55 protein-coding genes (2 of these 55 running past the window's edge) are annotated in these 57,201 nt (G+C 69.1%); 43 read left to right on the top strand and 12 right to left on the bottom strand.

Annotation, left to right across the window (positions count from 1 at the left end; all coding sequences use genetic code 11):
* The 13 genes from AC069I_RS02435 to truA form a co-directional block, all read left to right on the top strand.
* Positions 1–331, top strand: partial view of a LysE family translocator gene (locus tag AC069I_RS02435; RefSeq protein WP_478264694.1) — the 3' portion only. Its footprint begins 302 nt before the window's first position; the window shows 331 of its 633 coding nt (coding positions 303–633); its start codon lies off the left edge, out of view; the stop codon is at positions 329–331.
* Between the two features lie 307 nt (positions 332–638).
* A complete protein-coding gene (gene secY, locus AC069I_RS02430) occupies positions 639–1,946 on the top strand; it encodes a preprotein translocase subunit SecY (protein WP_034304262.1) in 1,308 nt (435 codons plus the stop codon).
* Positions 1,943–2,497, top strand: coding sequence for an adenylate kinase (locus AC069I_RS02425; RefSeq protein ID WP_478264693.1), 555 nt, complete (start codon positions 1,943–1,945; stop codon positions 2,495–2,497). Before secY ends, AC069I_RS02425 begins: the two co-directional genes overlap by 4 nt.
* Positions 2,498–2,541: 44 nt before the next feature.
* Positions 2,542–3,318: a type I methionyl aminopeptidase gene (map, locus tag AC069I_RS02420; protein WP_340684754.1), complete on the top strand. Its 777-nt coding sequence runs from the start codon at positions 2,542–2,544 to the stop codon at positions 3,316–3,318.
* Positions 3,319–3,791: 473 nt separating this feature from the next.
* A complete protein-coding gene (gene infA / locus AC069I_RS02415) occupies positions 3,792–4,013 on the top strand; it encodes a translation initiation factor IF-1 (protein WP_005166804.1) in 222 nt (73 codons plus the stop codon).
* 36 nt (positions 4,014–4,049) lie between these two features.
* Positions 4,050–4,163, top strand: coding sequence for a 50S ribosomal protein L36 (gene rpmJ, locus AC069I_RS02410; RefSeq protein WP_004558882.1), 114 nt, complete (start codon positions 4,050–4,052; stop codon positions 4,161–4,163).
* A gap of 205 nt (positions 4,164–4,368) precedes the next feature.
* Positions 4,369–4,749: a 30S ribosomal protein S13 gene (gene rpsM, locus AC069I_RS02405; RefSeq protein ID WP_005166805.1), complete on the top strand. Its 381-nt coding sequence runs from the start codon at positions 4,369–4,371 to the stop codon at positions 4,747–4,749.
* Positions 4,746–4,931: a hypothetical protein gene (locus tag AC069I_RS02400; protein WP_034304268.1), complete on the top strand. Its 186-nt coding sequence runs from the start codon at positions 4,746–4,748 to the stop codon at positions 4,929–4,931. Before rpsM ends, AC069I_RS02400 begins: the two co-directional genes overlap by 4 nt.
* Before the next feature lie 18 nt (positions 4,932–4,949).
* On the top strand, positions 4,950–5,357 hold the full coding sequence (gene rpsK / locus AC069I_RS02395) for a 30S ribosomal protein S11 (RefSeq protein WP_004558885.1): 408 nt from the start codon (positions 4,950–4,952) through the stop codon (positions 5,355–5,357).
* Between the two features lie 23 nt (positions 5,358–5,380).
* On the top strand, positions 5,381–5,986 hold the full coding sequence (gene rpsD / locus AC069I_RS02390; RefSeq protein ID WP_007031054.1) for a 30S ribosomal protein S4: 606 nt from the start codon (positions 5,381–5,383) through the stop codon (positions 5,984–5,986).
* Between the two features lie 127 nt (positions 5,987–6,113).
* Positions 6,114–7,187 (top strand): DNA-directed RNA polymerase subunit alpha, encoded by a 1,074-nt coding sequence (locus tag AC069I_RS02385; protein WP_005166811.1) that lies wholly within the window; start codon positions 6,114–6,116, stop codon positions 7,185–7,187.
* A gap of 75 nt (positions 7,188–7,262) precedes the next feature.
* Positions 7,263–7,826: a 50S ribosomal protein L17 gene (gene rplQ / locus AC069I_RS02380; protein WP_478224970.1), complete on the top strand. Its 564-nt coding sequence runs from the start codon at positions 7,263–7,265 to the stop codon at positions 7,824–7,826.
* Positions 7,827–7,899: 73 nt separating this feature from the next.
* Positions 7,900–8,733: a tRNA pseudouridine(38-40) synthase TruA gene (truA, locus tag AC069I_RS02375; RefSeq protein ID WP_478265148.1), complete on the top strand. Its 834-nt coding sequence runs from the start codon at positions 7,900–7,902 to the stop codon at positions 8,731–8,733.
* On the opposite strand, the gene AC069I_RS02370 is transcribed toward truA, so the two are convergent.
* The 3 genes from AC069I_RS02370 to eccE all read right to left on the bottom strand — a co-directional run bounded on the left by AC069I_RS02370 (position 8,703) and on the right by eccE (position 11,809).
* The gene (locus tag AC069I_RS02370; RefSeq protein WP_478224971.1) at positions 8,703–9,665 is read right to left on the bottom strand and encodes an endonuclease domain-containing protein; all 963 of its coding nucleotides are present in this window, start codon (positions 9,663–9,665) and stop codon (positions 8,703–8,705) included. The two genes, truA and AC069I_RS02370, sit on opposite strands and share 31 nt — an antisense overlap.
* 243 nt (positions 9,666–9,908) lie before the next feature.
* Positions 9,909–10,631, bottom strand: a complete 723-nt coding sequence (locus tag AC069I_RS02365) for a hypothetical protein (protein WP_034304279.1) — start codon at positions 10,629–10,631, stop codon at positions 9,909–9,911.
* Positions 10,628–11,809, bottom strand: coding sequence for a type VII secretion protein EccE (eccE, locus tag AC069I_RS02360; protein ID WP_478224972.1), 1,182 nt, complete (start codon positions 11,807–11,809; stop codon positions 10,628–10,630). Before eccE ends, AC069I_RS02365 begins: the two co-directional genes overlap by 4 nt.
* 540 nt (positions 11,810–12,349) lie before the next feature.
* On the opposite strand from eccE, the gene eccB reads away from it, so the two are divergent.
* The 3 genes from eccB to AC069I_RS02345 all read left to right on the top strand — a co-directional run bounded on the left by eccB (position 12,350) and on the right by AC069I_RS02345 (position 15,497).
* Positions 12,350–13,963, top strand: a complete 1,614-nt coding sequence (eccB, locus tag AC069I_RS02355) for a type VII secretion protein EccB (RefSeq protein WP_478264692.1) — start codon at positions 12,350–12,352, stop codon at positions 13,961–13,963.
* A gap of 68 nt (positions 13,964–14,031) precedes the next feature.
* Positions 14,032–14,346: a hypothetical protein gene (locus AC069I_RS02350; RefSeq protein ID WP_478264691.1), complete on the top strand. Its 315-nt coding sequence runs from the start codon at positions 14,032–14,034 to the stop codon at positions 14,344–14,346.
* A 5-nt stretch (positions 14,347–14,351) separates the two neighbouring features.
* Positions 14,352–15,497, top strand: coding sequence for a WXG100 family type VII secretion target (locus AC069I_RS02345; RefSeq protein WP_478264690.1), 1,146 nt, complete (start codon positions 14,352–14,354; stop codon positions 15,495–15,497).
* Between the two features lie 71 nt (positions 15,498–15,568).
* On the opposite strand, the gene mycP is transcribed toward AC069I_RS02345, so the two are convergent.
* Both mycP and eccD read right to left on the bottom strand, forming a co-directional pair.
* Complete coding sequence (gene mycP, locus AC069I_RS02340) at positions 15,569–17,206, bottom strand: type VII secretion-associated serine protease mycosin (protein ID WP_478264689.1); 1,638 nt, start codon at positions 17,204–17,206, stop codon at positions 15,569–15,571.
* Positions 17,207–17,229: 23 nt separating this feature from the next.
* Complete coding sequence (gene eccD / locus AC069I_RS02335; protein ID WP_340688809.1) at positions 17,230–18,594, bottom strand: type VII secretion integral membrane protein EccD; 1,365 nt, start codon at positions 18,592–18,594, stop codon at positions 17,230–17,232.
* Positions 18,595–19,063: 469 nt separating this feature from the next.
* Here eccD and eccCa point away from each other — a divergent pair, with 469 nt between their 5' ends.
* The 5 genes from eccCa (at position 19,064) to AC069I_RS02310 (ending at position 26,348) form a co-directional block, all read left to right on the top strand.
* The gene (eccCa, locus tag AC069I_RS02330) at positions 19,064–23,071 is read left to right on the top strand and encodes a type VII secretion protein EccCa (RefSeq protein WP_478224978.1); all 4,008 of its coding nucleotides are present in this window, start codon (positions 19,064–19,066) and stop codon (positions 23,069–23,071) included.
* A 68-nt stretch (positions 23,072–23,139) separates the two neighbouring features.
* A complete protein-coding gene (locus AC069I_RS02325; protein ID WP_478224979.1) occupies positions 23,140–25,083 on the top strand; it encodes a type VII secretion-associated protein in 1,944 nt (647 codons plus the stop codon).
* A gap of 12 nt (positions 25,084–25,095) precedes the next feature.
* A complete protein-coding gene (locus tag AC069I_RS02320) occupies positions 25,096–25,458 on the top strand; it encodes a hypothetical protein (RefSeq protein WP_478224980.1) in 363 nt (120 codons plus the stop codon).
* Between the two features lie 232 nt (positions 25,459–25,690).
* Positions 25,691–26,011, top strand: a complete 321-nt coding sequence (locus AC069I_RS02315) for a WXG100 family type VII secretion target (protein ID WP_091597926.1) — start codon at positions 25,691–25,693, stop codon at positions 26,009–26,011.
* 52 nt (positions 26,012–26,063) lie between these two features.
* Positions 26,064–26,348 (top strand): WXG100 family type VII secretion target, encoded by a 285-nt coding sequence (locus AC069I_RS02310; RefSeq protein ID WP_219146111.1) that lies wholly within the window; start codon positions 26,064–26,066, stop codon positions 26,346–26,348.
* 124 nt (positions 26,349–26,472) lie between these two features.
* On the opposite strand, the gene AC069I_RS02305 is transcribed toward AC069I_RS02310, so the two are convergent.
* Both AC069I_RS02305 and AC069I_RS02300 read right to left on the bottom strand, forming a co-directional pair.
* Positions 26,473–27,198, bottom strand: coding sequence for a DUF4333 domain-containing protein (locus tag AC069I_RS02305; RefSeq protein ID WP_478264688.1), 726 nt, complete (start codon positions 27,196–27,198; stop codon positions 26,473–26,475).
* Positions 27,199–27,257: 59 nt separating this feature from the next.
* Entirely contained in the window at positions 27,258–28,148 is an 891-nt protein-coding gene (locus tag AC069I_RS02300; RefSeq protein WP_465428999.1) for a hypothetical protein, read from the bottom strand.
* 276 nt (positions 28,149–28,424) lie between these two features.
* Here AC069I_RS02300 and rplM point away from each other — a divergent pair, with 276 nt between their 5' ends.
* From rplM to AC069I_RS02270, 6 genes are all read left to right on the top strand, one after another.
* Positions 28,425–28,877 carry a 50S ribosomal protein L13 gene (gene rplM / locus AC069I_RS02295; RefSeq protein WP_005166833.1) on the top strand — a complete coding sequence of 151 codons (453 nt, stop codon included), beginning with the start codon at positions 28,425–28,427 and terminating at the stop codon, positions 28,875–28,877.
* A 14-nt stretch (positions 28,878–28,891) separates the two neighbouring features.
* The gene (rpsI, locus tag AC069I_RS02290) at positions 28,892–29,395 is read left to right on the top strand and encodes a 30S ribosomal protein S9 (RefSeq protein ID WP_034304312.1); all 504 of its coding nucleotides are present in this window, start codon (positions 28,892–28,894) and stop codon (positions 29,393–29,395) included.
* Between the two features lie 256 nt (positions 29,396–29,651).
* Positions 29,652–30,986 carry a phosphoglucosamine mutase gene (glmM, locus tag AC069I_RS02285; protein ID WP_478264687.1) on the top strand — a complete coding sequence of 445 codons (1,335 nt, stop codon included), beginning with the start codon at positions 29,652–29,654 and terminating at the stop codon, positions 30,984–30,986.
* A gap of 78 nt (positions 30,987–31,064) precedes the next feature.
* Entirely contained in the window at positions 31,065–31,379 is a 315-nt protein-coding gene (locus AC069I_RS02280) for a type VII secretion target (protein WP_233621676.1), read from the top strand.
* On the top strand, positions 31,379–33,763 hold the full coding sequence (locus tag AC069I_RS02275) for a hypothetical protein (RefSeq protein WP_478264686.1): 2,385 nt from the start codon (positions 31,379–31,381) through the stop codon (positions 33,761–33,763). Before AC069I_RS02280 ends, AC069I_RS02275 begins: the two co-directional genes overlap by 1 nt.
* Before the next feature lie 11 nt (positions 33,764–33,774).
* Positions 33,775–34,260, top strand: a complete 486-nt coding sequence (locus tag AC069I_RS02270; RefSeq protein ID WP_478264685.1) for a hypothetical protein — start codon at positions 33,775–33,777, stop codon at positions 34,258–34,260.
* A gap of 4 nt (positions 34,261–34,264) precedes the next feature.
* Here AC069I_RS02270 and AC069I_RS02265 read toward each other — a convergent pair whose 3' ends face one another.
* Positions 34,265–35,197, bottom strand: coding sequence for a cytochrome P450 family protein (locus AC069I_RS02265; RefSeq protein WP_478224985.1), 933 nt, complete (start codon positions 35,195–35,197; stop codon positions 34,265–34,267).
* A 50-nt stretch (positions 35,198–35,247) separates the two neighbouring features.
* Between AC069I_RS02265 and AC069I_RS02260 the strand changes: the two genes are divergently transcribed.
* The 5 genes from AC069I_RS02260 to AC069I_RS02240 all read left to right on the top strand — a co-directional run bounded on the left by AC069I_RS02260 (position 35,248) and on the right by AC069I_RS02240 (position 40,597).
* Positions 35,248–36,909 carry a fatty acyl-AMP ligase gene (locus AC069I_RS02260; RefSeq protein ID WP_478264684.1) on the top strand — a complete coding sequence of 554 codons (1,662 nt, stop codon included), beginning with the start codon at positions 35,248–35,250 and terminating at the stop codon, positions 36,907–36,909.
* Positions 36,899–37,204, top strand: coding sequence for an acyl carrier protein (locus tag AC069I_RS02255; protein WP_020633351.1), 306 nt, complete (start codon positions 36,899–36,901; stop codon positions 37,202–37,204). The genes AC069I_RS02260 and AC069I_RS02255 overlap by 11 nt, the downstream gene beginning before the upstream one ends.
* A 138-nt stretch (positions 37,205–37,342) precedes the next feature.
* Positions 37,343–37,657 carry a hypothetical protein gene (locus AC069I_RS02250; protein WP_276366451.1) on the top strand — a complete coding sequence of 105 codons (315 nt, stop codon included), beginning with the start codon at positions 37,343–37,345 and terminating at the stop codon, positions 37,655–37,657.
* On the top strand, positions 37,657–40,023 hold the full coding sequence (locus tag AC069I_RS02245) for a collagen-like domain-containing protein (protein ID WP_478264683.1): 2,367 nt from the start codon (positions 37,657–37,659) through the stop codon (positions 40,021–40,023). Before AC069I_RS02250 ends, AC069I_RS02245 begins: the two co-directional genes overlap by 1 nt.
* Positions 40,024–40,051: 28 nt before the next feature.
* Positions 40,052–40,597 carry a hypothetical protein gene (locus tag AC069I_RS02240; protein WP_478224988.1) on the top strand — a complete coding sequence of 182 codons (546 nt, stop codon included), beginning with the start codon at positions 40,052–40,054 and terminating at the stop codon, positions 40,595–40,597.
* Between the two features lie 51 nt (positions 40,598–40,648).
* Here AC069I_RS02240 and AC069I_RS02235 read toward each other — a convergent pair whose 3' ends face one another.
* The gene (locus AC069I_RS02235) at positions 40,649–41,473 is read right to left on the bottom strand and encodes a dienelactone hydrolase family protein (RefSeq protein WP_478264682.1); all 825 of its coding nucleotides are present in this window, start codon (positions 41,471–41,473) and stop codon (positions 40,649–40,651) included.
* 171 nt (positions 41,474–41,644) lie between these two features.
* Here AC069I_RS02235 and glmS point away from each other — a divergent pair, with 171 nt between their 5' ends.
* From glmS to tsaE, 8 genes are all read left to right on the top strand, one after another.
* Complete coding sequence (gene glmS / locus AC069I_RS02230) at positions 41,645–43,507, top strand: glutamine--fructose-6-phosphate transaminase (isomerizing) (RefSeq protein ID WP_478224990.1); 1,863 nt, start codon at positions 41,645–41,647, stop codon at positions 43,505–43,507.
* Positions 43,508–43,522: 15 nt separating this feature from the next.
* Entirely contained in the window at positions 43,523–44,962 is a 1,440-nt protein-coding gene (locus tag AC069I_RS02225) for an NAD(P)H-hydrate dehydratase (protein ID WP_478264681.1), read from the top strand.
* Positions 44,963–45,196: 234 nt separating this feature from the next.
* Positions 45,197–46,012, top strand: coding sequence for a DeoR/GlpR family DNA-binding transcription regulator (locus tag AC069I_RS02220; RefSeq protein ID WP_478264680.1), 816 nt, complete (start codon positions 45,197–45,199; stop codon positions 46,010–46,012).
* Positions 46,002–47,429, top strand: coding sequence for a xylulokinase (xylB, locus tag AC069I_RS02215; RefSeq protein WP_478264679.1), 1,428 nt, complete (start codon positions 46,002–46,004; stop codon positions 47,427–47,429). Before AC069I_RS02220 ends, xylB begins: the two co-directional genes overlap by 11 nt.
* A 4-nt stretch (positions 47,430–47,433) precedes the next feature.
* Positions 47,434–48,525, top strand: coding sequence for an ABC transporter ATP-binding protein (locus tag AC069I_RS02210; RefSeq protein WP_034304347.1), 1,092 nt, complete (start codon positions 47,434–47,436; stop codon positions 48,523–48,525).
* Between the two features lie 28 nt (positions 48,526–48,553).
* Positions 48,554–49,693: an alanine racemase gene (gene alr / locus AC069I_RS02205; protein WP_478264678.1), complete on the top strand. Its 1,140-nt coding sequence runs from the start codon at positions 48,554–48,556 to the stop codon at positions 49,691–49,693.
* The gene (locus AC069I_RS02200) at positions 49,690–50,787 is read left to right on the top strand and encodes an alpha/beta fold hydrolase (protein ID WP_199745637.1); all 1,098 of its coding nucleotides are present in this window, start codon (positions 49,690–49,692) and stop codon (positions 50,785–50,787) included. The genes alr and AC069I_RS02200 overlap by 4 nt, the downstream gene beginning before the upstream one ends.
* Positions 50,787–51,251: a tRNA (adenosine(37)-N6)-threonylcarbamoyltransferase complex ATPase subunit type 1 TsaE gene (gene tsaE / locus AC069I_RS02195; protein WP_478224994.1), complete on the top strand. Its 465-nt coding sequence runs from the start codon at positions 50,787–50,789 to the stop codon at positions 51,249–51,251. Before AC069I_RS02200 ends, tsaE begins: the two co-directional genes overlap by 1 nt.
* Before the next feature lie 119 nt (positions 51,252–51,370).
* On the opposite strand, the gene AC069I_RS02190 is transcribed toward tsaE, so the two are convergent.
* Positions 51,371–52,702 carry a carboxyl transferase domain-containing protein gene (locus tag AC069I_RS02190; protein ID WP_478264677.1) on the bottom strand — a complete coding sequence of 444 codons (1,332 nt, stop codon included), beginning with the start codon at positions 52,700–52,702 and terminating at the stop codon, positions 51,371–51,373.
* On the bottom strand, positions 52,699–54,120 hold the full coding sequence (locus AC069I_RS02185; RefSeq protein ID WP_478264676.1) for an acyl-CoA synthetase: 1,422 nt from the start codon (positions 54,118–54,120) through the stop codon (positions 52,699–52,701). Before AC069I_RS02185 ends, AC069I_RS02190 begins: the two co-directional genes overlap by 4 nt.
* A gap of 316 nt (positions 54,121–54,436) precedes the next feature.
* Between AC069I_RS02185 and tsaB the strand changes: the two genes are divergently transcribed.
* Genes tsaB through tsaD form a run of 3 tightly spaced genes read left to right on the top strand, consistent with a single transcriptional unit; the run spans position 54,437 to position 56,618 of the window.
* A complete protein-coding gene (gene tsaB, locus AC069I_RS02180; RefSeq protein ID WP_478233966.1) occupies positions 54,437–55,096 on the top strand; it encodes a tRNA (adenosine(37)-N6)-threonylcarbamoyltransferase complex dimerization subunit type 1 TsaB in 660 nt (219 codons plus the stop codon).
* Entirely contained in the window at positions 55,093–55,572 is a 480-nt protein-coding gene (gene rimI, locus AC069I_RS02175; RefSeq protein ID WP_478224998.1) for a ribosomal protein S18-alanine N-acetyltransferase, read from the top strand. The genes tsaB and rimI overlap by 4 nt, the downstream gene beginning before the upstream one ends.
* The gene (gene tsaD, locus AC069I_RS02170) at positions 55,572–56,618 is read left to right on the top strand and encodes a tRNA (adenosine(37)-N6)-threonylcarbamoyltransferase complex transferase subunit TsaD (protein WP_478224999.1); all 1,047 of its coding nucleotides are present in this window, start codon (positions 55,572–55,574) and stop codon (positions 56,616–56,618) included. The genes rimI and tsaD overlap by 1 nt, the downstream gene beginning before the upstream one ends.
* Here the strand turns inward: tsaD and wecB are convergent.
* Positions 56,615–57,201: the 3' portion of a non-hydrolyzing UDP-N-acetylglucosamine 2-epimerase gene (gene wecB / locus AC069I_RS02165; protein WP_478265147.1), read on the bottom strand. Its footprint extends 565 nt past the window's final position; the window shows 587 of its 1,152 coding nt (coding positions 566–1,152); its start codon lies off the right edge, out of view; its stop codon occupies positions 56,615–56,617. The genes tsaD and wecB overlap by 4 nt on opposite strands.

The following is a 57,201-nucleotide window of genomic DNA, read 5'->3' as shown; positions in this document are numbered from 1 at the left end:
CCAGGCGCCGCGAGGCACTGAATCCGTACCCGCGCTCCGGATCGCGAGGAAGGAATTCGTCGTCGCGATCACGAATCCGAAGGCGATTCTCATCTTCACGGCGTTCGTACCCCAGTTCATCGACGCAGCTCACGGCTCCTTTCCTGCCCAGATCGCGATTCTCGGCGCCGTCTACCTGCTCGCCGAGTTCGTGGCGGGCGCGACCTACGTCGGTGCGGGCGCGCTCGTGAAGTCGCTCCAGCTGTCCCGCCGGGCGACTCGCAACGTCGATCGCGGCACCGGCGTCGTGCTCCTCGGCATGGCGGGCGCCCTCGCCACTTCGGGCTCCTGATCACGGTGCGTTCAGCGGGCTAAGTGCGATCCGGCGGCCGGAAAAGTGAGGGACGGCAAGGCGATCTGTCAAGGTTCCGGAGCGAGAAGCGGCAGTCGATCAACCCCGCGGACCAACCTTCGTCCGGAAAACCCACACGCACTGCGGACACGCCCCGTGAAGCTGTTAGAGTCGGCGACGCGCTTCGGGACGAGTGTGCCCCGAAGCGTTCCTGGCTTGTGCCAGAAAGCTGTGTGTTCCCGCCGGCCCCAGGCCGGCCAAGCCGATCGTCGGTAAGACAGCCGACGACGCCGAGGAGGTTCCCCGCGTGCTCAGCGCCTTCCGCTCGGCTCTAGCGACGCCGGATCTACGTAAGAAGATCCTGTTCACGCTAGCCATCGTCGCGGTCTACCGAATCGGTGCCACCATCCCGGCCCCGGGCATCTCGTATTCCGCCGTGCAGCAATGCACGGAGACCGGGTCGCAGGAGGGCGTCTATCAGCTGCTGAACCTGTTCAGTGGCGGTGCGCTGCTGCAGCTGTCGCTGTTCTCGACCGGCATCATGCCGTACATCACGGCGAGCATCATCGTCCAGCTCCTCACCGTGGTCATCCCGCGGTTCGAGGAACTGAAGAAAGAAGGCCAAGCCGGCCAGGGCAAGCTGACCCAGTACACCCGGTACCTGACGATCGCCCTCGCGATCCTGCAGGCGACCGGTGTGGTGGCACTCGCCGACCGCAAGCAGCTCTTCCCGCAGTGCGACACCGCGATCATCCCGGACAACAGCGTCTACACGCTGGCCATCATCGTCATCACGATGACCGCCGGTACCGCCGTCATGATGTGGCTGGGTGAGCTGATCACCGAGCGCGGCGTCGGCAACGGCATGTCCGTCCTCATCTTCCTGAACATCGCGGCCCGCATTCCGATCGAGGGTGGCAACATCCTCAGCAGCGCCGGCCCGGTGGTCTTCACCCTGATCTGTGTGTTCGGCCTGGTGATCATCGCCAGTGTCATCTTCGTCGAGCAGGGCCAGCGCCGGATCCCGGTGCAGTACGCCAAGCGCATGATCGGCCGCCGCATGTACGGCGGGACCTCGACCTACCTGCCGATCAAGGTGAACCAGGCCGGTGTCATCCCGGTCATCTTCGCCTCGTCGCTGCTCTACCTGCCGGACCTGATCAGCCGCCTCGTCGGCGACGCCAACAGCAACGCGGGCTGGCAGGTCTTCATCCAGAACTACATCGTCAACCAGTCCAGCTGGGCGCACGTCCTGCTGTACTTCGCGTTGATCATCTTCTTCACGTACTTCTACATCACGATCACGTTCAACGTGGACGAGCGTGCGGAAGAAATGAAGAAGTTCGGTGGCTTCATCCCGGGTATCCGCCCGGGCCGACCCACCGCGGAGTACCTCAGCTACGTCCTCGGCCGGATCACCCTGCCGGGCTCGCTGTACCTGGGCATCATCGCGATCCTTCCGAACTTCTTCCTGTCCGTCACCGGCAGCGGGAACAACCAGAACTTCCCGTTCGGCGGCACGGCTGTGCTGATCATGGTCGGTGTCGGTCTCGACACCGTGAAGCAGATCGAAAGCCAGCTGATGCAACGTAACTACGAAGGGTTCTTGAAGTGACGCGCCTGGTTCTCGTTGGCCCTCCTGGCGCGGGCAAAGGTACTCAGGCGGTAGCACTGTCGGAGAAGCTCCGGATCCCGCACATCTCGACCGGCGATCTGTTCCGCGCCCACGTGGGCGAGCAGACGCCGCTGGGCCAGGAAGCCAAGCGCTACCTGGATTCCGGCGAACTCGTGCCCGACTCGGTCACGAACGAGATGGTGCGCGAGCGCCTCGCCGAACCCGACGCCAAGGTCGGTTTCCTGCTCGACGGGTTCCCCCGGAACACGAAGCAGGCCGACGTCCTCGGTGAGATCCTCGGCGAGGTCGACGCCAAGCTCAACGCGGTCATCCAGCTCCAGGTCTCGGAAGACGTCGTCGTCGATCGGCTGCTGTCCCGCGGCCGTTCGGACGACACCGAAGAGGTCATCCGCCGCCGTCAGCAGATCTACGTGTCCGAGACCGCTCCGTTGCTCGAGTGCTACTCGGACATCCTGGTCAGGGTCGACGGCGTCGGCTCGGTCGACGAGATCTCCGCCCGCGTGCTGGAAGCGCTGCGCGACCGCACGTGAATCTCGGAGGACTGCGTGTACTGCAACGGCTTCGTCGTGGGCGCATGATCGAAATCAAGACCCCGGGCGAGCTTCAGGCGATGCGGGCCGCCGGCCTGGTCGTCTGGCGCACTCTCACCGCGGTGCGTGAGCTAGCCAAGCCGGGGGTGACCACGGCCGATCTCGACGAACTCGCCGAGCAGACGATCCGTGACGCGGGTGCGGTGCCCTCGTTCAAGGGGTACCACGGCTTCCCGGCGTCGATCTGCGCTTCGGTGAACGAGCAGATCGTGCACGGCATCCCGTCGAAGACCCAGGTCTTGAACGACGGCGACATCATTTCGGTGGATTGCGGCGCCATCCTCGACGGCTGGCACGGCGACTCCGCGGTCACTCTCGCGATCGGCGAGGTGTCGAAGGCGGATCTCGCGCTCTCGGCCGCCACCGAGGCGGCGATGTGGGCAGGGATCGCCGCGGTGTCGTCCGGTGGAAGGCTCACGGACATCTCGCACGCGGTGCAGACCGCGGCCGAGAAGGCCGGCCGGGAAGACGGCGTCGAGTACGGGATGATCGTCGAGTACGGCGGCCACGGCATCGGGCGCCAGATGCATATGGACCCGTTCCTGCCGAACCTGGGCAAACCGGGCAAGGGGCCGCGGCTCAAGACCGGCATGGCGCTCGCGATCGAACCCATGCTGACCGGTGGTGGCGGGGAGACCGTCGAGCTCGAGGACGGCTGGACCGTCGTGACCGCAGACGGCTCGCGGGCCTCGCACTGGGAGCACACCGTCGCGATCACCGACGACGGCCCGTGGGTGCTGACCGCCCCCGAAGACGCCTGACCTCCCCCTTCACTCTCCAGATCGCGTTTAGCCCGCTAAACGCAAGTACGCCCCCGGATCGCAGTTAGGCCGCTAAACGCAAGTGCGTCCGCTGGCCAGCGGAGCGCCCGGGCCTTCCGCCGAGGCGTCCGCGCGCTGGCACCATCGGTGCACCTCGCCCGCCGAATGCCGCAGGTCACGGACCCGCCGGATCGCGTTTAGCCCGCTAAACGCAGGTCGGCGAGGGCGTACGATGGGGAAGGCCGCATCAGGCGGGCTCAAGGGGTCACCTAACACAGTCACCCCCGTTTGGGGCTCGCGACACGGGTTGCGTACACTGTCAAGTCGGTGTACTCATCGCGCCCGGATCCTGCGCGCTCGTGAATTCTCGCGAACGGACATTGGACCCGGGCAGGAGTGTGCCGATGCACCACCCAGCCAAGCACTCAAGCTTTGACTGATCACACAGTGTAGCGACAGGAAATGCGGAGGACATGGGCAAGAAAGACGGGGCCATCGAGGTCGAAGGCCGCGTAGTCGAGCCGCTCCCCAACGCGATGTTCCGCGTCGAGTTGGAGAACGGCCACAAGGTCCTTGCACACATCAGCGGCAAGATGCGGCAGCACTACATCCGCATCCTGCCCGAGGACAGGGTTGTCGTGGAGCTCTCGCCCTACGACTTGTCACGTGGTCGCATCGTCTACCGCTACAAGTGATCACGACGAGTTAGCACAAGCAGGAGAGCAGGAGACGTGAAGGTCCAGCCGAGCGTCAAGAAGATCTGCGACAAGTGCAAGGTGATCCGCCGTCACGGCCGGATCATGGTGATCTGCGAAAACCTGCGGCACAAGCAGCGGCAGGGCTGATCACTCGCACTCGTACAGAGTGGATTGACGGCTACACAATCTCCCCGCACCTGCCGGGCCGTGCGAACGGCCCGGTTCACCCCCGGACTTCAGGCCGGGGCCGGGACACCCGAAGCGCAAGCCGAGGGCACGACAGGCGAGTCGGTCCCGGGACCGGACGGGGAGCAGACCTGAAGATGAATTCTATGAAGGAGCATCAACGCCAATGGCACGACTCGCTGGCGTAGACCTCCCCCGCGAAAAGCGGTTGGAGATCGCGCTGACCTACATCTACGGCATCGGCCGTACCCGCTCGAAGCAGCTCATCGCGGCTGCCGAGCTCAACGCGGACACTCGCGTCAAGGATCTGAGCGATGACGACCTCGCCAAGCTGCGGGTCTACATCGAGGAGAACTTCAAGGTCGAGGGTGACCTTCGCCGCGAGGTGAACGCCGACATCCGTCGGAAGATCGAGATCGGGTGCTACGAGGGCCTTCGCTGGCGCCGCGGACTTCCCGTCCGTGGTCAGCGCACCAAGACGAACGCCCGCACCCGTAAGGGTCCGAAGAAGACGGTCGCCGGCAAGAAGAAGGCTGGCAAGAAGTGAGCGTCCAGGGCAAGAAGGTCGTGCAGATGGGCGGCGTCCGCCGTCGTGGCTCGGCTTGTGTCTCGCCCAAGGCGCTCTACGCCCGCCCGATGGCGCTCCGCAACCTGTACACCGACGCCGGTTCGATCATCCGGCGCGGACAGGCCGAAGCGGTCGCCGCTCACCAAGAGAACGCGCGCTAACAGGAGAACCCTCAAAACATGCCACCGAAGTCTCGTACTGCGGCGGGGGCCAAGAAGGTCCGCCGTAAGGAAAAGAAGAATGTCGCGCACGGTCACGCGCACATCAAGAGCACCTTCAACAACACCATCGTCTCGATCACGGACCCGACCGGTGCCGTGATCGCGTGGGCGTCGAGTGGTCACGTGGGCTTCAAGGGCTCGCGTAAGTCCACCCCGTTCGCCGCGCAGATGGCCGCCGAGAACGCCGCCCGCAAGGCTGCCGAGCACGGCATGAAGAAGGTCGACGTTTTCGTGAAGGGCCCGGGTTCGGGCCGCGAGACGGCGATCCGCTCGCTGCAGGCGGCCGGCCTCGAGGTCGGCACCATCCAGGACGTGACCCCGCAGCCTCACAACGGCTGCCGCCCGCCCAAGCGGCGCCGGGTCTGAGGAACGGGGAGGAGTAAGAAGAAATGGCTCGTTACACCGGCCCCGCGACGCGTATTTCGCGTCGCCTCAAGGTTGACCTCATCGGCGGCGACCAGGCTTTCGAGCGTCGCCCCTACCCGCCGGGCCAGCACGGCCGCGGGCGCATCAAGGAGTCCGAGTACCTCCTGCAGTCGCAGGAGAAGCAGAAGGCTCGCTACACCTACGGCGTTCTCGAGCGTCAGTTCGTCCGGTACTACAAGGAAGCCGTCCGGCGTCCGGGTAAGACCGGTGAAAACCTGCTGCAGATCCTCGAGTCCCGGCTGGACAACGTGATCTACCGCGCCGGCATCGCCCGCACCCGCCGTCAGGCGCGTCAGCTGGTGAGCCACGGCCACTTCCTGGTCAACGGCGTCAAGGTCAACGTCCCGTCCTACCAGGTCACGAAGTGGGACATCATCGACGTGCGGCCGAAGTCGTTCGCGATGCTGCCCTTCGTCGCGGCCAAGGAGTCTTTCGGCGAGCGTCCCGTTCCCGCGTGGCTCCAGGTCGTTCCGTCCAACCTCCGTGTGCTGGTCCACCAGCTCCCGGAGCGCGCTCAGATCGATGTTCCGGTCCAGGAACAGCTGATCGTCGAGCTCTACTCGAAGTGATCCACCATCGGGCCGGGGTTTCCCCGGCCCGATGTGGGCACGGGCGGCGGCGCCCGGAGTGCGCCGCCGCTTCGCCATCCCTTTCGGTGTCATATGGCGGGCGCCGTTTGGAAAGGAATTAGGAAAGATGCTGATTTCCCAGCGACCGGCTCTCGGCGAAGAGACGGTCAACGAGACCCGCTCCCGGTTCACCATCGAACCGCTGGAGCCCGGCTTCGGCTACACGCTCGGCAACTCGCTGCGGCGCACGCTGCTGTCGTCCATTCCTGGCGCGGCCGTGACGAGCATCCGCATCGACGGCGTGCTGCACGAGTTCACCACCGTTCCCGGGGTGAAGGAAGACGTCACCGACATCATCCTGAACCTCAAGGAGCTCGTGGTCTCCTCGGAAGAGGACGAGCCGGTCACCATGTACCTGCGCAAGCAGGGCCCCGGTGAGGTCACCGCCGCCGACATCGTGCCCCCGGCCGGTGTCACCGTGCACAACCCGGATCTGCACATCGCGTCGCTGAACGGCAAGGGCAAGCTCGAGATCGAGCTCGTCGTCGAGCGCGGCCGCGGTTACGTTCCGGCCCTGCAGAACAAGCAGGCGGGCGCGGAGATCGGCCGAATCCCGGTCGACTCCATCTACTCCCCGGTGCTGAAGGTGACCTACAAGGTCGAGGCGACCCGTGTCGAGCAGCGCACCGACTTCGACAAGCTGATCCTGGACGTGGAGACGAAGCCGTCGATCACGCCGCGGGACGCTGTCGCGTCGGCCGGTAAGACGCTGGTGGAGCTGTTCGGTCTCGCGCGCGAGCTGAACGTCGACGCCGAAGGCATCGAGATCGGCCCGTCGCCGCAGGAGGCGGACACCATCGCCGCCTACGCGATGCCGATCGAGGACCTGGACCTCACCGTCCGGTCGTACAACTGCCTCAAGCGCGAGGGCATCCACACCGTCGGCGAACTGGTCTCGCGCAGCGAGGCCGACCTGCTGGACATCCGCAACTTCGGTGCGAAGTCGATCGACGAGGTCAAGCTCAAGCTCGTCGGTCTCGGCCTCGCGCTGAAGGACAGCCCGCCCGGGTTCGACCCCACCGCGGCCGCGGCCAGCTACGACGGTGAAGGCTGGTCCGAGGGCGTCGACAGCATCACGGACGGAATTTCGGACAACGGCCACGACGATGGCCAGGACTACGCAGAGACGGAGCAGCTGTAAGGCCAGCTTCGGCTCCCTCACCGGTAGGGGTGGGGGAGCCCCGGCCTCCAGCTGTGAGCTGAACGAGGAGAACCGATGCCCACCCCCACAAAGGGACCCCGTCTCGGCGGGTCGCCCGCGCACGAACGGCTGATCCTGGCCAACCTGGCCACCCAGCTGTTCGAGCACGGCAAGATCACGACGACCGAGGCGAAGGCCCGGCGGGTGCGCCCGCTGGCCGAGAAGCTGATCACGAAGGCGAAGCGGGGTGACCTGCACAACCGTCGTCAGATCCAGCGCATCGTGCGCGACAAGGACGTCGTGCACAAGCTGATCGCCGAGATCGGTCCGTTCTTCGCGGAGCGTCCGGGTGGCTACACCCGGATCACCAAGACGATGGCGCGCAAGGGCGACAACGCCCCCATGGCCGTCATCGAGCTGGTGGCCGAGAAGACCGTCACCGCCGAGGCCGAGGCCGCGCGCAAGACGAAGTTCGCCAAGGACGAGCCGAAGGCTTCCGCCCCGGCCGCCGAGGAGACCACCGAGGCCACTGAGGCTGCCGACACGGCCGCCACCGAGGTTCCGGAGGCCACCGAGGCTCCCACCGCCGACGAGGCCGCTGAGGCCCCCGCCGCGGACGCGGACAGCAAGAAGGACTGACGTCCTGACGGCACCGAACACCCCGGACGAGCCCGCCACTCCCACCGCGGAGGGCGGGCTCGTTCGTCTGCGTCTGGACATCGCCTACGACGGCACCGATTTCTCGGGCTGGGCGCGGCAGCCCGGGCGGCGGACGGTGCAAGGAGTCCTTGAAGAGGCGCTCGCGAAGCAGTCTCCAGGAGCCTCGGTCCCGAAGTCCGTCGTCGTTGCCGGCCGCACCGATGCCGGTGTGCACGCGGCCGGCCAGGTGGTCCACGTCGACGTGTCGCCTTTAGGGGGCAAAACGCGATCCGGTCGCCTGGAAGTGGACGAGCAGGGCATTCCTGAGCTGGGGCGGATGCGTCACCGCTGGAATCGGTATCTGCCGGGCGATGTGCGGGTGCTGGATGCCCGGGTCGCGGCGCCTGGGTTCGACGCGCGGTTCTCGGCCGTGCGGCGGCATTACCTATACCGCGTTTCGGACGCGCCGTGGGGCGTGGATCCGTTGCGACGTCACGACACTCTGGCCTGGGGCCGTCCGCTCTCGATCGAAGCGATGAACGAGGCGTCGGCGGCTCTCATAGGGCTTCAGGACTTTGCGGCCTTCTGCAAGCAGCGTGAGGGCGGGACGACCATCCGCGAGCTGCAGCGGCTCGAATGGCGGCGAACCGGACCGCACGCGGTCGAGGTCGCGGTCTCCGCAGACGCGTTCTGTCATTCGATGGTGCGCAGTCTGGTGGGGGCGCTGCTCTTGGTCGGTGACGGCCGCCGTCCGCTGGACTGGCCCGGTGACGTCCTGGAGAGCCGGACGCGCGACAGCGCCGTGGCTCCCGCGCACGGCCTGACGTTGATGGCGGTCGACTACCCGCCGGACGCCGACCTCGCCTCGCGTGCCGATCAAACGCGCGCCATGCGCACTCCCTCCTGACCCGGCCGCGGCGCGGTTAGCGGGCTAAACGCGCCGCGGCGGCGGGCCCGCCAGACGGCCTCGACGATGCCTTTGAAGTCGTTCGCCAGGTCTTCCGCGGTGACGATGACGAAACGCCAGCCTTCGGCCTCCACGCGTCTTCGGCGTTTGCGATCGTGGGCTCGTTGTTTCGCTGTGTTGTGCCATCGGCCGTCGTATTCGACGGCGACCTTGAACTTCTCGTCCCCCAGGTCGAGGCGGGCGAGGAAATGACCGGTTCGGGCGATGACCTCGAGTTGAGGTGTCGCCGTAATGCCGCCGGCGGCCAGCACGATGCGGAGCTCCGATTCCGGAGGTGACTCCGCGCGAGGATCGGACAGTCGTAAAGCATGTCTGGCCAAGCGGATTCCCCTGTTGCGGCGGCCGTAGAACTCCCTGTTGAGATGCAGATCGGTCAGGCTCTCGGCTCTCATGAACTGATCGAGATCCGGCACGCCGATACGTAGCCGTCGCACCCAGCCGGATTTGCGGGGAGAAAGCCGAAGCAGCAGATCCAGCGCGATCCGGCTTTTCCGCGCGATGCGAATGCCGTTCCACGGCCTCGATTCTTCGGGTTTGACCTCGGTACGCCGGACCTTGATGCCGACTATCGGGCCGAAGCGGTATTTCTCCGGTACGACCATCTCGACCGGATCGTTGGGTTTGGCCAGTTCGACGCCTTGAACTGTCGCGGCAGATCGCCCGGTCAGCACCGCTTCGGGAGGCGCCAGCAACGCGGCTCCTCGGCAGCGCAACTCATGCGTGACCTCGACATCTGCGTGGGTGTAGACGTCCTGGAACAACCGCCGGACGCTCGAGCCGCGTAGCTGGCTGGCCGTGATGAGGCCCGCCTTGCGCGCCTCCGAGCCGCGGAAGACGTCGGGAAGATGAGATGAATCGAAGGGTTTGGTCATGGCGACACAGTGATCGACATGACCGACAACCCATGGCTGTGACCGTCTGTTCGAGGGTGCTTTATCCACAACCCCCTGCCTATTCACAGCCGGCACGATCACCCCTTGACGGACACGCCCCACGCCCCGGATCGCGTTTAGCGGCCTAACCGTGACGCGGGCGGACGCAAAACGGGGGCACCGTCCGAAAAGGACAGTGCCCCCGCAGAGCACGATTAGCCCGCTAAAGTCGACGCGGGCGGGTTAGTCGCCGCGGCGCACAGGGCCCAGGATCTGCTGCTCTTTCGCCGTGGTGACCAGGCGAAGAGGGCGCCAGAGGTTTCGGCCCAGAGCGACGACCTGGTCGTCCTTCAACGTCGTGAGCTGCTTCATCATCTGGGGCGGGAGCCGCCAGATCCGGGCGGCCAGCTCGGCTTGTCCTGGCGGGAGCCGCTGCATCAGCACCAGGTCGGCCGCGTTCGCGGTCGCCCCGGCCTGCGGGTGCAGGTACGGCAGCACGTAGATCGTCGTCTGCCACGGCGACCGCGGCGGGAACAGGTCCTGCGGCGTCGGGCCACCATCGGTCACCACGAGCAGCGGCGCGTCCTCGGAGGGCCGCGGAAGGTCCACCGGCGACAGCCGCCGGATCTGCACCAGCGGCGAAGGCCTGCCGTTGGGCTGGTTCCCCGCGGCCTGGGGGAGCACCTGCCACGCGGCCGGTCGCCCGGTCGCCACGACGACCCACGCCCCGACCGCCATCGCCCGCAGCGCCACCTGGCGAGCCAGGTAGAGACCACCGACGAGCACGATCCGGGTCGGAGTCGAGCGCAGCGCGGAGATCGTCAGCGGCTCGCCCTTGAGCCCGGAGCCGAGGACGATCCCGCCGCGATCACCCGAAGGGCTGATCGCGTCCAGCATCGCCGGGTCGACGGTGAATTCCGGGGCGACACCGGCGCTCTGGCCTGCGTCGCGCATGCGGGTGCTCATGCCGTGCCTCCGATCGGCAAAGTCGCGGAGAACCCGGAGATCTGCAGACCGCGCAGCGGCGTCAGCGTCACACCCAGCCGGTCCGAGATGCCCTGCAGCCGCTGGTCGGCCGCGTCCAGTTCCCGCGGGTTCCGCGCGCTCAGGCGAACGATTCCCCGCAGGCCGATCTTGCCTTCGTCCGCGGACGGCGAGATCGACATCGCCACCGTCGCCGACAGCGCGCGGACACTGGTCAGCGCGTTCAAGCTGCCGCTGATCTTGCCCTTCGGCCAGCTGGTGATGGCGTAGCTCGCGTGTCCGATACCGGCAGCGGTGACGCCGGTCCAGCGTTCCTGCAGACCGACCTTCCCCTGTGAACCGGCGACCGCGGTGAGTTCCGCAGCCGAAATGCTGGACCGCAGCAGCTCGTCCGGGTCGAGCGGCCGCGTCGGCACACCCTGCGATTCCAAGGCGTTGCGCACCCGCGAGAGCGCGCCGATCAGGGCGCGATGCGCACCCACGACGCCGCCGCCACGTTCGCGGATGGCGGCGGGGCACCGGCGCGGGTCGAGCCTGATGGCGACCCACGTCGTCCGCCGCGCCGCCGCGGGAAGCGGGCCGAGCACCTCCATGTAGGAGCTGAGGGCAGGCGAGTCCGACGGAAGCGCGGCGCTGCCCGGGTAGCAGTGCCAGATCATCTGGATCGAGTCGAGGACCACACCGCGGTCTTCGAGGCACGGCGCGAGCGCGGACAGCGGCAGGCTCGGTGCGCCACCCGCCTGGGTGATCAGCGCGGGCGCGGGCTCGACGAGCAGGACGGCGGTCCACGTCCCGTCGTTCCACGCGATGCCGACCTGCTGGCGTTCGTGGTCCACGCCGTGCGCGACGACGAGATCGGGAACGGCGAGGCGAAGCAGGTTCACGCGGGCGTCGTCGGGACCGGTGACCGCGTCCTCTTCGGCCGCGAGCGACTCGATGCTGCTCGGCGGAAGCGGATTCGCCACCCGATCGTGCGAACGGAACGTGTACCGCATGGTGAGTCCAGCCCATTGGGTGAACCAGCGGCCGCCCCAGCGCAGGAACGCGATGACGATCGCGAACGCGAGCACGCCGATCGCGACGTACTTGAGCTTCATGTCGATCGCGAGCAGGACCAGGCCGATCGCGAGCCCGAGTTCGAGCACGACCAGGTTCGCCACGGGCAGCGGGCCGAGGTTGATCCCGCCGGTCCGGCGTCGAGCGGGCGCGGCGATCCGTACCGCCGGAGCGGGCGGAGGACCGGACTGCGGGCCGGGGCCGCCGGACGGAGGACCGCCCGGGCCACCTGGCCCACCAGGTCCGCCGGGACCTCCAGGACCACCAGGTCCGCCGGGGCCCTTGGGCCCTCCTGGACCACCGGGGCCGCCAGGACCCTGCGGTCCGCCAGGCCCTCCAGGGCCCCCGGGACCGCGAGGAACACCGGGACCTCCCGGGCCTCCGGCCGGGCCGCCCGGTCTGCCGGGCCTTGGCGGCGGCCCCGGCGGACGACCAGGAGGTTGCGACCCCGGAGGGCCGGGCGGACGTGGAGGAGTGGTGACGGACATCCGCGCTTTCTCTTCCCCTCGTGCTTGCTGCGTACCCGGAAAGCCGGTCCCGAGGAACTTGACACTAGCTGGAGTTGGTAGAAACCCCACACCAGACGGTCCCCGTACGGCTATCCTGCGGAACCGTACCGCGACGGGGAGGACTGTAGGTCGAGAATGCCATCAACACCGACTACTAAGTCTCAAGTTCAGGCTTATCAGTTCGTTCTGCGACGGATGCAATCCGCGCTGGTCCGTCGCGACGCCGTCATGCTCCACGACCCGATGCGCACGCACACGCGGGCCACCATCGTGGGTGTCGTGCTCGCCGCGCTGGGCGTCCTGGTCTTCGTCATCTGGGGCCTGCTGAGCCCGAAGCCGTCCGTGCCGGAGGCGGGCAACATCGTCATCGGCGAGCAGTCCGGAACGGTTTACGTCGTCGCCGGGAACCCGAAGAAACTGATTCCGACCTTCAACCTCGCCTCCGCGCGGCTGCTGATCATCGCGCAGTCGAAGCAAGGGGCGCAGCAGGCGGGCGCCAAGCCTTCCGGCCCCGCGCAGGCCTCCGAAGTGAAGAATCCCACAGTCGTCTCGGACGAACAGCTGAAGAACATCCCCCGCGGCCAGCTCATGGGTATTCCGAACGGCCCGCAGTTGATGCCGACGGAAACCCAGCGGGTCTCCCCGGACTGGGGTGTGTGCGACGAGGTCATGTACGACCCGTCGGTGCCCCAGCCGGACCTCACGAAGACGGAGACGACCGTCTACGCGGGTGTGAAGCAGCTCGGAAGCCGTGAACTCGGCCAGAACGAAGCCTTGCTGGTCAAGGGCGCCAACGGCCGCGAGTACCTGGTCTACCGGCAGAAGCCCGACCCGAACGTCCGGAACGCGAACGCCGTCAAGGCCGAGATCAAGCCTGACGCCGACGCCGTCCGTTCCGCGCTGAAGCTGCCCAATCAGCCCCGTGGTATCTCGCAGGGCCTGCTGGACGCGATCCCCGAGGTGCCGGAGCTGAAGCTCCCCGACGTCCCTGGCAAGGGTGAGCGCCCGAACTACGAGATCGAAGGCATGCGGGTCGGCGACGTGTTCTCCACGGAGCAGGCCGAAGGGCGGAAGGACTTCCACCTCATCACGAGGGAAGGCATCCAGGCCATCTCGCCCGCCGTCGCGGACATCGTCCAGACCGGAAAGAACGACGGCAGCACCTCGGTCAAGTCCGTGCCGCTGGGCGCGATCCGCAACCTCACGCGGGTTTCCCAGGTCGTCGAGCTCGACGCGTACCCCCAGACCGTGCCGACGGTGCTCAACGCGACCCAGGGCTCCCGGGTCTCCTGCCTGAGCTGGTCCATCACCGGCGAGGGCGCTTCACGGGACGCGCACACGGCCGTGTTCGTCGACGACAAGCTGCCCAAGGGCAGGAACGCCGACGGGTCCGCCCCCGGCGTCAAGATCGGTACTCCCGGCCCGGTCGGCGCGCCGATCAACAGCTTCTACATGGAGCCGGGTTTCGCGGCGGTCGTCCAGTCGGCGACCGGCAAGGAGACCTTCGACAAGGGGCCGATCCAGCTGATCTCCGATCGCGGGATCCGGTACGGCGTCCCCGACGCCGTCACGGCGGATTCGATCGGGCTCAACAAGCGGGTGCCCGCGCCCGAGTCCATCGTCAGAATCCTGCCCACCGGCGCTTCGCTGAACACGCAGGACGTGCTCAGGACGTTCGACACGGTGCCGATCGACGACAGGGCCGGTTCGGTCGCCACGCAGTCGCAGCAGGCTCCGGCGGGTAACTGATCACGGGAACCCCCCGGACGGCGCGAGCGTCTCAACGCCCGAGCGGAATCGGGTGAGTGGAGGGTGCAGTGGCCGGCCTGAAGATCGACGGCGATGTCGTCGGTGACTACGCGAAAAGGGTGGACGCGGCCGCCGGAGAGCTCGACCTGGCGGCCGTGGAGGTGACGGGTGCGGGCGTCACCGTCGAGTCACACGGCACGCTGGGCGAGGAACTGGGCCTTGGCGCGTCCTACGGGCGTGCGACCGAGGCCATCCGGCGTCAGCTGGTGGAAGGCGCGGCCGCACTGAGGTCGGCGTCCGAGGCCCTGCACACGGTGACCGCGCGGCACGCCGGGCACGACGACGAGGCCGCGCAGACGATCAAGCGCGCAGTGGAGCTCTGAACCGCATGATCGCCGAATCGGAGAACCCGACGGATTCCATCCCGCACCCGATGGCGGCCGCACGCCCTGCCGCTCCCGAGGCGCCCCCGATCGCGTTTAGCCCGCTAAACGCGACGGGGTCGGGCGGCGAGGAGCTGATCGAGGCCGCGGCACCGCATCTCGCCTTCGTCTCGGAGCTGTCCGGGCATCTGGGGCTGATCGATCCGGTCGAGGCCTACCTGACGCCGCTGGCGGGGCGCTGGGAGGACTTGAAGAACGAGGCGGACCTGCTCCGGAAAGCGGCGAAGACCGCGGGCAACGTCTCGAAAGAACTGTCGGAGGACCTCGGACGTCTCGACGCCGGGTGGTCCGGCAAGGACGCTGACGCCTTCGTCGCGTACATCGTGGACATCAACGCCGCAGGCTCCGACGTCGAAGACGCCCTCACCACGCTGGCGAGCTCGCTCGACGAACTGGTGCTGTCGATCCGCCGCATCCTGACCGACCTCGTCGAGGTCCTGGTCGACACGGCGGAACTGACCTCCGAGACCGCGATGCTGCCGGTCGGCGGCGTCCGGCGGGCGCGGACCCAGCTGGAGGAGGCGCAGGAGTCGGCCAAGGCGCTCTACGAAGCCGCACGCAATGTCCTCGAAGGCTTCGTGCGGTTTTGCGACGGCGTCGACGATCCTGACGCCGGCTCGCGGAGCATTTCGATCGCGCACCGGTACCCGCAGGACGAATTCAAGCTTCACGACGATTCCGAGGCGCAGGGTGCGCCGGTGCCTGAGAAGGCTTCCGCTGAGGTGGATTCCGGCGCGGCGGCTGAAGAGCAGTCGACGTCGCCGTCCGCGGCCGACGGCAGGCAGACCGGGTCGCAGGAGCCGCTGATCGAGCAGGGGCAGGCACTGGTCCCGGAGGTCGCGCCCGTTCAGGCCGCTCCGGTTCATGGGCAGGGGGTCGCCGGGGCCGGATCGGCGATGATGCCGATGGGGATGGCGCCGATGATGGGGATGGGCGGCATGGGCGGAGGCCAGACGGCTCACCAGTCCAAGACGCGGCCCGCCTCGAAGCCGTCCGATGTGGTCGGTGAGCCCGGCCAGGTCGTCCCGCCCGTGATCGGTGAGGACGAGAAGCCGGCGAAGCCCGCTCCGAAACCCAAGCCCGCCCAGTAGGCAGAGCGACTTTCGCGGGCTAACTGCGATTTGGGTGGTCGGGATCGCGATTAGCCCGCGAAACGCAGGTCCTACGGGGTCTTGCGGCCTGGGGTGGTGGTCGGCCGGTTGCGGCGGACCGAGTGCACGACGAACAGCGTGACGAGCAGCGCAACCAGACCCCCGCCGGTTCCGGCGAGCGCGACGATCATCGGGGCCGGGTCGCGGTCGTTCGCGGGCGGCAGGTTCGCGGGCAGCTGGACCGGCTTGGCCTTGTCCGCCTCCGCCGGCACGATCGCCGTAAGCGCCGCGATCGGGTCGATGACGCCGAAGCCGACGAAGTTGTCCCGCCCGCCCGGAGCCGCAGGGTGCTGCGCCGTCGCCATGATCCGGTTCATCACTTCACGCGCTGTCAGCTCCGGGAACTTCTGGCGCACGAGCGCGGCCACGCCGGCGACGTACGGGGCGGCGAAGCTGGTCCCCTGGATGGGGCCGGGGTCCTTGCCACCCTCGATGGTCAGGTTGGCCAGGCTGCTGGACCCCTCCGCGGGGTCCAGCGAGATGATCTTGGTGCCCGGCGCGGCGACACTGACCCACGGCCCGTGGACGCTGAACTCCGCGACACCGCCGGTCTCGTCGATCGCCGCGACCGACAACACGTCTTCGGAGAACCAAGGCGGAGTGACGATCGTCTTGGGGGCCTTGGGATCCGGTTGATCGTTCTGCGGGCACTTGTCGCCGACGTTGCCCGCTGCCGCGACGACGACCACATTGCGATTGACGGCGTAGTTCACCGCCGCCTGAAGCTCCTGCTCGCCCTTGGTGATGCTGCCGCTGGCCGCGCGGCAGTTGTCGACCGACATGTTGATGACATTGGAACCCTGATCGACGGCCCGGACCACCGCTTGCGCGAGCGTGGTCAGCGTGCCGGCGGTCTTGCCCTGTTCCTGTTGCCGTCCACCCTTGTCCTGGCCCGGTGAGGTTCCGCCGACAGCACCGTTCCCCTGGGAGGACGGCGGTAGCTGCGAACCCGGATTGTTCGACGAAGGCGGCGGAGCAGAATTGGACGCGGGTGGCGGCTCGGCCTTCTTCTCCGCTTCCTCGTAGTTCTGGCTGGACTGGCGGATCGACAGGATCGTGGCGTCCGGCGCGACCCCGCGGAAGCCGATGCTCGGGTCGGGCGGGTTCGCGGCGATGATCCCCGCCACCTCGGTGCCGTGGCCGTCACAGTCTTCGAGTCCCGGTGCCTTGCCACCGCCGGGAGTCGCGACGTAGTCGCCACCCGACTCGACACGGCCCCCGAAGTACGGGTGCGCGGAGACACCGGTGTCGATCACGGCGACCTTGATGCCGCCGCCGACCGACTTCTCGGCGCCGCGCATCAGCTGGTGGACCTTTTCGATCTGCAGGTACTCCTGGCCCCAAGGCCGGTTCTTGATGTCGACCTGGTCGCCGCCGAGCTTGCTGCGCTGGACGCACTCGGTCTTCTTCTCGTAAGTCTTGTCCGGCTTGCCCGAGTCGACCGGCTTCTTGGACGTGTCCACCGGAGGCGGGGTCGCGTAGTAGCCGCCGGCGTCCGGCGCGACGCTGCTTTGCTGCGCCCACGCGGGAAGAGCCACCGACGCCGGCGAGAGAACACCGATACCGGCCGCCAGCAGCACCGTTCCGGTACGTCCGGCGAGGCCGAGGTGGCGGACGCGCGTCCCCCTGGACTTCCGCGCTACGGCCATCAGAACATCATCCGATCGGGTCGTCACTTGAAGTTGAGGTGGCGCAGCGTCGTGTAGAGATCCATGACGCCGAGCGCCAGCGGGAGCACCGTCGCGATGAAGACGGCCTCGAAGATCTCCACCGTCCGCCGCAGCGGTGGCGAGAAGCGCTGGTTCGGGAAGATCACGCCGACCACGAGCGCGCCCGCGCCGATCAGCAGCAGCGCGCCGAACACGAAAAGGACGCGGTTCAGCGGGCTCGCCGACCACATCCAGCCGAGCAGAATGCCCGCGCCGGACACCATGCCGGTGGTCAGCAGGGCGATGGCCTGCGCGCCGTTCGCGTACGCCCGCGCCCTGAGGAGCAGGACCAGCGTGGCGATCACACCGAGGATCGGCCCGAAGACCGTCGGCGAAGTCGAGGCGATGATCGCGAACAACGCCGTGGCCGCGCCGCAGCCGGTCAGCAGACCGGTCATGTACTCGTGGGCGACCGCGGTGCGGCGTTCGATGGCGCGGTAGTCCGGGAAGCCCGAGTCTTCCTTGAGCTCTTCGGCGCTGCCGGGAACGTGCGGCGTCGGAAGGGCGGCGAGCTTGATCGTCGCGCGCGGCAGGATCGAGATGCAGGCCAGCGAGAACGCGGTGGCGCCGGCGGCGATCCCGGCGATCGGGGTGTCGATGAGCGTCGCGGCCAGGAACGTCAGCGCCGAGATCGTGGCCGTCGTCGCGGCCGCGATGAAGGTGGTGATCCCGTGTCCGATGACGAGAATGCAGACCGCCGCCACGATGATCACCAGAGTGCTCGCGAGCAGCAGGTTCGCCCACAGGGACAGCCCCGGCACGATGTAGAACCCGCTGACGAAAGCCAGCGGCAGACCGCCCGCGGCGGCGATCAGGACGCCGGTCGCCTCGGCCTGGTACGCCTTGGCCAGTGTCGCGCCGATCGCGACGCACGCGATCGCGCCGACACCGCCGGCGATCGCGGCGGCGAGCGCGTTACCGCCGTAGAAAGAGCCACTGGTGAAGAGCGCGAGGGCCGCGAAGAACAGCGCGAGGCCGCCCGCGATGTGCCCGAAGCGGCGTGCCGTCTCCTTGGTCCACGGACGGAAGCTGTCCGGAGACGACTCCGCGATCGCGTCGACGACGTCGTCGTAGAGCGGAGGCGGCGGGTTCTCGTTGCGCTTGCGCAGCTGCAGCAGCTCGCCGTCGACCACACCGAGGGACGCGAGGGTCCGGCTCGGGTCTAGCGGTGCGTCGCCCAGCTTCGCCAGCGCCCAGCCGCCGTGGCGGGCGCCGCCGTCCGGCGTCGCCTCCTTCGCCATCTCCAACAGCATGGGCAGCAGGTCCGCCACCGCGACGTCAGCCGGCAAAGCCACGTCGATCCGGGTGCGTGGCGCGACCACCGTCACCCTGCTGAATACCGTCGTGCCCGTTGCCACTGCCTTCCCCCTGCCCTGAGAGTCTGCTCCCGGGGGAACCTATACCGAACCCGGGTGCCCACATCATCGACTGTCGGAAAAAGACCGGCAAAAGTAGGAGAGGCGACCTCCGAGCCCCTCAGATCAGCTGCCGGCGCGTCGACTTTAGCCCCCTAATCGTGACGCGCCAGAGCCCTGGGCACTTGAGCGGGCCCCGACCGCCAGATCGCGATTAGGGGGCTAAACGCACGTCGGGCCTCTGGGCCGCCGGATCGCAGTTAGGCCGCTAAACGCATGTCGGCGGAGCCGGAGCCCTACACTCCCGACATGCGTACGGCCCCGGCCGGGGCCGTTCTCGGCGTTGTCCGGATTTCACCGGCCACGTTCGATAGGTTGTCTCGCGCACCAGTACGCGCACCAACGGTGGCCGCCATCGTCGAGTTTGAAGAGGGGTCCTTCGATGAGCACGCTGCAGTTCAAGAAGTCACCGCGTCTGGCGGCGCCGCGGCCGCCGGGCGGCGAGGTGCATCTCGAACCGCCGCCTGAGGTGCCGCGCACCATCCCGGGCAACATCGTCATGAAGCTGCTTCCCGCGGTGATGATCGTCGCCTCCATCGGGATGATGATCTTCATGTTCACCACCGGTGGACGTAATCCCATGATGATGATGATGGGCGGCATGATGGTGCTCAGCACCGTCGGCATGATGGCCGGCGGCGCGGGCAAGGGCGGCGGCGCCAAAAAGGCCGAGATGGACGAGGACCGCAAGGACTACCTGCGCTACCTCGGCCAGATGCGCGACAGGGCCCGCGAGGCCATGGTCGACCAGCGCGCCGCTCTCGAATGGGTCCACCCCGACCCGCAGACCATGTGGTCGCTGGCCGCGAGCCGCCGCATGTGGGAACGCCGCCAGAACGACCAGGACTTCCTCCACCTCCGCGTCGGCCGCAGCTCGCACCGCCTCGCGACGCGGCTGGTGCCGCCGCAGACCGGCCCGGTCGACGAGCTGGAGCCGATCGCCACGCTCGCCCTGCGCCGGTTCGTCCGCGCGCACTCGATCGTCCCGGACCTGCCGACCCAGATCACCCTCCGCGGGTTCGCCGCGGTCAGTATGCAGGGCGACCGCGGTCTGACCCGCGGCCTCACCCGCGCGATGCTGGCCCAGCTGGTCACCTTCCACAGCCCCGACGACGTCCTCATCGCGGTCGCCACGGCGGGCCGTGCCAAGGAGGAATGGGAGTGGGCGAAGTGGCTGCCGCACGCCCAGCACCCGGCGCTCGCCGACGGTATCGGCCAGCTGCGGATGATGGCGGGCTCCCTCGCGCAGATCGAGCAGTGGCTCGACGAGGAACTCCGTGACCGCCAGCGGTTCTCCCGCAACGCGACGCCCGCCCCGGACCAGCCGCACGTCGTCATCATCGTCGACGACGCCGAGGTCACCCGCGAGGAGCAGATCATCCTCGAAGAGGGTCTGGTCGGCGTCACCCTGATCGACCTTTCCGACTCCATCGGCAACCTCGCGGCCCGTCGTGGTCTGCGGCTGGTCGTCGAGGAAGACCGCCTCGGCGCGCGCAGCGCCGGCGGCGTCGAATGGTTCGGCCGTCCGGACACGCTCAGCGTGGTCGAGGCCGAAGCGCTGGCCCGGCTCCTCGCCCCGTACCGCGTCGGCACCGCCGCGCAGGACGCCGCCGAGGAAGAGCCGCTGCTGTCCAACCCCGGTCTTCTGGAGCTGCTGGGCATCCCCGGCGACCCGATGACCTTCGACGTCCAGCAGGCCTGGCGGCCGCGTCCGGTGCGAGACCGCTACCGCGTCCCGTTCGGCGTCGGCGAGTACGGCCAGCCGGTCGAGCTGGACATCAAGGAAGCCGCGATGGAGGGCATGGGCCCGCACGGCCTGTGCATCGGGGCGACCGGTTCCGGTAAGTCGGAGTTCCTCCGCACCCTGGTGCTGGGCATGCTCGCCACGCACTCGTCGAGCACGCTGAACTTCGTCCTCGTCGACTTCAAGGGTGGTGCGACGTTCCTCGGCCTGGACGCCGCCCCGCACGTCTCCGCGGTCATCACCAACCTCGCGGACGAGGTCACGCTGGTCGACCGGATGAAGGACGCGCTGGCGGGCGAGATGAACAGGCGCCAGGAGGCGCTGAAGAACGGCGGTAACTTCAAGAACGTCTGGGAGTACGAGAAGGCCCGCGAGAACGGCGCCGACCTCGACCCGCTGCCCGCGCTCTTCATCGTCTGTGACGAGTTCTCCGAGCTGCTGGCCGCCAAGCCGGACTTCATCGATCTGTTCGTCGCCATCGGCCGTCTGGGCCGGTCGCTGCAGATGCACATGCTCCTCGCGTCGCAGCGGCTGGAAGAGGGCAAGCTGCGCGGTCTCGACTCGCACCTTTCCTACCGCATCGGTCTGAAGACCTTCTCCGCCGCGGAATCCCGTGCCGCGATCGGCGTGCCCGACGCGTTCGAGCTGCCGTCCGTGCCCGGTGGCGGTTACCTCAAGTACGACACCTCGACGCTGGTGCGGTTCAAGGCCTCGTACGTCTCGGGTCCGTACCGGCCCGCGGGCATCAAGGCCGCCGGCCCGGTCGCGACCGTGGTCCGCGCGGACAAGCGCCCGCAGCTGTTCGTCCCGGACTTCGTCGAACTGCCGAAGGAACCGGAGCCGCAGCAGATCGAGGCCGCGCCGGTGGAAGAGGCCAAGTCGGAGGAGGCCGTCGAGCCCAGTGAGCTCGACGTGATCGTGTCCCGGCTGATCGGCCAGGGCCCGCCCGCGCACGAGGTCTGGCTGCCGCCGCTCAAGGAGCCGAACTCGCTCGACACCCTGCTGCCGAACCTGAACCCCACCGACGACCGCGGTCTTTCCCCGGTCGGGTTCTTCGGCAACGGACGGCTCCAGGTGCCGATGGGTATCGTCGACCGCCCGTACGAGCAGCGTCGTGACCTGCTGTGGGCCGACTTCTCCGGTGGCGCCGGGCACGGTGTGATCGTCGGCGGTCCGCAGTCGGGCAAGTCGACCATGCTCCGGACGCTGATCATGTCGATGGCGCTGACCCACACCCCCGAGGAAGCGCAGTTCTACGCGCTCGACCTCGGTGGCGGTACGTTGGCCGGTCTCCAGGGCCTGCCGCACGTCGGTGGCGTGGCCGTCGCCCGGCGCGAGCCGGACAAGGCCCGCCGGATCGTGGCCGAGCTGACCACCCTGCTCACCGAGCGGGAAGGCCGGTTCGGTGCGATGGGCATCGACTCGATGAACGAGTTCCGCAACCGCAAACGGCGGGGCGAGATCAAGCCCGAGGAAGACGCCTTCGGTGACGCCTTCCTGATCGTCGACAACTGGAAGGCGCTGCGGGACGACTTCGACGAGCTGGAGACCTCGATCACCAAGCTCGCCACCCAGGGTCTTTCCTACGGTGTGCACGTCATCATCGCGGCGAACCGGTGGGCGGACATCCGCCCGGCGATCAAGGACATGATCGGTACCCGGTTCGAGCTCCGCCTCGGTGACCCGAGCGAGTCGGACATCGACCGCCGGGTCGCGGTGAACGTCCCGGCCGGACGCCCCGGCCGTGGTCTCACCAGGGACAAGCTCCACCTGCTGACCGGTCTTCCGCGTATCGACGGATCGAGCAACCCGGACGACGTCGCCGCCGGCGTCGCCGACGCGGTCGCGAAGATCAAGGCCGCGTGGAAGGGCCGCCCGGCGCCGCAGGTCCGCCTGCTGCCCGAGATGGTCACCTACGACGAGGTCCTCAGCATCGACACCAAGCGCAACACGAAGCTGGTGCCGATCGGCGTCAACGAGGAAGACCTCCAGCCGATCTACCTCGACTTCGCGGCCGATTCGCACTTCTACGCGTTCGCGGACGGCGAGTCGGGCAAGACGAACCTGCTGCGCCAGATCACCAGGGGCATCACCGAGCGGTACACGACGCAGGAAGCGGTCATCATCCTCGTCGACTACCGGCGCACGATGCTCGGCTTCATCGGCGGGGACCAGCTGCTCGGCTACGCGGTGTCCGCCGCGCAGCTGGAGAGCATGGTCAAGGACGTGCACGGGTCGATGACCCGGCGCCTCCCCGGTCCGGACGTCACGCAGGAACAGCTCAAGACCCGGTCCTGGTGGACCGGTCCCGAGCTGTTCGTCATCGTCGACGACTACGACCTGGTCGCCACGCAGACGAGTAACCCGCTGAAGCCGCTCGCCGAATTCCTCGCGCAGGCGAAGGACGTCGGTCTGCACATCGTCGTCGTGCGCCGCAGTGGTGGCGCGAGCCGGGCGATGTTCGACCCGATCCTCGGCAAGCTCAGGGAGATCGCGGCGCCCGGTATGGTCATGAACGGCTCGCGGGACGAGGGCAACCTGGTCGCCAACGTGAAGCCGAGCCAGATGCCGCCTGGCCGAGGCAACCTCGTGACCCGGAAGCACGGCAAGCAGCTCATGCAGGTCTCGTGGATCCAGCCGGACTGACCTCCCGCGGAACCAGGTGAGGCAAGGGCCGGGCGTGGGGTGACGACGACGATCTGCGGGAGTGGCTTGTGACAGTGCGGGTAGCGGTGGACTTCGGGACATCGAGCACCTGCGTAGTCGCTTCGATCAACGGCCGCGAGCCGCAGGTCGTCGTGGTGGACGGGCAGCCCTTGATGTCGTCGGCGGTCTACGCCGCGCCGGACGGGACGCTGTTCGTCGGCCAGGAGGCGGAGCGGCAGGCGGCGGTGGATCCGTCGCGCTACGAGCCGAACCCGAAGCGCCGGATCGACGAAGGCGACCTGCTGCTGGGCGACAACGTCCTGCGCGTGACCGACGTCGTCCACGCCGTGCTGAAGCGCGCGGTGACCGAGGCGCGCCGGCTCGCCGGCGACGCCGAGGTCGAGCTGCTCGTCCTGACCCATCCCGCCGATTGGGGCGCGACCCGCACCCGGCTGCTCCGGCAGGCGGCGGGCGGGCTCGCGCGTCAGGTCGCGCTCGTGCCGGAGCCGGTCGCCGCGGCGGTCTATCACGCGGCGACGTTCGCCCCTGCCGACCTCAATTCCGAGCGCACCGTCGAGTTCAGCGGCCGTCCCGGCGACGCGCTGGCGGTACTCGACCTCGGCGGTGGCACCGTCGACGTCTCCGTGGTGCAGCGCATGCCCGGCAGCCCTGCGGATCGCAGTTTGCCCGCTAAACGCGCCGGGTTCCAGGTGCTGGCCACCCGGGGTGACCCGAGCTTCGGGGGAGCGGATGTCGATCAGGCGCTCCTGGAGCACGTGGGTTCGCTGGTGTCGTCGGCCGATCCGCCGGAATGGCGGAAGCTCGTCGAGGGCCGCGAGCTCACGGACAGACGGCGGCGGCGCGTCCTGCGGCAGGACGTGCGCGGCGCGAAGGAGACGCTTTCCCGGCACGCGTACACCGACGTCCCCATGCCACCGCCGTTCGCCGACGCCCACGTGACCCGGGAAGACCTCGAGCGGCTCATCGCGGGCCCGCTCGGCCGCGCGGTCGAGCTGACCGTGGCCGCGATCGGCGATTCCGGGCTGCGGCCGAAGCAGCTGACGGCGATCTTCCTCGTCGGCGGGTCGAGCCGGATCCCGATGGTGTCCCGGCTGGTGCACGAGCGGACCGGTGTCGTACCGACGACCCTGGACCAGCCGGAGACCGTGGTCGCCCGCGGTGCCCTGCGTGCGGTGCTGATCGACCCGGACCGGACGGGTTCGCTCGCGGGCTCCGCGGTCTCCCGTGCCGGGGGCGGCCCCGCGCCCGTCCCCACCGACCGGCGTCCCGACGCCCCGCGGCCCCCGTTCCCGCCCGGCCCACCCCCGCAGAGCGCGTTTAGCCCGCTAAACGCGACGCGGCAGGGGCCGCCGTCGCCTCCGATGGGACAGCAGGGGATAGCGGCACCCCCGCCGCCGTGGCGGCCGGGTGAGCCCGCCCGGGAGCCCAAGGCCACCGAGGGCGGCGGGAAGAACAAGAAGCTGCCCTGGATCATCGCCGGGGCCGTGGTGGCCGTCGCGGCGGTCGTCGGAGGCATCCTCTTCGCGGTCAACAGCGGGGAGGCCGAGCCGGAGGGCCGCACGCTCGCCCAGTACGACTACCGCTTCATCGCGCCGCCGGACTGGACACAGACCGACGACCGTGTCGCCAAGCGTCAGGTGGTGATCCACCCCAGCGAATCCCTCACGGGCGACGACCTCGTGGTCGCCCAGGAGAACGTGATGGACTACGACGCGACGGCCGACAGACAGAAGCTCGTCGACGAACTCGCCGCGCTGGCGCGGCGAGAGCCGGACAAGTACAGCGGCTTCAACGGCGCCGCGCAGTACGCCGGGAAGACCGTCATCTACTACCGCGAGACCAAGCCGAGCGCGCGCGTCGACTGGTACGTCGTCGTGCAGGGAAAGACTCGCGTCCACATCGGGTGCCAGTACGGCACCGGCTCGCCACTCGAACAACGCGTGAGCGCGGCCTGCGAGCAGGTCGTCAAGACGATGGTGGTCATCAACTGAAGGGGGAGGCACATGCCACCCGAACCCGAGACCGCCGCCGAACACTTCGCGCGTACAGGGCGCGACGCGGTCACTTATGCGCGGCAGGTCGCCCGCATGGCCAAGGCGCGCTACGAACGCCGCCGGGGTGAGAACGCCGAACTGGCGAAGCAATTCGGCAAGGGACGGCTCGCGGGCGGCGAGACCGCGCCGACTCCCGCCGTCGTCCGGAACGCGGCGAAACGGTTCCGTGTGGGCGCCGGTCTTCCGGTCCCCGCTTTGCCCTCGGCGGCGGACTTGGTTCCCCTTCGGCCAGAACCGGCGCCCAGACGGCCACGTGTGGGTGACGACGACGAGGACTTTTCGCAGTCGCGAATCATGAGCCGTGGCGATTGAACGGCCTGTGTGCATTCGCTAAATCGCATGGTGAAGGCCATTTTCCCCGCGCGAAACGCAGCGTGCGCGCCGAGTTCCCGCGTCCGGTTCCCGCCGGGAGCGTTAACGCAAGCAACTACTTGAAACCAACGAGCGACAAGAGGGAACCAGACGTGGCAGTGTCTCCGTCGTAGGTCCGTACCGAACGAACTTCACCAAGTACGGATAACCACGAACGAAGGGGGTAGCTCCCATGGCTGGCGGTTTTCAGGGGAATGTCGAGCAGTTCACCCAGGCTGAGAAGCGGGTGACCGAGGTTCGCGTTTCGATGGACCAGAACCTGAGCAAGCTTCGCGACAACATCGAGGCCACCCGCGCCGGCTGGACCGGCGACGCCTCGATCGCGTTCAACAACGTGATGAAGCGCTTCGACGAGGCGGGCCGTGGGCTCAACCAGGCCCTCCAGAACATCGGTGACCTGCTCGAGCAGGCCGGCTCGAAGTACAACGCTTCCGAGCAGCAGCAGCAGGAACTCATCAACTCGGTCAACAAGGGCTTCGGCGTCCTCGGCTGATCTGGCTCCACCCCGCAAAATCCAAGACTTTTCTTAATCACTGGAGGAATTCATGGGCGAGATGAAGGTCGATTACGCCACGATCCACGCGGCGGCCGACGACTGCAAGAACACCGGCGGCGAGCTGGAGTCCCTCTTCGGACAGCTGAAGAGCGACCTCGCTCCGCTGGTCAACACCTGGCAGGGTGACGCGCAGACCGCGTACATCGCCGCGCAGACCGAGTGGGACAACAAGTTCGAGGAGCTCAAGCAGCTGCTCGCGCAGGTCGCCGGCGTGCTGCCGCAGCTGGCCGACGGTTACCAGGCCACGGAACAGGGCGTCACCGGCCTGTTCTGAGTCTTCCGGCTCCGAACGAGCAACGGCGGGCAGGCATCTTCGGATGCCGAGCCCGCCGTTTCGTTCGTGTCAAAGGAAAAGCCGCGACGGGGACCGTCGCGGCTTTTCTTGTCCGGCAGCGGGATCAGTGCGGCGAGCCGACCTCGAATTCCGGGGTGGTGTTCAGCACCCGGACGGTGACTTTCTTCTGCTGCCCCGAAAGATCGATCGAGCAGTCGAACGTGGTGCCGTTCTCCACCGGCTGGCCGGAAGGACAGGACACGTTCTTCACGTCCGGCTCCCCGTAGTGCTCGTTGAGCACCCGGACGACACCGTCCTGGACCGACTTCTGGTCGAGCGTGTCACCCGCGAACGCGCCGAGCAGCCAAGCGCCGACGCCACCCGCGATCACGACGGCCGCCGCGATCCCGCCGATCAGCAAGGTCTTCTTGGAAGCCTTGGGCTTCTTCGCCGGCTCTGCCCCGAAAGCGCCGAGCCCGCCGTACTGAGAAGACTGTGTCTGCTGGGCGGGCTGGAACCCTCCGCCGTACTGTCCCTGCGGAACCTGTTGCGGTGCCTGCCAATCCTGCTGCTGCGGCGCTGGCTGCTGCTGCGGTTGCTGCCACGCCGTCCCCGGTGTGGGAGTGCCGCTTTGCTGCCATGGCCCGGAAAAGGAGCCGGTGACGCCGGGCTGCTGCTGCCACTGTCCCGTGTAGGAACCGGTGGTCGCCGCGTTCGGGTCGTTCTGCTGCCACTGCCCGGCATGCGGTCCGGTGGCCTGGCCTTCCTGCTGCCAGCCCTGCTGCTGGTTCGCGGGATTCGCGGGCGGCTGCCACCACTGCTGCGGCTGCTGTTCGGGGGGCTGGCTCATCGGTGGTCACCTCGGGACTTCGGGAACTTCACGGCGTCGGGACGGAAGGGGGCCATGCCTCAGACGCCCTTCAACTCGCTGAAGCGGCGGTTGAAGTCGTCCTTGGCCGCCTTGTCCGGCAGCACGGTGATCTGCGAGGCGTCGGGCAGCCGTGGCAGGTCCTGCGCACTCGCCTTGCCGGTAAAGCGGAAGTCGTAGCGCAGCTCGATCTTGTGCCCGCCGCCCTCGATCTTGGCGTCCATGACGATCTGGTTCAGCGTCCCGTCCGAGTTGAGGGAGACGGTGGTGCGTACCGGCGCCTTCTTCATCTCGGCCGTGACCGCCCCGCTGATCGACGGCGGCAGGATCTCCACCCGCCGTTCCATGAACTTCCCGAACGGGATGTCGGCGGTCAGCTCGATCCGGTTCTCCGGAAGGCTTTTGGCGCCCTTCACGATCTTCTTGTCCGCGTTGTAGGACACGGCGATCGCGTCGGCCATCTTGCAGGCGGTGATGATCCCGACCCAGGCGCACGGGATCGCCAGCCCGGCCTCCGACTTCGGCATCGAGACCCACGGTGTCGGGGCGAGGCTCTTGTAGACGGGGCCGAGGTACACGTACTCGACGGTCCCGTCGGCGGGCGTGTACCAGTCGATGCTGTCGTCCGGGTTCTTCTGCGAGCGCTGACGGCTGACCCGGCCTTCCGGCGAACCGGTGCGGGCCGAGGAGATCGTGCTGCGGATGTACTTCTCGTCGAACCGGAAGTAGGCGCCCGACTCGCTGGTGACGTCGCGCTGCTGGCCGATGGTGTCCTGGAGCTTGTTCATCGCCGTCTCGAACTTCGTGCCGACGTAGGACGCCGCGTCGTCACCCTTCGGCACGGCGGTGCCCGCCCGCCCCTGGCCGCAGGCGGTCGTGAGCGCCAGCACGGCGCTCAGCACGCACAAGATGGTCGTTGGACGTTTGTTCATCGCCGTTCCCCTGATCGAGTCCCCCGCGCGCGGTGCGCGTCCGGATCGTCTCATCCTCTCCCGCGAAGGACGATGCCGTGGGCGGTTCCGCCACACCGGCGAGGTACAGTTGCGGGGCGCCCGCCGGGCGCCGGTCCTAGTATGGGACCCCGGACCGACCCCCGCTTCGCAGTAGGGTCGGGCGTGGGGGTATCTTCATATGTCGTTGTGCGCTGCGGCGCGTAAGCGCTAGGCCCGCACAGAACCCACACGCAATGTTGACGACGAGGTAGACCCTTGCCCACGTACAGCCCCAAGCCCGGCGACGTCACTCGTGCCTGGCACGTGATCGACGCCGAGGATGTCGTGCTCGGCCGGCTCGCGACCGAGGTCGCCACGCTGCTGCGCGGCAAGCACAAGCCGACCTACGCCCCGCACGTGGACACCGGTGACTTCGTCATCATCGTCAACGCCGAGAAGGTGGCGCTCACCGGTAACAAGCGCGAGCAGAAGTTCGCGTACCGGCACAGCGGTTACCCCGGTGGTCTGCGTAAGCGCTCCTTCGGCGAACTGCTCGACACCAAGCCCGAGCACCTGCTCGAGAAGGTCGTCAAGGGCATGCTCCCGAAGAACAAGCTCGGCCGCGCCCAGGCGAAGAAGCTCAAGGTCTACGCCGGTGCCGAGCACCCGCACGCCGCGCAGCAGCCGCAGGCGCGCGAGATCACCAAGATCGCGCAGGTCGCGCAGTGAGTGAGGAACAGTCTGTGACCAGCACCGAGACCGAGGCCGTCGAGGCTGTCGCGACCACGGAGACCGCTCCGGTCGGCGACGCCGTCGCGACCAGCGAGACCCCAGCCGCCCCGCGCCCGTCGCGTGCCGCCGGTGGCAACGCCCAGACCGTCGGCCGTCGCAAGGAAGCCGTCGTCCGGGTGCGCGTCGTTCCCGGTACCGGTGAGTTCAAGCTCAACGGCCGCACGCTCGAAGAGTACTTCCCGAACAAGGTGCACCAGCAGCTCATCCGTGAGCCGCTGGTGACGGTCGACAAGCCCGACTCGTTCGACATCTTCGCCAACCTGCACGGTGGCGGGATCTCGGGCCAGGCCGGCGCGCTCCGTCTCGCGATCGCCCGTGCGCTCGTCGAGGTCGACGCCGACGACCGCCCGGCCCTGAAGAAGGCCGGCTTCCTGACCCGTGACGCTCGCGCCACGGAGCGGAAGAAGTACGGCCTCAAGAAGGCCCGTAAGGCTCCGCAGTACAGCAAGCGCTGATCGCGCCTCTGGCGCAACCCGCGGAAGCGCCCATCCGTCTCTCGGATGGGCGCTTCCGTGTTTCCGGGGTCCCTCGGTCCCCGCTCGCCCCCAGTCCCACAAGTCACATCCGCCCCATGCGCCCCACCCGTGTCACGTTTAGCCCGCTAAAGTCGCGCGCGTCGCGTTTAGCCCGCTAAAGGCGAGACGGGGGTGCGGGTGGGCAGGCAGGGGGACTGGCTAGGTTGTCGTGGTGGTTTTTCAAGGAGGTCGACAGATGGCTCGTCTATTCGGTACCGACGGCGTACGTGGCCTCGCCAACGAGGAGCTGACCCCGGAGCTGGCGCTCTCGCTCGCCGCCAGCGCCGCCCGCGTCCTGGCCGCCCACGACCGTTCGCACCGCCCGGTCGCGGTCGTCGGCCGTGACCCGCGCGCCAGTGGCGAGATGCTCGAGGCCGCCGTCGTGGCGGGCCTCACGTCCGCGGGTGCCGACGTGCTCCGTCTCGGCGTCCTCCCGACGCCCGCCGTCGCGTACCTGGTCGGCGCGCTCGAAGCGGATCTCGGCGTGATGATCTCCGCCTCCCACAACCCCATGCCCGACAACGGCATCAAGCTCTTCGCGGCGGGTGGCCACAAACTGCCCGACGGAATCGAGGACGAGATCGAAGCCGGTCTCGCCGCTCCCGTCACCCGCCCGACCGGCATCGGCGTCGGCCGGGTGAAGGACGTCCCCGACGCGGGTGACCGCTACATCCAGCACCTGCTGTCGGCCACCCCGCACCCGCTCGCGGGCCTGCGCGTCGTCGTCGACTGCGCGAACGGCGCGTCCTCCTTCGCCGCTCCCGAGGTGTACCGCAAGGCCGGTGCCGAGGTCATCGCGATCCACGCCGACCCGGACGGCGTGAACATCAACGAGCACTGTGGGTCGAATCACCCGGAAGCGTTGCGTGCCGCCGTCGTCGAGCACGGCGCCGACCTCGGGATCGCGCACGACGGTGACGCCGACCGCTGTGTCGCGGTCGACGCCTCGGGCGAACTCGTCGACGGCGACCAGATCATGGCCGTCCTCGCGCTCGCCCTCGCCGAGACCGGCGAGCTGACCAAGAACACCCTGGTCGCCACCGTGATGAGCAACCTCGGCCTGCACCTGGCGATGCGCGCGCACGACATCAACCTCGTCACCACCGCCGTCGGCGACCGCTACGTCCTCGAGGAGCTCCGCGCGAGCGGGTTCGCGCTCGGCGGCGAGCAGTCGGGCCACGTCGTCCTTCCCGCCTACGCGACCACCGGCGACGGCCTCCTCACCGCGCTGTGTGTGATGAGCCGCATGGCGTCGACCGGCAAATCGCTCGCCGAGCTCGCCGCGGTCATGAACCGCCTGCCGCAGGTGCTGGTGAACGTCCCGGTGGCGGACAAGGCGGCGGTCGCCGTCTCGGCCGCGGTCCGCGACGCTGTCGGCGCCGTCGAGGCCGAACTCGGCGAAGAAGGCCGTGTCCTGCTGCGCCCGTCGGGCACCGAGCAACTGGTCCGCGTCATGGTCGAGGCCCCCGCGCACGACACCGCACAGGCGGCCGCCGACCGGCTCGCCGGAGTCGTCTCCTCCGCCTCGTAACCCCTCTCACGATCTCTCCAAGTCGCTGCGCTGGGGTTACCGGCCCGGTACATTCCGTGTGCGGATACCTAGGGGAGGGTGACGGTGGCCGGTCAAGGGCACAAGGTCGATCCAGCGCAGCTGAACGAGGCAGCCAAGGTCCTGCAGGACCTGCCCAAGCAGGCTTGCGAAGGGCCGATCGGAGCGGTCGAGCAGATCAACCTGAGCGCCGCGAGTTTCGGCCCGGCGCACGGGGATTGCTTCAGCGGGTACTCCGCGAGCATCCAGCGCCTGGCGAAGTGCGCGCGCAGCTATCTCGCGGCTTCGGACGAGTTCGGCCGCAAACTCGCGGCGTCCAAGGACCTCTACCAGTCCAATGAGGACTCCAACGCCGCCGAGATGAGGAAGCACTGATGCCTCTCGCGGACGTCGGTGGCGACACCGGACACGACATTCCCAGCCGGGCCGAAGTGGAGAAGATCCTCAACGACCCGAACATCGATCGCGACACCAAACGCGAGCTCGCCCTCAACTACATCGACTACATCGAGGACGAGACGCCGGAAAGCTGCGGGTTCGCCAGCGAAGCCGAGCGGAACGGCTTCCGGGACTACATCAAATCGATGAACGGTGACTGGATCACCGAGGGCGACCTCAACTTCAATGACGGTTCCCTGGAAGAGGTCCAGGCGGCTTACAAGACCGCGCACGAGAAGTACGACGCGAACCAGGCCGCGGGGCGACAGGGTGATCGCGACGGCCTGAACCGGGACGCGGCGAAGACCCAGGAGATCGCCGGACGCGCCACCGAGACCGACCCGGGCTGCGCCAATTCGAACGACATCATGGTCCCCGGCCTGTCGGGCTTCAAGGTCTACGAGGTCTTCCATCCGCTCTACGTCCGCGCCGTGAGCCTGTCCAAGGCCGGTGGCGCTGTCGTGGCGATCGAGACCCTGCGAACGGCTTACCACGAGCAGGACAACATCCCGTTCAACCTCTTCAAGGCGAGCGCGGATGAGCTGACCGCGGTCAGCACGGCCATCGCCGGTTCGGCGCAGGACGTCTCCGGAAAGCTGGGTAATTCGCTCGGCACCTGGGAAGGCGCCGCGGCCGAGCAGGCAAGGGCCTACCAGAAGGCCTATTCGGACAAGACCGGTCTGGTCGCCGAGGCGTTCAAAGCCGCGGGTGACGGGCTTCTGCGGACCAACGCCTCGGTGGGCAAGTTCTGCCGCGAGAAGGTCGAGTGGCTGCAGAAGTGGTACACCGACAACATCGACGGTGCCACGGCGCAGGACATCGAGCGGATCATCCGCATCGCCGACGGTTCGTGCAGCCAGAACGACATCATCCACTGCATCAAATTCCTGAGCATCGAAGCCAAGGACGCGTTCAACGACGACGCCGGCGACATCGACCAGAGCACCATCGACGAGGTCCTCAAACCTCAAGCGGTGGAATGGCTCGGAAAGGTCTTCGTCGGCTGGTTCGGCAAGCACATCGAGAACTTCCAGCTGGTGTGCAAGAACACGCGTGACGCGATCAACGGCGCGTGGAAGGCGTACTTCGATTCGCTGGGCCAGGTGGTCGAGAATCCGTTCGCGGATCTGGGCAAGACCCCGGAAACGGGCGGCGAGAAACCGGTCGAAAAACCTGTCGAGAAGGGCGGTGGCGGCCCGCCCGCCAGCGGTGGCGGTGGCCCGTCGTCCGGTGCTGGTGGCGGCGCTGGGCACATGACGCCGAGCAACACCGTACTCCCGGAACCGGAAAAGCCCGAAGTTCCGGGCCAGGAGAAGAACCCGGTCACGGACAAGCCGCTCGACATCGATCCGGCCACGGGCGAGCCGTATCCGATCGACCCCCGTACGGGTGAGGCGATCAAGACCGGCACCGACGGCGCGCGGCCTGAAACGGTGACGGTCGAACAGGGCGACCGCAAGATCTCCATGGCCGAGCCCGGTGTCGACGGGAAGATGGGCATCTCCGTCCAGGACGGCACCGGCCAGGCCAAGGACTACGACCTCGACTTCGGTGACGGCAAGGCCACGTCGGACGCGGCGGGCGGCCCCGCGCACCGGGACGGGGCCGAGCAGCCTGCCTCGCGTCCACCGGCGACTCCGGGCCCCGATGGCAAGATCCATATCGAAGACGGCGGCCTGAAGATCACCGCGGAACGGCCGAACGGTCCCGACGGGCCGACGCTGGTGACCGTTGACGACGGTTCGGGACAGCCGTCGAAATACACCTTGGGCGAGGACGAATCCGCGGGTGGCCGTCACGCGAGCCCGGACGCCACGCCGCAGGCGGCCGGAAGACACGCCGCGGCGCAGCCTGTCGAAGAGGCGGCTGTTCGCTCGCACGACGGCACGTCCGGTGGGGCCGGCGGCGGAGCACCCGTGCCTGGTCAGCAGGCCGAACCGGTGGCGGCGGCAGGGGACGGCGATTCCGAATCGACGACGGCCCAGTCGCTGAGCGACCCGTTCGAGGGCGGGGACAACGGTCTCGGTGACACGTCGGATCCGGCCGGAACCGGCGGCGGCGCGGCCGCTCCCTCGACGTCGTCCGGGCTCGGTTCCGCTCCGGGAGGGGGCACCCAGGATCCGGCCGCGGCCGGTGCGGGGATGATGGGTGGCATGGGCATGATGGGCGGCGCGGCCGGAGGCGGGCAAGGGGCCGGTGAAGACCAGCAGCGCACGTCCAGCGGATACCGGGTCGACGGCGGCCTGTTCGACACCGCGACGACGACGGGCAGCCGGATCAGCGGTTCGCTCGACGACGACGGCGTCATCGGCTTCCGCTAGGGGAGGGGTCAGTGAATCCTGAGGAGGATCTCGCCAGACTCCGGCACAAGCTGGCCGGGCTGGAGCGCGAGAACGGCGACCGGATGTACCTGGTCGACAACCGGGTGACCAAGGCGATCGAGGACAGCCGGACCGCGGGCGACCAGCTCAAGCAGGAGACCGGCGCGGCACTTGCGGCCCGAAGCGAGCAGAAGCGGCGCACGGCGGCCGCGGGTGGCTGGGCGACCGAGTCGACGCTCAGCGAGAAGGTCGAGGACGACGGCGACTTCGGGTTCGAGGAGGACGAGACCGAGAACGAGCGCCGCGCCGGGTATCGGACGGCCGAGGAGCCGCCGATCGCGTACCGGCCGCCTGCTCCGGCCGTTCCCGCGCCGCCGCAGCCCCCGCCACCTCCAGCGCCTGTGGCGGAGGAGCGTCCGGCCGGGCGGCACCGGCGGGCGGCCGCCGCGCGGGGCGACGACGACGACTTCGCCAACACCGACTGGCTGGCGACCTGAGCGGTCAGGTTCGCAGCGCCACGATGGCCCGCTCGACGCCGTGGAAGACGGCGTGCGTCTTGTACCGCACCTCCTCGGCGACGTGGTCGGGAGTCAGGATCTCGGCAAGGGCGCGAAGCGCGGCTTCGCCCTCGGCGACCGCGACTCGCGAGCCGGGGCAGGTGTGCCGGCCGAGGCCGAAGGCGAGTTCGTCGCCGGGGCCCAGCGGGATGGCCAGTTTGTCCCCGGCCGCGAAGTCCTTGCCCTTCAAGGAGAACGGCGCGGTCACGCGGCGGGCGGCGAAGCGAGTCGGGGCGATTTCGTGGATCAGGCCGCGTACGTCGTCGAGGACGTCCGGGCGGCGTAGGAGTTCGAGACCGGCGAGGGCGAGGAAGTTCATGGAGTTCTCGTACGCCGCGTGGGCGAGCATCACCGGCGTGATCATCAGCTCGTCTTCGGTGATCCGGCCTGCTTCGTGCGCTTCGCGGAGCAGCGCCAGCCCGCCGCCTTCGACAGCCGTCGCTTTGAGGAAGAACATCGCGACCCTGAGCGCGGCGGTGTCGGCCCCGGCGGGCCCGCCCGCCCAGACGTCCAGATTCGCGGCGGTCTCCGAAAGGTTCGTCAGCAGCTTCTCGCCGAGTGGCTCGGCCGTGCCCAGCACCGCCTCCGTCACCCTGGCCGCCACCGGCCTGGCGAAATCGGCGACCAGGTCGAACCGCGCACTCGACTTTAGCGGGCTAATCGTGACGCGGAGGTCTGTGAGCAGGGCATCCGGGAGGGGCTCCACGAGGGCGATGACCTCCTTGACAACCGCGCGGAGCCGCCGGTGGCCGGCGCCGTCCATCAGCAGGAGGTTCGGCGTCTCGGCCGCGGCACCGCCCGGGTTCGAGCTGAGCTCGCGGTCGCGCAGGGCCTTGGCGCGATCCGCCGGATCGTCCAGCACGAAGAAGTCGTCCACGTTCGTATGATGCCCATGCGCGGCCGGAGGATGTGCCAGTGTCACCAGAAGTGCCCGACGAAGTGTTGCGGACCCCGCTCGTGCGCCGCCTGCTCGAACGCGCCGACGCCGATCGTCCGGCGTACACGCACCTCGACTGCTCGAACCGGCACGAGCCTGTCGAGGACACGCTGACCTGGGCCGAACTGCTCGTCCACGTCCGCGCTGTCGCGGCGAAGCTGCGTGAGGTGATCCAGCCGGGAGACCGCGTGGCGATCACGGCGCGGCAAGACCTCTCTTACGTCGTCGCCTTCTTCGGCGCGCTGTACGCCGGGGCTGTCGCGGTGCCACTGTCCGCACCGGACGTCCGCGCTCACCGCGAACGGCTCGTCGGGGTCCTCAACGATTGCGACGCCGACATCTGGCTCACGTCGGAGTCCTTGGTCGAGCGGTTGACCGAGTTCGCCAGGGCCGAGGCGGTTCCGGCGCCCCGCGAGATCATCGCCGTCGACACCCTGCCGCTGGATCCGGCCGACCAGTCACCGCCGTCGCCGGTCTCCCCCGAAGACCCCGCCTACCTGCAGTACACCTCCGGCACGACGCGATCACCCGCCGGCGTGATCATCACGCATCGGGCGTTGTCGGCCGCCTGCTGGCAGATCTGCGACGCCTACGACGTCGACGAGCGCACCACATGCGTCGGCTGGATCCCGTTCTTCCACGACATGGGGCTGGCGCAGTTGCTCGCGGGGACGATGCACTGCGGCGGCCGGACGGTGTTCATCGCGCCGCTGGAGTTCATCCGGCGCCCGGAGCGCTGGCTGCTGCTGATGTCGTCGTATCCGAACACGCTCACCGCGGCCCCGAACTTCGCGTACGACCTGGTGACCGAGGCCGTGCCCGAGCTGAAGCGCGCCGAGTACGACCTCTCGACGGTGTCGATCGCGCTCAGCGGCAGTGAACCGGTCCGGGCGGCGACCGTCCGGGAGTTCCTCGCCGCTTATGAACCCCATGGCTTTCCGAGGGGCGCGTTCCGGCCGTCCTACGGTCTGGCCGAAGCCACGGTCTACGTCGCCAGCGGCGATTCCGGCGGCCCGGTGGTGACCGAGGTGGACGGCCGCGAAATCGTCGAGATCGGCTGGCCCAGGGGGCAGCGGGTCCGCGTCGTGCCCCCGCCGGATCGCGTTTTGCCCGCTAAAGTCGACATGGGCGAGATCTGGGTCAAGGGGCCCAACGTGGCCGCCGGGTATTGGCGCCGTCCGGAGTTGACCGCCGAGGTGTTCGGCGCCGAACTCGACGGGGAAGGCGGCTGGCTCCGCACCGGCGACCTGGGCATGATCCGCGACGGCAGGCTGTCGGTGACCGGCCGGATCAAGGACCTGATCATCATCGACGGCCGCAATCACAGCCCCCACGACATCGAGGAGACGGTCGCCGCCGCGCATCCTCTTCTCGCGCCCGAACGAGTCGCCGCGTTCTCGGTCGACGGTGATGAAGGCGAGGGTGTCGTCGTCGTCGCCGAGCGCGCTCGGAAGGCCCCGGACTTCGACGAAGCCGAGATCGCGCGGGCCGCCACCCGTGCCGTCGCCGAGCGGCACGACGTGCGGTTTCGTGCTTTCTTCCTGGTCAAACCCGGCGGACTGCCGAGGACCTCCAGCGGCAAGGTCGCGCGTTCCGCGGCCAGAACGCGGTACTGGACCGCGGATGGGACAGAATCCCCCCATGGCAGCTGACGGGAGCGAGTACGTCGACGAGATCAAGGCCCTCGTCTGCGAGACCTTCGACGTCGATCCGGACACCATCGACGAGAACACACCCTTCGCCGAGATGGGCGTCGACTCCCGGCGCCGCGTCCGGCTCCTGGCGACGGTCGAGGTGGAGTTCGGCATCGACATCGACCTCGACGAGCTGGATCGCCTGGTCGACATCCGCGGCGCGGCCACCGTGCTCGCCGAGGCGGTCGAGGCGGGTGCGAAACCCCGGAAACGCGGTCTACCAGGCTTCTTGCGCCGAAATCGTTTGAGTTAGCAAAGGTGTGAATGTCCCTGCGGCCCGGATGACCGGTGGGTACATTCTGTGTGCATATGCGATGGCACCTGATGCCGCCGGCGTGCGTCGTAGGTAGGACAACGAGGCGGATACAGCGGGACGAAGGGGGCACCGGTCATGCCGGACGGGGGCTACAAAGCCGATTCAGAGGCGATGCTCACGGCGTCGACGTCGTTGGAGCGCGCAGCTGAGAACACGACGTCCGAGGCGGGGAAGGTGGGGCCGACGCAGGTTCAGCCCGCGGACTTCGGCCGGGTCCACAAGGATTACCAAAAGGGCTACGCCACCGGGATCCTCGCCATTTCCGACGCGATGAAGGGGTACGCGGGCCAGCTCACCCAGCTCGCCGGCGGAGTCAGCACCGCGTCGACCCGCTACACCTCATCCGACCAGGCGAACGCCGCGGCTGCCAACAAGGCGGGAGCCCAGTAATGAGTGAACCGACGCCCGCCCAGGTACGGGAAATCCTGAACGACCCCTACATCACGCAGGGCACCAAAGACGCTTTGCTGAACCCGTTCGTCAACAGGGAAGAGGCTTACAAGAAGGCCGTCGCCGAACGCGACTCGAACGCCGCCGGGGACAAGAAGCAGGCGGCCGCCACGAAACAGGCCGACAAGGATCTCGACTCCATGTCCCGGCCGGCCGCGGGTGGTTCCACCACCAAGTCCGACCAGGTGCTCGACCTCGGAAAGCCGGCGCTGGACTTCTTTTCCGACTGGGCTGAGCAGGTCTGGAACAAGATGCCGGAGAAGTCGTACGAGATCAGCTACAAGACCGACATCTGGGACCGGTTCCACGAGAACCGTGAGATCAATTTCCAGAAGATGTTCGACGAGGTCGAAGATCTCGGCGACGCGAAGAAGGCCGTCGAGCAGACCCAGAAGGACGCCACGGCCGCGCTGACCACGCTCTTCCACGACTGGAAGGGCGAGGGCGCGACAGCCGCGAAGGTCAAGTACGAGCAGCGAATCCAGCCCGACGCGAAGGAACTCATCGCGCAGATGGACGGCGCCATCAAACTGGTGCCGTCGACCATCGACAAGATCTACAGCGCGCTCAAGCTGAAGGTCGACGAAACGCTGAAGCTCCGAGTCGACAAGGTCGCCACGGCGCCGCTGTACATCGCGAAGCAGGTCGTCGAGATCGCGAACGGCAAGGTCGATTCCAAAGAAAAGCTCATGGACGTCGCGTACTGGCTCGACTCCGCGTGCCCGGGCAACAACCTCGCCGAACGGCTGCGTCACGACGATTGCGATCTGAACGACGAGAACAAGGACTACGCGATCGGGGCCGCGAAGCAGTGGCTGAAGGGCTCGTTCGCCACCGAGTTCGGTGAGCGTTTCGAGAACTTCAAGAAGCTCTGCAAGAACGCGACCGAGACGATCAACACGCAGTATCACGAGCTGTCGCGGTTCATGGAGGACTACACGAACCCGTTCCCCGCGCCCGGATCCGAGAAGCCGCCCGCCGACGACGGCAAGGGCAAGGGCAACGACAACGGCGGCGGGAACACCGGCGGCGGTACTGGCGGTGGAAGCGGTACTGGCGGCGGAAGCGGGAGTGGCGGTGGCGCCGGCACGCCGCCCGCCGCGTCGGTTCCCGAAGCGCCGAAGCCGGAGGACAAGCCCGCCGAGGGCATGAACCCGGTCACCGGCAAGCCGCTCGAGCTGGACCCCGAGACCGGCAAGCCGTACCCGATCGACCCTGCGACGGGTGAGGCGATCAAGGACGGCATCGACGGTCAGGACACCATGACCGTCCAAAAGGGCGACAACAAGATCGAGATGACCGAGCCGGATAAAGACGGCAAAATGGACATCAAGGTCGACGACGGCAAGGGCAACGAGAAGGACTACAAGCTCGACTTCGACGACCCGAAGGGCGAAGAGGGCAAGGACGGCGAGTTCGGGCCGAAGGGCACGGTCAAGGAGGGCGAGCCCGGCCCCGACGGCGTCTACCGGCCCGGCCCGGACGGCAAGATCCACATCCAGGACGGCAACCTCAAGATCACCGCCGAGCAGCCGGACGGCCCGAACGGCCCGACCGTGGTGACCGTCGACGACGGCAAGGGCGAGCCGACCACCTACACCCTCGACGAAAAGGGTGAGAAGAAGGAACTCAAGACCGGCGACGTCCTCGAGACCGACGACATCAAGAACGGCCTCGACGACCGGAACCCCGGCAACCCGCAGCCCGGCAAGGTCGAAGATGTTCGTCCCATGCCCGCCCCCGCCGACGGCGGGATGGCGCCCGGTGGCGGCGGCGGTAGTGGCTTCAGCGCTCCAGGCGGAGTCGAGGTTGGCGTCGGCGCCGAAGGGACCGCTTCGGTGTCCGCGGGGGCCGAAGCGGCCGCGGGCGGCGCGTCGGGTTCCGGCGGCGATGGCACCGTGCCGACCGCGGGAGGCGGCGGCAGCTTCGAAGGCGCGATCGGCAGCCCCCTCGAAGGTGCTTCGTCGGGGTCGCTGAACGAAGCCGGTTCGCTGGAAGCGGGCATGCAGTCCGGAGGCGGCGCGCAGCCGGCCGGGGCCGAGGGCGGTCTCGGGATGGCTCCGGGCGGGATGGACCCGGCGCCCGCGAACGCCGGTGCCGCGAGCTCGCCCGCCGGAATGGGCGGCATGATGGGTGGCATGGGCGCCATGGGCGGCGCGGCCGGTGGTGGCGGGGGTGACACGCAGCGCGGGTCGAGTCAGTACCGCGTCGAAGGCGGCATTTTCGAGACCAGTGGCGCGGGCGGCCGGATCAGCGGCTCGCTCGACGACGAGGGTGGCGACCGTTCGATCAGTTACGAGCGATGATCGGTAGCCGGGGAACGAGGGAGGACCGATGAGCGCTGTTGACCGGCTGGCGGCCGCCATGTCCAGGCAGGACGCCGCCATCACGGAGCAGTTGGAGCAGCGCGGGCTGCGGGAGCGGCATCTCGCCGACGCCAAGGCCCAGGCGGTGGAGACCATGCAGAAGGACGCCGCCGTCCACGACAAGTACGCCGCGCACATGCAGGAGCTGGGGAAGCGGAGCAAGGAGGCGGGCGGCTGGCTGACCGGCAAGACGACCGCCGACCGCAGCCACACGATCGGCTTCGACATCGAGGACGATGACAAGCCGGACGCCCGGTTCGCCGAGTTCGGTGCCCGTCCTGACGCGTCGCGGCCGGTAGCGCCTCCTCCTCCGCCGCCCCCGCTCCCGGTCGCGCCGGGGGTGCCCGGAATGCCGGCGACGGTGGACGTCCCGCCCGCGGCGCCGACGCCCGCTCCCAGCGCCGCGGCGCCCGAAGCGCCTGGCACGCCCGCGCGTCGCCGCGGTCGTCACGCCCGTGACGACAAGGGATTCGACGACGACGACTTCTCGAACAACTCGTGGATGGTCGACTGACCGGCTTCACCCCCGGATCGCGTTTAGCCCGCTAAACGCGATCCGGGCGGGTCAGGCGGCGGGTTCGTCCTGGAGTTCGATGGGGGCGCGTTTGACGTCGGCGTCCAGCAGGGGCTGGTACTTCGTCGTCCCCGTCAGGTGGGTGAGGAAGAACGCGGTGAACAGCGCCCGCGTCAGCTGCTGGGTCCCGCGGTGCGGCTTCCCGTGCAGCAGCAGCTGGCTCCAGTGCCTGCCCTCGGTGACACCGAGGTGCGACGACTTCCCGAGCTTCCGGAGCTGCACCGGCCCGCCCCACGCGTCCGCGATCGCCTCGGCATGTCCGACGGGCGGCGCGACCAGGTCTTCGCCCGCCGCGAGGTGCAGGCCGGGCGCGGTCACCGATCGGGCCGACACCGTCGCCGGCGGCAGCGTCTGCGCGGGGGTGATGGTCGCGACCGCGCGGATCTCGGGTCGCTCGTCGTTCTCGGCGGCCTGTGCGGCGGCCAGTACCGCCGAACCGCCGCCGGTCGAATGCCCGGCCAGGCCGAGTTTCGCCGGGTCGACGCTGATGCCGTCCGGTCCGAGGCGGACGGTCGTGATCAGGTCGAGCGTCGTGAGCAGATCGCCTGCCAGCAGCCGGTGCGAAGGCAGCGGGCCGCGCTGGGTGGCCGGGGCCGCCGCGACGATGCCCCAGCTCGCGAGGTGCCGGAGCAGGTGCCGGTAGCTTCCGGTCGGCTGCAACCAGCCGTGCCCGAACGCGATCGCGGGCAGACCGAGTCCCGAACGGGGGGTGAACACGACGCCGGGCAGTCCGACCAGGGCGAGGTTGCCGCGCAGAACCTCGTGCGGACCTGGGTGGGACAGCTCCGCGAGCAGCTGCTTGGGCTTGCTGGCCATGCTCGTGACCTTACTGCCCGCGCTTCCGTCCGGCCCGCGCGCCGCCCCGGCGTTCGCCTTTCGCGGGCTAACTGCGCTGCTTAGCGTGCCTAAGCGTCGCGTTTAGCCCGCTGAACGCAGGTGCGGGCGCCCGGGCGAAGGGGCCGAATTTCCGTCGTTAGGCTGGTGGCCGTGTGTGGAATCGTGGGATACGTCGGACACCGCCCGGCTCTGGACGTCGTCATCGGCGGGCTTCGCCGGATGGAGTACCGCGGCTATGACTCGGCGGGCGTCGCCGTCCTCGACGGCGTCGGTGCGCTGAACGTCGAGCGCAAAGCGGGCCGCCTGGCCAACCTGGAGACCCAGCTCGACACCGTCGGCAGGGACGCCTTCACCGGTACCGCCGGGATGGGTCACACCCGCTGGGCCACCCACGGCGCCCCGGTCGACCGCAACTCGCACCCGCACCGCGACGCCTCCCAGCGCGTCGCCGTCGTGCACAACGGCATCATCGAGAACTTCGCCGCCCTGCGCGCCGAGCTCGAGGCCGAAGGCGTCGAGATGGCGAGCGACACCGACTCCGAGACCGCCGCGCACCTGATCGCCCGCGCGTACACCGAGGGCGACACGAAGGGCGACTTCCCGGCCAGCGTCGCCGCGGTCTGTCGTCGGCTCGAAGGCGCGTTCACCCTGGTCGTGAGCATCGCCGACCAGCCGGACACCATCGTCGCCGCCCGTCGTTCGTCGCCGCTGGTCGTCGGTGTCGGCGAGGGCGAGCACTTCGTCGCCTCCGACGTCGCCGCGTTCATCGAGCACACCCGTGAGGCGGTCGAGCTCGGTCAGGATCAGCTCGTCGTGATCACCCGCGACGGTTACGAGGTCGCCGACTTCCACGGCGACGCCGCCCAGGCCAAGCCGTTCACCGTCGACTGGGACCTCTCGGCCGCGGAAAAGGGCGGCCACGAGTACTTCATGCTCAAGGAGATCGAGGAGCAGCCGGAGGCGCTGGCGAACACGCTGCGCGGCCACTTCGACGGCGGCCGGATCATCCTCGACGAGCAGCGCATCTCCGACCAGGACCTGCGTGACGTCGACAAGGTCTTCGTCGTCGCCTGTGGTTCCGCGTACCACTCTGGCCTCGTCGCCAAGTACGCCATCGAGCACTGGTGCCGCCTGCCGGTCGAGGTCGAGCTGGCCAGCGAGTTCCGCTACCGCGACCCGGTGCTGGACCGCGCGACGCTGGTCGTCGCCGTCTCCCAGTCGGGAGAGACCGCGGACACCCTCGAAGCCGTCCGCCACGCGCGCGAGCAGAAGGCCCGCGTTCTGGCCGTCTGCAACACCAACGGCGCGCAGATCCCGCGTGAGTCCGACGCCGTCCTCTACACGCACGCCGGTCCGGAGATCGGTGTCGCGTCGACGAAGGCCTTCCTCGCGCAGATCGCGGCCAACTACCTGGTCGGCCTGGCGCTCGCGCAGGCCCGCGGCACCAAGTACCCGGACGAGGTCGCCCGTGAGTTCGCCGAACTCGAGGCCATGCCCGCCGCGGTACAGAAGGTCCTGTCCACTGTGGACCAGGTCCGCGATCTCGGCCGTCGGATCGCCGACTCGAAGGCCGTGCTGTTCCTCGGCCGTCACGTCGGTTTCCCGGTCGCCCTCGAAGGCGCGCTGAAGCTCAAGGAACTGGCATACATGCACGCCGAGGGCTTCGCCGCGGGCGAGCTCAAGCACGGCCCGATCGCGCTGATCGAAGAAGGCCTGCCCGTCGTCGTGGTGATGCCCTCGCCCAAGGGACGGGCGGTGCTGCACTCGAAGCTGGTGTCGAACATCAGTGAGATCCAGGCTCGCGGCGCCCGCACGATCGTGATCGCGGAGGAGGGAGACGAGACCGTCCGCCCGTTCGCCGACGAACTGATCGAGATCCCGGCCGTGCCGACGCTGCTGCAGCCGCTGGTCTCCACGGTGCCGCTGCAGGTGCTGGCCGCCGAGATCGCCCGCACGCGCGGGTACGACGTCGACAAGCCGCGTAACCTGGCGAAGTCGGTCACCGTCGAGTAACAGACCGGAGGCGTCGTGCAGGGAATCTGGACCACGGAACGGATTCGCGCGGCGGAGGACCGGTTGCTCGCCGTCACTCCGGACGGCGAGCTCATGCGGCGCGCGGCTTTCGGTCTCGCGGTGCACGCCGCCGACATGCTGGCCGAGCACACAGGTTCGGTGTCCGGGCGGCGCGTGACGCTGCTCGTCGGGTCGGGCAACAACGGCGGTGACGCCTTGTGGGCGGGTGCGTTCCTGCGCCGCCGCAATGTGGCCGTATCGGCGATCCTGCTGAAGCCCGAACGCGCGCACGGCCCGGGTTTGGCCGCTCTGAAGCGATCCGGCGGCAAGGTCGTGTCCCTTGAGGACGGTCCACAGTGGATCCGGCGGGCCGACCTCGTCGTCGATGGGATCGTCGGTATTTCGGCGCGCGGGCCGCTGCGGCCGGATGCCGCGGCGTTGCTGGAGCACGTGAGTTCGCCGGTGCTCGCGGTCGATCTGCCGAGTGGGGTGGACCCGGACACAGGCGCCGTCGACGGCCCGGCGGTCGTGGCGGATCGGACCGTCACCTTCGGCGCGCTCAAGCCGGTGCACGCCCTCGCACCCGCTTCCTGCGGCGAGGTCTCGCTGGTGGACATCGGACTGCGGCTAACCGATCCCGATCTGCAGCGACTCGATACGGCGGACGTCGCCGCCGCGTGGCCGATGCCCGGTCCGGCCGACGACAAGTACAGCCAGGGCGTGGTCGGGGTGGCCGCCGGATCGGCGACGTATCCGGGGGCGGCCGTGCTCGCGGCCGGTGCGGCGGTGCGGGCGACTTCCGGGCTGGTGCGGTACGCCGGCCATGCCGCGGACGTGGTGCGCGGGCATTGGCCCGAGATCATCGCGACGGGTTCGGTGACCGACGCGGGCCGGGTCCAGGCGTGGGTCGTCGGGCCGGGGATCGGCACGGGGAACGAGGGGCGGGACGTGCTGCGGTTCGTACTCGGCCGCGGCGTGCCGGTGTGCGTGGACGCCGACGCGACGACGATCATCGCGCGTTCGCCCGACGTGCTGGACGCGCGCGATCCGGACACGCCGCTCGTGCTGACCCCGCACGCGGGGGAGTTCGAACGGCTGATGGGGGCGCCGCCGGGGGCGGACCGGGTCGCGGCGGCGCGTTCGGCCGCGCGGAAGTACGACGCCGTCGTGCTCTTGAAGGGGCATTGCACGGTGGTCGCGGCGCCGGACGGGCGTGCGCTGGTGAACACGCCGCGGGGGTCGTGGCTCGCGACGGCCGGTTCGGGGGACGTGCTGTCCGGTCTGGTCGGCGCGTTGCTCGCTTCGGGGCTCGACCCGTGGCTGGCGGCCGGCGCGGCCGCGCACGTGCATTCCCTCGCCGGATCCCTCGCCGCCGACGGCGCTCCCACCTCGGCTTCCGGCATCCTCGCGGCGGTCCCGGACGCCATCCGGTCGGTCCGCGCGCTGACCTCCTGACCAGAGCCCCGACCTGCGTTTAGCCCCCTAATCGCGCTCTGCGGGCGGGTGCCCTCAGAGCGCGATTAGGGGGCTAAACGCAGGTCCGTGGGCCGGAGGGGAAGGTGGCAAGAAATGCGAGAGTTATCGAGTTACGTGTTAACTCCGGGCGAATAATCTGGTAAAAAGCAGGTGTGAGCGCCGACACCCACCCCGCCGAGACCGCGACGGTCCGGGTCGTGAACGGTGTCGCCCATGTCTAAGACCAGGCCATCGGACGCCGCGGTCGAGCAACGACGCCAGGAGATCCTCGACCACGTCATCGCCACCGGCGAGGTCCGCATCGACGACCTCACCGCCCGCTTCGGCGTCAGCCTGATGACGATGCACCGCGACCTCGACGACCTCGCCGAGCGCCGCCTCCTCCGCAAACTCCGCGGCAAGGTCGAGGCCTACCCCGCGACGACCATGGAGTCCGCAGCCCGCTTCCGCGACACCTTCAACCAGGCCACGAAGGACGCGCTGGGCGAAGCCGCCGCGGCGCACGTCCACTCCGGTCAGACGGTCTTCGTCGACGACTCGACGACGCTCTTCCCGCTCGTCCGCCGCCTCGGCCAGGTCGAAGACCTCACCGTCCTCACCAACTCGCTCGAAGCCGCCCGCATCCTCGGCCCGGCCAAGAGCGTCGAGGTCGTACTGGCGGGCGGCCGCTACCACCACGAGTTCGACTCGTGCGCCGGCCCGGACGTCGTCGCGTTCCTCGACCGCACGCACGCCGACATCGCGTTCGTCTCGGTCGCCGCGGTCGCGGTCGGCCGCCTGTTCCACCCTGTCCAGGACTACGCCGAGCTCAAGAAGGCCGCGCTGCGCACCGCCGACCGCAACGTCCTGGTCGTCGACAACTCCAAGTTCGGCCGCACCGCCACCTACGCGTACGGCGACATCGGCGACTACGACCTCCTGATCACCGACGAAGAGGCGCCGACCGAGGAGATCGAGGCGGCGCTGACCGCGGGAACCGCCATCGAGCAGGTCGAGTGCGCACCGGAGGGCCCGGAATATGAGTTCTGAACTGGTCGCCGGAATCGACTCGTCGACCCAGTCGACGAAGGTCGTCGTCTGCGACGCGAACACCGGCGAGATCGTCCGCACCGGCCGCGCCTCGCATCCCGACGGCACGGAGGTCGCCCCCGCCGCCTGGTGGGACGCGCTCCGCGAGGCCACGGACGGCCTGCTCGACGGCGTCGGCGCCATCGGCATCGGCGGTCAGCAGCACGGCATGGTCACCCTCGACGAGGCGGGCGAGGTCGTCCGGCCCGCGTTGCTGTGGAACGACACCCGGTCCGCGAAGGCGGCCGAAGACCTCAGCGGCGAGCTCGGTCCGGAGAGCTGGGCGAAGTCCGTCGGCTCGGTGCCGGTCGCCAGCTTCACCGTCACGAAGCTGCGCTGGATGGCGGAGAACGAGCCGGCGCTGGCCGATCGCGTCGCCCGCGTTCTGCTCCCGCACGACTGGCTGACCTGGCGGTTGCTGGGCTCCGGCGCCGAGCCGGTCACCGATCGCGGCGACGCTTCCGGCACCGGTTACTTCTCGCCCGCCACCGGCGAATACCGCCAAGACCTCCTCGCGCACGCCTTCGGCGGCCGCACTCCCGAACTGCCCAAGGTCATCGGACCCGCCGAAGCCGCGGGCCACACCCCGGACGGGATCCTGGTCTCGGCCGGAACCGGTGACAACATGGCCGCCGCGTTCGGTCTCGAACTCGTCCCCGGCGACGTCGTCGTCTCGCTGGGCACCAGCGGCACCGTCTTCGGCGTCTCCGAAACCGCGAGCGCCGACCCCTCCGGCATCGTCGCGGGATTCGCCGACGCCACCGGTCGCTTCCTCCCGCTGGCCTGCACCCTCAACGCGGCCCGCGTGCTCACGGCCACGTCCGCGATGCTCGGCGTCGAACTCGCGGAGTTCGACAAGCTGGCGCTGACGGCCGGGCCCGGCTCCGGTGGCCTCACCTTCCTGCCGTACCTCGACGGTGAGCGGACGCCGAACCTCCCGGACGCCAACGGCACGCTGTTCGGCCTGACTCGCGCGAACATGACGCCCGAGAACCTCGCCCGCGCCGCCGTCGAAGGCATGCTGTGCGGTCTCGCCGCCGGTCTCGACGCCCTGCGCGAGCAGGGACTCGAAGTCCGCCGCGTGCTCCTGATCGGTGGCGGCGCGCAGTCGGCCGCCGTCCGCGCGGTCGCGCCGATCGTGTTCGGCGTGCCCGTCGTCATCCCCGAAGTCGCCGAGTACGTCGCGGTCGGTGCCGCGCGGCAGGCGGCCTGGGCCCTCGCTTCCAGCACGGAACCTCCCCGCTGGCAGGAACAGCACGGCTACACCCCACTCGAGCCGACCGAGGCGGACAGCGCCGAGGGGCGCCGGATCCGGCGACGGCATCTCGAAGCCCGCGAACTCGGGCACGGCATTTCCGCGAAACCGAAAGAGGACTGAACCGATGGCCACGATCACCTACGACAAGGCGACCCGGCGCTACGCGGGCTCCGAGCGGCCCGCCGTGGACGCACTCGACCTCGAGATCGCCGACGGCGAGTTCCTCGTGCTGGTCGGGCCTTCCGGCTGTGGCAAGTCCACCAGCCTGCGGATGCTCGCCGGCCTCGAGGACATCGACGAAGGCGCCGTGTGGATCGGCGACCGCGACGTCACGCAGCTGCCGCCGCGCGCCCGCGACATCGCGATGGTGTTCCAGAACTACGCGCTGTACCCGCATATGACCGTGGGCCAGAACATGGGCTTCGCGCTGAAGATCGCTGGCCGTCCGGCGTCGGAGATCAAGCAGAAGGTGCTCGACGCGGCCAAGCTGCTCGACATCGAGCAGTACCTCGACCGCAAGCCGAAAGCGCTCTCCGGTGGTCAGCGCCAGCGTGTCGCGATGGGCCGCGCCATCGTGCGTGAGCCGCAGGTCTTCCTCATGGACGAGCCGCTGTCGAACCTCGACGCGAAGCTGCGTGTCTCCACCCGTACGCAGATCGCCGCGCTGCAGCGCCGCCTCGGCGTCACCACCGTGTACGTCACGCACGACCAGGTCGAGGCCATGACGATGGGTGACCGGGTCGCGGTCCTTTCGGACGGTCTCCTGCAGCAGTGCGACACCCCGCGCGCCTTGTACGACCGGCCCGCAAACGCTTTCGTCGCCGGGTTCATCGGCTCGCCCGCGATGAACCTCGTCACCGCGAAGCTCACCGAAGACGGTGCCGAGCTGGGTGGCGCGCGGGTGCCGCTGACGCGTGAGATCCTCGCCAAGGCCGACGGCGACACGGTCACCCTCGGCTTCCGCCCGGAGTCGCTCGAGGTGACCACCAGCGAGGACGGCACCGTGCCGGTCAAGGTCGACCTCGTCGAGGAACTCGGCTCGGACGCGTACGTGTACGGCAAGCTGGCCGAGACCGACGCCGAAGGCACGAAGTCGAACGTCGTCACCCGTGTCGACCCGCGCAAGCCGCCGGCCATGGGTGACACCCTGCACCTGCGGATCCGTCCCGACGAGCTGCACGTGTTCTCCGCCACCGACGGGGCGCGCCTGTCCTGAGCCGGTTCGTGGGAAACTGGTGGTCGTTATGACCGCCAGTTTCCCGCGTGCCGAGGTCGTCATCGACCTGTCCGCCATCCGGCACAACGTCGCCCTGCTCGCATCCCGCGCTCCCTCGGCCCAGACCATGGCCGTGGTCAAGGCGGACGGCTACGGGCACGGAGCCCTCGAGGTCGCCCGTGCCGCCGTCGAGGGTGGGGCCACCTGGCTGGGCACCTGCTCTCTCGGCGAGGCGCTCGCGCTGCGCCGGGCGGGGATCGGTGTTCGCCTCTTCAGCTGGCTCGACACTCCCGAAGCCGACTTCGCGCCCGCGGTCGCCGAAGACATCGACGTCGCCGTCAGCTCCCTCGACGAGCTGGCCCGCGTGGCCGATGGCGCGCGCCGGGCACGCGACTTTAGCCCCCTAAACGCGATCTGCCGGGTGCACCTCAAGATCGACACCGGGCTGTCCCGAAACGGCTGCCCACCTGCGGAATGGCCGGCGCTGGTCAAGGCCGCGGCGGCCGCCAAGCCGCTCATCGACGTCGTCGCGATCTGGTCGCACCTCGCCTGCGCCGACGAGCCCGGCCACCCCTCCATCGACGCGCAGGCGAAGCGGTTCGACGAGGCCTACGACATCGCTCGCGCCGCCGGCCTGGACCCGATGCGGCATATCGCGAACTCCGCCGCCGTGCTGACCAGGCCCGACCTGCACTTCGACCTCGTGCGCCCCGGGATCGCGATCTACGGGCTGAACCCGGTGCCGACCGGCGACGATCTGCGCCCGGCGATGACCTTCAAATCGTCGGTCGTGCTCACGAAGCGGATCCCGGCCGGCGAATCGGTCTCGTACGGCCACAGCTGGACGGCCGAACGCGACACCACGCTCGCGCTGGTTCCCGTCGGATACGCCGACGGCGTGCCGCGGTCGCTGTCCGGGCGGATGGACGTCCTGCTCGCCAGGAAGCGGCGGCCGGTCGTCGGCCGCGTCTGCATGGACCAGCTCATCGTCGACTGCGGAGACGACGAGCCGTCCATCGGCAGCGAAGTGATCCTCTTCGGCCAAGGCGCTTCCGGCGAGCCGACGGCCCGGGAATGGGCCGACAAGCTGGGGACGATCGACTACGAGATCGTGACTTCGATGTACCGCCCGCGTATCCACCGGACGTATCTGGAGGCAGGCTCGTGACACCTTCACGAAGACTGCTGGCCATCGTCGGCGGTGTCGGGGCGGTGGCCACCGGCACCGCCGCCGCGATCGCCGTCGCCGCACAGCAGCGGCGGCAGAGTGAGGATCCGTTCGTGGACGAGCCGTTGGGGGATCTCGCACCGGATCGGACATCGACAGTGGCGGCGGAGGACGGCACGCCGCTCGCGGTCGAGGAGATCGATCCGGCCGATGGAGGAGAACCGGAGCTGACCGTCGTCGGCGTGCACGGTTTCGCGTTGTCGAAGCGCTGCTGGCACTTCCAGCGGCGAGACCTCGCGTCGCTGAAGCTGCCGCGCGTGCGACAGGTGTACTTCGACCATCGCGGGCACGGGCAATCCGGCGCCGCGACCGCCGAGACCAGCACCATCGAGCAGCTGGCGCGCGACCTCGACATGGTCCTGCGCTCGGTGGTGCCGGAGGGGCCCATCGTGCTCATGGGGCACTCGATGGGCGGCATGGTGATCATGGAGCTCGCCTCGGAGCATCCCGAGCTGTTCGACGACCGTGTCTGCGGAGTCGCGTTCATCGCGACCGCGGCGGGTGAAGTCGGCGCTCGGGGACTGCCGAGATCACTGCTCTCGAAGTACAACCCGCTCACACGAGGCGTCGGCGGGCTGGCTGGCTGGCAGCCGGGGCTCGTCGAGTTCGTGCGCGCGGCGGGTGGGCAGCTGACCCGGCAGGCCGTGCGCAGGCTGGCGTTCGGCAGCCGTGACGTGTCGCCGCGACTCGTCGACTTCATGCTGGAAATGCTCGAAGTCACGCCGGTGCGCGGGCTCGTGAACTTCGTCGACACGCTCGGCAGCCACAACCGGTACGCCGCGCTCGCCGGGTTGAAGCACGCGCACGTGCTGGTCGTCGGCGGGGATTCCGACCGGTTCACGCCGATCGCGCACGCCGAGCGGATCGCGGCGGAGCTGCCGGACGCGGAGCTGGTGCGCGTCCGCGGCGCGGGGCACATGGTGCAGCTGGAACAACCCGAACTGGTGAACAGCCACCTGATCGACTTGGTGCAACGATGCACGGGCACCGATGGTGAGACTTCCGAACGGCGGACCTGGTGGTGGCAACGCTGATGAATTTCGCTTTCCCGACTCCCGAGTCGACGATGGACTTCGGGCGTGAGCTCGGACGCTCGCTGCGCGCGGGCGATCTGGTGCTGCTCGCCGGGCCGCTCGGGGCGGGCAAGACGACGCTGACCCGCGGGATCGCGGACGGTCTCGGGGTCGGAGGGCGGGTCAGCTCGCCGACGTTCGTACTGGCCAGGGTGCATCCGGCGGGGGCTTCCGGGGTCGCGCTGGTACACGTGGACGCGTACCGGCTCGGTGGGGATCTCTCGCAGCTGGACGACCTGGACCTCGACACCGAACTGGAGCGATCCGCGCTGGTCGTCGAATGGGGCGAAGGGTCCGCTGAACGCCTGTCGGACGACTACCTCGTCGTGCGGCTTGAGCGCCGTGAGGACGATGTCCGCTTGGTCACCCTGGAGCCGCACGGCACCTGGACGTCCCGCACGCCAGACCTGCGTTTAGCGGGCTAATCGCGATCTGCGGGCGTGGGCAGGGCGACCTGCGTTTCGCGGGCTAATCGCGATCTGCGGGCCGACCTGCGTTTAGGCCCCTAATCGCGATCTGTGCTGTCCGACTTGCGTTTCGCGGGCTAAACGCGATCCGCCGGGCCGACGACGGAGCGCGCGATCCCCAGGTCGACAAGGTCTTGGGGGCGTAGCCGCAGCCGGTCCGCGAGGGCGGGGGCTTCGTCGGCGGACAGCTTGAGGATCGCCGCGGCCGCTTCCGGCGAGGTCACCGAGAAGTACGCGCTGGGCGTCACCCACGTCGACCCCGGCGCCGCGAACGCGAGCGCGCCTCCGGACCCACCTTCCCCGATCACCAGAGTCGTGATCGGCACGGCCGCGCTCGCGACCGCCTCGAACAACTCCGCGATCGCCGCGCCGGCCCCGGCCCGCTCGGCCGCCTCGTCGTTCGCCGCGCCCGGGGTGTCGACGAGGGTGAGGACCGGGATTCCGAGCCTCGACGCGAGCCGCACCAGACGCGCCGCCGTCCGAAAACCCGCGGGCGACGTCGGCGTTCCGCACTGCGCGGCGTACGCGATCGCTCGGCCGCCTCGCCAGCCGAAGCCGCATAAGACACCGGAGTCGACTCCGCCGCACCTGTCGCCCGAGACCTCCTCACGCCAGTCGAAGTACGCGTCGAGGTACTCCGCTGCCCTCGGCCGCTCGGCGGAGCGCGCGGCTTGGACCGCGTCCCATCCGCTGTCGGGCAAGTCCGTCACCCCGAGCGCGCCAGGCGGCTCCGCGGCTTCCGGCGTCGGCGAAGTCAGGAGGCCCAGCCACCGTTCCAGTGCGGCGGGAAGGTCGGCAGACGCCACGATCTGATCGACTTGGCCCCACGCGAGCTTCGCTTCGGCCGTGTACGCCTCCGCGGGTGCGCCGACGGGCCGCACGCGGGAACCGGCGAAACCGACCTGTGCCTCGGGCAGCGCGAGAACGACGTCGGCGCTCGCGCCGAGGGTCGCCCAGCCGCCGCCCGTGGTCGGATCGCGCAGCACCGAGATCTGCGGCACCGACCGGGCTCCGGCCGCCGCCCGCGCGATGCGCTGCAACTGCGAAAGGGCCCGCATCCCGTGCTGCATGCGGCTGCCGCCGGTCGCGATCAGTGACACCACGGGCAACCGGGATTCGACCGCCCGCGCGAACGCCGCTTCGACGCGGTCACCGGTCCGCAGACCGATCGACCCGCCCAGGAAGCCGAACTCGAAGGCGATCACGACCGCTTCGACGGCGCCGATCCTGGCGGTCCCGCAGACCACGGACTCGTCTTCTCCAGTTCGCTCTTCGGCGGTCTCGCGTGCCGAGCGGTAACCCGGCCAGCCGATCGGCCCGTCGTCTGGCTCCTCGGAACGCGGGACGTCCAGATCCTCGAAACCGGTCGCGATTCCCTTGATGACGGACCGCGCCGAGGGCCTTCTCATCCGAGCGCCCGCTTCATGACCTTGCCCATGTCGTTGCGCGGCAACGCTTCCAGATAGCGGACCACCCGAGGCCGTTTGTGCGGCGACAACAGGCGCGAGACGTGGTCGGCGAGTTCCGACTCCGCCGGGCGTTCTCCTTCGGGCACCACCCAGGCCACGATGCGCTCGCCGAGGTCGTCGTCGGGCTCGCCGGTCACCGCCACCTCCGCGACGCCGGGATGCTCCATGAGCGCGTTCTCGATCTCGCCCGCGCCGATCTTGTAGCCGCCGCTTTTGATCAGATCCGTCGCCTTCCGGCCGACGATCTTCACGTATCCGGCCCCGTCGCGGGTCGCCATGTCGCCGGTCCGGAACCAGCCGTCGTCGAAGGCGGTTTCGGTGGCGTCGGGGCGGTTGAGGTACTCGGTGAACAGGTTCGGCCCACGGACCTGGATCTCGCCGACGGTCTCGATCTCCTCGACGGGCTTGCCCGCTTCGTCGACCAGCCGGAGATCGACGCCGCGCAGCGGGACACCGACTGTGCCGGGCACGTGTTCGCCGTCGGCGCGAATGCTGGTGTTCATGAGGGTCTCGGTCATCCCGTAGCGCTCGATCACGCGCCGGCCGGTCGCCGCGGTGATGCGCTGGTGATCGTGGACGGGCAGCGCGGCCGATCCGGAGACGAGCAGCCGGGCGCCGCCGAGGGCTTCGGCGAGCGACGGGTCTTCACCGACTTCGCCCGCGATGCGGTGGTACATGGTCGGGACGCCGAACATCATCGTCGCTCCGGAGGCGAGTTCGCGTGCGACGCCTTCGGTGGAGAAACGACCGAGACGCCGGACCGAGCCGCCGCGCCGGAGCGGCCCGAGGATGCCGAGGATCAGGCCGTGCACGTGGAACAGCGGCAGACCGTGGACCAGGACGTCGTCGGCGGTCCATTCCCAGGCGTCTTCGAGCGCGTCGAGAGTCGTCGAGATGGCGCGCCGGGGGAGGACGACGCCCTTGGGCGGGCCGGTGGTGCCGGAGGTGTAGACGATCAGCGCCGGGGCTTCGGCGTCCGGTTCGGCGGGGAGATCGACAGGCGTGCCTTCGAGGACGACGTCGCGGCGCGGCAGGCCGCTGAGCCCCGCGGGCAGGTCGACGCCCGGTTCGGCGAGTACGAGGACGGGCTCGCTGTCGGTGAGGATGTGCGCGAGTTCGCGCTCGCCGATCTTCGGGTTGAGCGGGATGGCGGGGACGCCGGCGAGCAGGGCGGCGATGACGGCGACGCTGGTGTGCACCGACGGCGTCGCCCAGACGGCGACGCGGTCGCGCGGCAGGTCGCGGGCGAGTGTGCCGGCGATGGCCGCGACGTCGTCGTAGGTGAGGGAGATGTCGCCGAAGCGCAGCGCCTCCTTGGCCGAGCCGCTCGCCAGCGTGGGGAACAACCGATCGGGCACCGTGTGACCTCCTGCTCGATTCCGCCGGCCGGGCACGTGGCCCTCGCAGGACCGTACCGCGCTGCCCACCCGCACCCCTGCGACCAGCTTCACACCCGCGGCGGGATCGCGTTTAGCCCCCTAATCGCGATCTGCGGGCCTGAGGCGCCAAGCTCCACCGGATCGCGTTTGGCGGGCTAAACGCGATCTGCGGGCGGAGAGCGGGAGCGACTTTAGCCCCCTAAACGCGATCCGGCGTCAGGGGAGCGGCGACGCCACCCGATCGCGTTCAGCCCGCTAAACGCGACCCGGGACGCTGGTCGTAGGCTGGGTAACCGTGCTGGTACTGGCCATCGACACCTCGACCCCGGCGGTCACCGCGGGCCTCGTCGCCCTGGACGGCGACGTCCTCGAGTCGCGCGGCGACCGCGTCACGGTTGACCCGCGCGCGCACGGCGAGCTGATCACGCCCCACGCCCTCGAAGCCGTCAAGGCCGCGGGCGTCACGCTTCGCGACCTCGACGCCATCGTCTGCGGCGTCGGCCCCGGCCCCTTCACCGGCCTTCGCGCCGGCATGGCCACCGCCGCGTCGCTCGCCCACGCCCTCGGCATCCCCGCGTACCCGGTGTGCAGCCTCGACGCGATCGCCGCCGACGTCGCCCCCGGCGAAGCGCCCTTCCTCGTCCTCACCGACGCGAGGCGTCGCGAGGTCTACTGGGCCGCGTACGCCGCCGACGGCTCCCGCACCGACGGCCCCCACGTCGAGCGGCCCGCCGACCTCGAGACCACCATCAAGGTCGCGGCGGGTGACGGCGCGCTCCTCTACGCGGACACCCTGGGTGTCCAGCCGATCGAGCCGCGCTTCCCGTCACCCGTCGGACTGGTCAAGGCCGCCCGCGAGGACTTCAACAAGAAGCCAAGCCCACTTACCCCGCTGTATCTCCGCCGCCCGGACGCCGTCGAACCGGCCGCGCGCAAGAAGGTGACCACGCCGTGAGGCTGGAACCCTTACGCCGCAAGGACATCCCCCGCTGTGTCGAGATAGAGAAGATCCTTTTCCCCGGCGATTCGCCGTGGAGCGCCTACGCCTTTCACGCCGAACTCGACGTTGGCGGCTACTACCTGGTCGCCCGTCCGGACGAAAGCGACGAGGTCATCGGTTACGCCGGGCTCGCCGTCGTAGGCCGCCGCGGCGACTACGAGGCGAGCATCCACACGATCGGCGTCGACCCCGGCCACCAGCGCAAGGGCATCGGCACCACGCTGCTGAAGGCGCTCCTCGACCGCGCGGACGAACTCGCCGCGCCGGTCTTCCTCGAAGTCCGCACCGACAACGACGCGGCGATCACGCTCTACGAGCGGCACGGTTTCGAACGCGTCGGCCTCCGGAAGCGCTACTACCAGCCTTCCGGCGCCGACGCCTACACGATGGCCCGCCCGCGGGCCCAGGTCCGAGACGAGGTGGCGGGCTGATGCCGCGCATCATCATGGGCATCGAGAGTTCGTGCGACGAGACCGGTGTCGGCCTCGTCCGCCTGCACGACGACAACACGGTCGAACTCCTCGCCGACGAGGTCGCCTCCAGCGTCGACCAGCACGCCCGCTTCGGTGGCGTCGTGCCCGAGGTCGCCAGCCGCGCGCACCTGGAGGCGATGGTCCCGACGGTCGAGCGGGCCTTCGAAAAAGCCGGGCTCCAACTGTCCGATGTGGACGCAATCGCGGTCACCGCGGGACCCGGGCTTGCCGGCGCGCTCCTGGTCGGCGTCGCCGCGGCCAAGGCCTACGCCGCCGCGCTCGACATCCCGCTCTACGGCGTCAATCACCTGGCCGGGCACATCGCCGTCGACACGCTCCAGCACGGCCCGCTGCCCGACCGCTGTCTCGCCCTGCTCGTTTCGGGCGGGCACACGCAATTGCTGCTGGTGGACGACATCGCGTCCGAGATCACCGAACTCGGGTCCACTGTGGACGACGCGGCGGGCGAGGCCTACGACAAGGTCGCCCGCGTACTCGGCCTGCCGTACCCCGGCGGCCCGCCCATCGACAAGGCCGCCAAGAACGGTGACGGCGCGGCCATCGCGTTCCCCCGGGGGATGACCGGGCCGCGCGACGCGAAGTTCGACTTCTCCTTCTCCGGCCTGAAAACCGCCGTCGCGCGCTGGGTCGAAGGCGCCGAACGCCGCGGTGAGGACATTCCCGTCGACGACGTCGCCGCGTCGTTCCAGGAGGCCGTCGCCGACGTGCTCACCATGAAAGCCATCCGTGCCGCAAAGGAACACGGCGTGGACACGCTGGTGATCTCCGGCGGCGTGGCGGCGAATTCGCGACTGTCCGAACTCGCCGCCGAGCGTTGCGCCGAAGCCGGGATCACCCTGCGGGTTCCGCGGCCGCGGCTGTGCACCGACAACGGCGCGATGATCGCCGCGCTCGGCGCGCACGTGGTCGCCGCCGGACGGCCGCGGGCATCACTCGACTTCTCCGCGAATCCGGCGCTGCCCGTGCAGATCGTCTCGATCTAGCGCGATTCGGCGGCGGTGCGTGGCGCCGGGGCGAGGTCGAGCATTTCCTCCAGCGCGGCCACCGACAACGCGGCGGCATTGCCGTCGCCGTAAGGGTTTCCGGCATGTGTCGGATGGAGGTCGCCACACAGGATCTTCGCCGCGGTGTCCGCGATGAGGCCGGTGTCCGTCCCGACCAGCCAGGCGCAGCCGGCCTCGACGGCTTCGCGTCGTTCGGTGACGTCGCGGAGCACGAGGACGGGTGTGCCGAAAGTCGGCGCTTCCTCTTGGATACCACCGGAATCGGTCAGGACGAGCTCGGCGAGCCGCAGCGCGCGCACGAGGTCGGGATATTCGAGCGGTTCGGTGATCGTCACCCGCGGGGTCCCGCCGAGCGCGGCCGTCACCTGATCCCGCACCGCCGGATTGGGATGCACCGGGAACAGAACTTGGACGTCGCTGTGCTCCGCGACGATCAGCTCGATGGCCGCGAGCGTGCGGCTCAGCGGCTCGCCCCAAGACTCGCGCCGATGCGACGTCACGAGGACGAGGCGTTCGCCCGCCTCGGCGATTTCCATCTCCAGCAAGGCGAGCGCGGTGTCCC

It is taken from the genome of Amycolatopsis sp. NPDC043885 (assembly GCF_056435685.1).
Note: the sequence above shows the minus strand (reverse complement) of the source record. Positions and strands in the feature narration are given on the sequence as shown.

Excerpts from the sequence above, each read along its gene's own strand:
- map (WP_340684754.1), top strand. The coding sequence starts at position 2,542 with ATGATCGAAATCAAGACCCCGGGCGAGCTTCAGGCGATGCGGGCCGCC.
- infA (WP_005166804.1), top strand. The coding sequence starts at position 3,792 with ATGGGCAAGAAAGACGGGGCCATCGAGGTCGAAGGCCGCGTAGTCGAG.
- rpsM (WP_005166805.1), top strand. The coding sequence starts at position 4,369 with ATGGCACGACTCGCTGGCGTAGACCTCCCCCGCGAAAAGCGGTTGGAG.
- rpsK (WP_004558885.1), top strand. The coding sequence starts at position 4,950 with ATGCCACCGAAGTCTCGTACTGCGGCGGGGGCCAAGAAGGTCCGCCGT.
- rpsD (WP_007031054.1), top strand. The coding sequence starts at position 5,381 with ATGGCTCGTTACACCGGCCCCGCGACGCGTATTTCGCGTCGCCTCAAG.
- AC069I_RS02385 (WP_005166811.1), top strand. The coding sequence starts at position 6,114 with ATGCTGATTTCCCAGCGACCGGCTCTCGGCGAAGAGACGGTCAACGAG.
- rplQ (WP_478224970.1), top strand. The coding sequence starts at position 7,263 with ATGCCCACCCCCACAAAGGGACCCCGTCTCGGCGGGTCGCCCGCGCAC.
- AC069I_RS02370 (WP_478224971.1), bottom strand. The coding sequence starts at position 9,665 with ATGACCAAACCCTTCGATTCATCTCATCTTCCCGACGTCTTCCGCGGC.
- AC069I_RS02365 (WP_034304279.1), bottom strand. The coding sequence starts at position 10,631 with ATGAGCACCCGCATGCGCGACGCAGGCCAGAGCGCCGGTGTCGCCCCG.
- eccB (WP_478264692.1), top strand. The coding sequence starts at position 12,350 with ATGCCATCAACACCGACTACTAAGTCTCAAGTTCAGGCTTATCAGTTC.
- AC069I_RS02345 (WP_478264690.1), top strand. The coding sequence starts at position 14,352 with ATGATCGCCGAATCGGAGAACCCGACGGATTCCATCCCGCACCCGATG.
- mycP (WP_478264689.1), bottom strand. The coding sequence starts at position 17,206 with ATGGCCGTAGCGCGGAAGTCCAGGGGGACGCGCGTCCGCCACCTCGGC.
- eccCa (WP_478224978.1), top strand. The coding sequence starts at position 19,064 with ATGAGCACGCTGCAGTTCAAGAAGTCACCGCGTCTGGCGGCGCCGCGG.
- AC069I_RS02320 (WP_478224980.1), top strand. The coding sequence starts at position 25,096 with ATGCCACCCGAACCCGAGACCGCCGCCGAACACTTCGCGCGTACAGGG.
- AC069I_RS02315 (WP_091597926.1), top strand. The coding sequence starts at position 25,691 with ATGGCTGGCGGTTTTCAGGGGAATGTCGAGCAGTTCACCCAGGCTGAG.
- AC069I_RS02310 (WP_219146111.1), top strand. The coding sequence starts at position 26,064 with ATGGGCGAGATGAAGGTCGATTACGCCACGATCCACGCGGCGGCCGAC.
- AC069I_RS02305 (WP_478264688.1), bottom strand. The coding sequence starts at position 27,198 with ATGAGCCAGCCCCCCGAACAGCAGCCGCAGCAGTGGTGGCAGCCGCCC.
- AC069I_RS02300 (WP_465428999.1), bottom strand. The coding sequence starts at position 28,148 with ATGAACAAACGTCCAACGACCATCTTGTGCGTGCTGAGCGCCGTGCTG.
- glmM (WP_478264687.1), top strand. The coding sequence starts at position 29,652 with ATGGCTCGTCTATTCGGTACCGACGGCGTACGTGGCCTCGCCAACGAG.
- AC069I_RS02275 (WP_478264686.1), top strand. The coding sequence starts at position 31,379 with ATGCCTCTCGCGGACGTCGGTGGCGACACCGGACACGACATTCCCAGC.
- AC069I_RS02255 (WP_020633351.1), top strand. The coding sequence starts at position 36,899 with ATGGCAGCTGACGGGAGCGAGTACGTCGACGAGATCAAGGCCCTCGTC.
- AC069I_RS02250 (WP_276366451.1), top strand. The coding sequence starts at position 37,343 with ATGCCGGACGGGGGCTACAAAGCCGATTCAGAGGCGATGCTCACGGCG.
- AC069I_RS02245 (WP_478264683.1), top strand. The coding sequence starts at position 37,657 with ATGAGTGAACCGACGCCCGCCCAGGTACGGGAAATCCTGAACGACCCC.
- AC069I_RS02240 (WP_478224988.1), top strand. The coding sequence starts at position 40,052 with ATGAGCGCTGTTGACCGGCTGGCGGCCGCCATGTCCAGGCAGGACGCC.
- AC069I_RS02235 (WP_478264682.1), bottom strand. The coding sequence starts at position 41,473 with ATGGCCAGCAAGCCCAAGCAGCTGCTCGCGGAGCTGTCCCACCCAGGT.
- AC069I_RS02220 (WP_478264680.1), top strand. The coding sequence starts at position 45,197 with ATGTCTAAGACCAGGCCATCGGACGCCGCGGTCGAGCAACGACGCCAG.
- xylB (WP_478264679.1), top strand. The coding sequence starts at position 46,002 with ATGAGTTCTGAACTGGTCGCCGGAATCGACTCGTCGACCCAGTCGACG.
- AC069I_RS02210 (WP_034304347.1), top strand. The coding sequence starts at position 47,434 with ATGGCCACGATCACCTACGACAAGGCGACCCGGCGCTACGCGGGCTCC.
- alr (WP_478264678.1), top strand. The coding sequence starts at position 48,554 with ATGACCGCCAGTTTCCCGCGTGCCGAGGTCGTCATCGACCTGTCCGCC.
- tsaE (WP_478224994.1), top strand. The coding sequence starts at position 50,787 with ATGAATTTCGCTTTCCCGACTCCCGAGTCGACGATGGACTTCGGGCGT.
- AC069I_RS02190 (WP_478264677.1), bottom strand. The coding sequence starts at position 52,702 with ATGAGAAGGCCCTCGGCGCGGTCCGTCATCAAGGGAATCGCGACCGGT.
- tsaD (WP_478224999.1), top strand. The coding sequence starts at position 55,572 with ATGCCGCGCATCATCATGGGCATCGAGAGTTCGTGCGACGAGACCGGT.